Here is a 57,671-nt window from a genome sequence, read left to right as displayed (position 1 = left end):
GGCGAGCCGCTGCCTCATGCCCTGCGAGTACGTCCGCACGGCGCGGGCGAGCGCGTCGCCGAGGCCGGCGATCTCCAGGGCCTCCTCGATATGTGCATCCTCGGCAGGGCGGCCGGTGGCCTTCCAGTACAGCTCCAGGTTGTCCCGCCCGGACAGATGCGGCAGGAAGCCCGCACCCTCGACGAAGGCGCCGACCCGGGAGAGCACCGGGGCGCCGGGCCGGATGGCCTGGCCGAAGACCCGGATCTCCCCGTCGTCGGGGCCGATCAGGCCCATGAGCATCCGCAGGGTGGTGGTCTTTCCCGCGCCGTTGGGCCCGAGCAGACCGAGGACCTGCCCCTGTTCGACCCGGAAGGAGAGATCCCGCACGGCGTACCGGTCGGAGGACTTGGCGTACTTCTTCGTCAGCCCGGTGATCTGCAGCGGTACGGCGGCGAGAGCGGGGTCCGGGGCGGGGGCCGTGGTCCGGCGGCGTGCGGTGAGGAGCAGCGCGCCGGCGATCAGGACTCCGGCGAGCGGCAGGCCCCACACCCACCAGGGCATCGCGGCCGCCTGGGTGTCCACGGCGGGCGCGGTGGGGACCGTCAGCGGGCCCTCGGCGGCGACGGTGTAGGTGGCCGGCGCGACCGGGGAGGCGTAGCCGAGGTCGGTGGCGGAGAGCACCAGCGCCAGCCGGTGGCCGGCCTCGACCTCGTGGTCGATCGCGGGCAGCGTCAGCTCGACGCTCCTGCCCTTCCGTGCGTCCTCGACGCGGACGGGGGTGACCAGTTGGGCGGGCAGCACCTGCCGGCGTCCGTCCGATCCGACGTCGTAGACCTTGGCGAACAGGACGGCGGAACCGTCCGCGCTGTCGGAGGTGACCTTGACACGGACGGTCGGCGAGCCGGTGATCCGTACCGGCTCGGCCAGCGGCTCCGCCTCGAACCGGCCGTGCTGGCCGGGGAAATCGAGGGAGAGTCCGACGCCGAGCGAGGAGAGCTGGGACAGCCCGCCGCCGACGCCCGGGACCGCGGAGATGGCGGGCGGGCCCGCGCCGGCCGGGTTGGCGAAGGTCTGCGCACGGCTGCCGTCCAGGGGCAGGGACAGCGCGTCGCCCACGTCGCCCGAGAGTCCGGAGTAGCGGTCGGAGCTCGCGCCGCGCAGCTGTGCCTGCCCGTCGGTGGAGTCGACTCCCCCGGCGCGGCTGACGCGGAACACGGGACCGGTGTCAGCGCCCTTGTCCTGCTTGAGGTGACGGTCGAACCAGCCGCTGATCCGGGCCTCGACGCGTTCGGTCTCGCGGTTGCCGCCGTCGTGGCCGCCCGCGATCCAGTCGACGGCGACGGGCGCGCCGTTGGCGCTGATCGCCTTCGCCATGGCATCGGCGTGGCCGAGCGGGAAGAGGGAGTCGGTCTGCCCCTGGACGATCAGGGCGGGAACCTTGATCCTCTCTCCGACGGCGGAGGGGCTGCGGGCCTCGAGCAGCGTGCGGGCGGCGGCGTCGGGCTGTCCGGAGACGGCGACGCGCTGGTAGAGGGAGCAGAGTTCGGGCGTGAAGCGTCCGCAGGGACCACTCGCACCGGGCCGGTCGCCGGCCGGCTGCCGGCTTTGGCCGCTCGGCTGGTTGCCGGCCGAGAAGAAGATACCGGCCCAGAGCTTCTTGAAGACGCCGTTCGGGAACAGGGCGTCGGCGAGGTTCCAGTAGGTGATCTGTGGGGCGATCGCGTCGACACGGGTGTCGTAGCCGGCGGCGAGCAGCGAGGCAGCGCCCCCGTAGGAGGCGCCGGTGACGCCGACGCGCGGGTCGCCGTCCTTGTCGAGCAGGACCTCGGGCCGCTTGGCGAGCCAGTCGATGAGCCGCTGGACGTCCTTGACCTCGTGGTCGGGGTCGTTGAGTCCGATCTGCCCGGTGGAGGCGCCGAATCCGCGCGCCGACCAGGTCAGGACGGCGTATCCGTCGCGGGCGAGCTTCTCGGCCTGGGCGCGGACGTCGTCCTTGGAGCCGCCGAAGCCGTGCCCGAGGAGGACGGCGGGCCGCCGCTCGTCGCCGCCCGCCGTATCGGCGGTGTAGTAGGAGGTGTCGATCCGTGCCCCGGGCATGTCGAGCACCTGGTCCGCGCGGTCCACGGGTGGCGGTTCGTCCGTGGCGACGGCGGTCCAGGTGCCGGCGCCCGTGAGCACGGCGAGGGCGGCGGTGACCGCGGCCCACCGGGGAAGTCGGAGCTGCATGTCCCCGAGCGTAGGCGGACAGCCTGTGCGGTACGGCTGCCCGGGGGCGGAAATCGCGGGCCTCCTGGAGTCGTACCGGGCTACGGTCGCGTACACCAGGCGCGGTATGCGCGCCGTGATCCGAGCCCCAGAAAGGGAGGGCCTGGGCATGGAGATCCGACGGGCGACGACGGTGGCCGAGCTGATGGCCGTGGCACATCTCTACGACAATCCTCCGCGCGCGGCGTGGGCGGAGCGGTTCCTGGCCGCGCCCGGGCATCTGATGCTGATCGCGTACGCGGAGGACGGGTTCCCGGCCGGCCTGGTCTCCGGGATCGAGATGCTCCACCCGGACAAGGGGGTGGAGATGTGTCTGTACGAGCTGTCGGTGGACGAGGCGCACCGGCGCCGGGGCGTCGGGCGGGCGCTGACGGAGGCGCTGGTGGCCGAGGCGCGGGAGCGCGGCTGTTACGACGCGTGGGTCGGCGTGGACACGGACAACGACCCGGCGCTCGCGACATACCGGTCGACGGGAGCACAGGACGACGGTGAGTTCACGATGCTGACGTGGGGTTTCGGCGTGAAGGACCGGTGAGGGGACCGGACGACCTCTTGTACGACCCATGCCGACACGAGACTCTGTGGCGCACCAACCGCCCGTACCTGCCGGTAACCCGGCCCACGAAAGGTTCAGGTGCCCCACCACATGACCCGAATACCTCGCCGCGCCATGGCGATCGTCCCCGTCCTCGCGCTCGCCGCCGGCCTGCAGTTCGCCGTCTCCCCCACAGCCCAGGGCGCCCCTGTCGGGGACCTCCGCCTCGCCCCGGCTTCCCTCGCGATCGAGAACAGCTGGATCGTCGTCCTCAAGGACGGTTCGACCCGCGCCGCCGATCTGGGTGTGAAGCCGAAGCACGAGTACACCACCGCCCTCAAGGGCTTCTCGACCTCGATGTCCCAGTCCAGGGCGAAGGCGCTGGCCGCCGACCCGCGGGTGGCGTACGTCGAGCAGAACGCGACCGTACGGGTCGCCGACACACAGACCGGCGCGACCTGGGGTCTGGACCGGATCGACCAGCGGAACCTGCCGCTGTCGACGACGTACACGTACAACACGACGGCGTCGAACGTCACCGCGTACATCATCGACACCGGAATCCGCACCTCGCACAGCGAGTTCGGCGGCCGGGCGAGGGTGGGCACGGACACCGTCGGCGGCGGCCAGAACGGCCAGGACTGCCAGGGCCACGGCACGCATGTCGCCGGTACGGTCGGTGGCGCGAAGTACGGCGTCGCCAAGGGCGCGAAGCTGGTGGCGGTACGCGTCCTGGACTGCAACGGGTCCGGTTCGACGGCCGGCGTGATCGCGGGTGTCGACTGGGTCACGGCCAACGCCGTCAAGCCGGCCGTCGCCAACATGAGCCTGGGCGGCGGGGTGAACGCCTCGCTGGACGACGCGGTGAAGCGCTCGATCGCCTCGGGCGTCACCTACGCGGTCGCCGCCGGCAACGGCAACATCCTCGGCCTGCCGGCCAGGGCCTGCAACTACTCCCCGGCGCGCGTTCCCGAGGCGATCACGGTCGGCGCGACGGACTCCGCCGACAAGCGGGCGTCCTTCTCCAACTACGGCACGTGCGTGGACCTCTTCGCCCCGGGCGTGTCCATCACGTCGGCGTGGAAGGACAACGACACCGCGACGAACACCATCTCGGGCACGTCGATGGCGACCCCGCACACCGCGGGCGTGGCCGCCCTCTACCTCGCGACGCACCCGACGGCCACCCCGGCCCAGGTGAGCACCGCACTTGTGAACAATGCGACCACCGGCAAGGTCCAGAACCCGCTGTCGGGCTCCCCGAACAAGCTGCTGCACTCGATCTTCTAGGCGCGGCCTACTGGCGCACCAAATGCCCGAGGAGCTCGGTACCCGCCGGGTACGGCCGCTCCTCGGGCATCCGTGCGCCCGCCTCGTCCAGCCGCCCCGCCCGCACCAGCGCGTGGATCTCGTGCGCGAGCGGTGTGACGTCTCGTAGGGAGACGGTCCATTCGTCCGCGTAGCGGCGGGACGCCTCGCCCGCGAGGCCGAGTTGGAGGGAGCGGTACGGGAGAGCGGCGAGGTGCAGGTTTCGTTCGGGGTCCCACTGGACGCGGGCCGGGGACCGTCGCAGTTCGCGCTTCCAGGTGGCCTGGTCGGGGTGGAAGCCGCGGTCGTAGTGCGACAGGCAGGCGTTGCTCAGGGCCCATTCGAAGCCCTCGCGGGTGATCTCGATCGCGAGGACCGTCTGCTGGCCCTCCTTCAGGCCCCAGCCGCAGCGGTACATCATCCACAGGAACGAGGGTTTGATCCACGTCATCCGGTCGCGCTTCCAGGCGGGTGGGAAGCGGCCCTCGCGGGCCGCCGGCAGGCCGATGGACGGGTCGTACGCCTGGTAGACGGTCACCGTCGACGCGGTGTGCAGGGCGCGGATCTGGTACTTCGGTGGATCAACGGACATGGCCCCCAGGGTGCGTCGTCCCGCGCCCCGGGGGCCAGTCGTTTTACGGGTCGGTCAGTGGTTGCGCGGGAAGCCCAGGTCCACGCCCGCGGGGGCGTCGGAGGGGTCCGGCCAGCGGGTGGTGACGACCTTGCCGCGGGTGTAGAAGTGGACGCCGTCGTTGCCGTAGATGTGGTGGTCGCCGAAGAGCGAGTCCTTCCAGCCGCCGAAGGAGTGGTAGCCCACCGGCACCGGGATCGGCACGTTGACGCCGACCATGCCCGCCTGGATCTCCAGCTGGAAGCGGCGGGCCGCGCCGCCGTCGCGGGTGAAGATCGCGGTGCCGTTGCCGAACGGCGAGGCGTTGATGAGGGCGACACCCTCCTCGTACGTCTCGGTGCGAAGGACGCACAGCACCGGGCCGAAGATCTCGTCCTGGTAGGCCTTCGCCGAGGTCGGCACGTGGTCCAGGAGCGACAGGCCGATCCAGTGGCCGTCCTCGAACCCGTCGACCGTGTAGCCGGTGCCGTCGAGCACGACCTCGCAGCCCTCGTCGGCCGCGCCCTTCACGTACGAGGCGACCTTGTCGCGGTGGACGGCCGTGATGAGGGGGCCCATCTCGGAGGTCGGGTCGTTGCCGGGGCCGATCTTGATCTTCTCGGCGCGCTCGCGGATCTTCTCCACGAGCTCGTCGCCGATCGCGCCGACCGCGACGACCGCGGAGATCGCCATGCAGCGCTCGCCGGCCGAGCCGTACGCCGCCGAGACCGCCGCGTCCGCGGCCGCGTCCAGGTCGGCGTCCGGCAGCACCAGCATGTGGTTCTTCGCGCCGCCGAGCGCCTGCACGCGCTTGCCCTTGGCGGAGGCGGTGGTGTGGATGTAGCGGGCGATCGGGGTGGAGCCGACGAAGGAGACCGCCGTGACGTCCGGGTGCTCGAGGAGCCGGTCCACGGCCACCTTGTCGCCGTGGACGACGTTGAAGACGCCGTCCGGCAGGCCGGCCTCGGCGAGCAGCTCCGCGATCTTCAGCGACGGCGAGGGGTCCTTCTCGCTCGGCTTGAGGATGAAGGTGTTGCCGCACGCGATGGCGAGCGGGAACATCCACATCGGCACCATGGCCGGGAAGTTGAACGGCGTGATGCCGGCCACCACACCCACCGGCTGGCGGATCGCGGCCACGTCCACCCGGTTCGACACCTGGGTGGACAGCTCGCCCTTGAGCTGGGTGGTGATGCCGCAGGCCAGGTCGACGATCTCCAGACCGCGGGCGACCTCGCCCAGCGCGTCCGAGTGGACCTTGCCGTGCTCGGCGGTGATCAGCTCGGCGATCGCGTCCCGGTTGGCGTCGAGGAGCGCGCGGAACTTGAACAGGATCGTGGTGCGCTGCGCGAGCGACGCCGTGCCCCAGGTCTCGAACGCGGTCTTCGCGGCGGCCACGGCCGCGTCGACCTCGTCGACCGAGGCCAGGGCCACCTTCGTGGTCACGGCACCGGTGGCCGGGTCGGTGACCGGGCCCCAGTTGCCCGACGTGCCCTCGACGGTCTTGCCACCGATCCAGTGGTTGACGGTCTTCGTCATGACGAACTACTCCTTCAGAGATGGCGGCGTCGGGCGGTGACGTGCCGGTCGTACTCCTCCCGGGCCTTGACCGCCGACGGGCGGGTCGAGGTCTCGGCCACGGGCACATCCCACCATGCCTGGGCGGGGGGCGGGCCCGACACTGTGTCTGCCGTTTCGGTCTCCACATAGACACATGTGGGAACGGTCGACGTCCGGGCGTCGGCGAGGGCTTCCCGCAGGTCACGTACGGTGCGGGCGGTCAGCACCCGCATGCCGAGGGAGGCCGCGTTGGCGGCCAGATCGACGGGGAGCGGCGCGCCGGTGAACCGCCCGTCCGGGTCCCGGAAGCGGTAGGCGGTGCCGTACCGCTCGCCGCCGACGGACTCGGAGAGCCCGCCGATGGAGGCGTACCCGTGGTTCTGCAGGATGACCACCTTGATGGGGAGTCCCTCCTGCACGGCGGTGACGATCTCGGTGGGATTCATCAGATACGTACCGTCTCCGACGAGCGCCCAGACCGGCCGTCCGGGCGCGGCGAGCGCGACCCCGATCGCCGCCGGGATCTCGTAGCCCATGCACGAGTACCCGTATTCGACGTGGTACTGGTCGGCGGACCGGGCCCGCCAGAGCTTGTGGAGATCGCCGGGGAGCGAGCCGGCCGCGTTGATCAGGATGTCGTCCTCGGTGACCAGAGTGTCGAGGACACCGAGGACCTGCGGCTGGGTCGGGCGGGTGTTCTCGTCGGGGGCGGCGTAGGCGGCGGTGACGCGGGCCTCCCAGCGGAGCTTCTCCTCCGTGTACTCGTGCACGTAGTGCTCGGTGACACGGTGCGGATCGAGCAGGGCGTGGAGGCCCTCCAGTCCCTCGCGGGCGTCCGCGACCAGCGGCAGCGCGGCCATCTTGTGCGAGTCGAAGGCCGCGATGTTGAGGTTGACGAAGCGCACGTCCGGGTGGGTGAACAAGGTCCCGGAGGCGGTGGTGAAGTCGGTCCAGCGGGTGCCGACCCCGATCACCACGTCGGCCGTACGTGCCAGGTGGTCGGCGACGGCGGTGCCGGTGTGGCCGACGGCGCCGACGTCCTGCGGGTGATCGTGACGCAAAGCGCCCTTGCCGGCCTGGGTGGAGGCGACCGGGATGCCGGTCAGGGAGGCGAAGGCGCCGAGCGCCTCCTCGGCGCCGCTGTACTTGACCCCACCGCCCGCGACGATCAGCGGACGGGCCGCCCGGTCGATCGCCGCGACCGCCGCCTCCAGTTCGGCGTCGTCCGGCACCGGCCGGCGCACGCGCCAGACCCGCTCGGCGAAGAACTCCTCCGGCCAGTCGTACGCCTCCGCCTGGACGTCCTGCGGCAGCGCGAGCGTGACCGCGCCGGTCTGGACGGGGTCGGCGAGGACACGCACGGCGGCGAGCGCGGCCGGGATCAGCGCCTCGGGGCGGGTGATCCGGTCGAAGTAGGTCGACACGGGTCGCAGGCAGTCGTTGACCGACACCTCGCCCGCGTACGGGACTTCGAGCTGCTGGAGGACGGGGTCGGCGGGGCGGGTGGCGAAGGTGTCGCCGGGCAGAAGCAGGACGGGCAGCCGGTTGATCGTGGCGAGCGCGGCGCCGGTGACGAGGTTGGTGGCGCCGGGGCCGATCGAGGTGGTGACGGCGTGCGCGGAGAGCCGGTTCGACTGGCGCGCGTGGCCGACGGCCGCGTGCACCATGGCCTGTTCGTTGCGCCCCTGGTGGTACGGCATCTCCTCGCTGTACTCGACGAGAGCCTGGCCGATCCCGGCGACGTTCCCGTGGCCGAAGATGCCCCAGGTCGCGGCGATCAACCGCTGCCGTACGCCGTCGCGTTCGGTGTGCTGCGCGGCGAGGAACCGCACGAGGGCCTGGGCGACGGTCAGCGTGCTCACTGGTACCCCTCCGCGTGGTCGGGATGGAAGCAGATCTTCCATTCCCTCTCCGGTCCTGGTCCCGCCATCACGTTCAGGTAGTACATGGCGTGGGACGGCTGGGCGATCGACGGGCCGTGCCAGCCGTCGGGCACGAGGACGGCATCGCCGCTGCGGACCTCGGCGAGGAGGTCGGCGCCGCCGGGCCGGGAGGGGGAGATCCGTTGATAGCCGAGGCCGCCGTCGGCGATCTCGTAGTAGTAGATCTCCTCCAGCTCGGACTCGGTGCCGGGGCGGTGGCGGTCGTGCTTGTGGGGCGGGTAGGAGGACCAGTTCCCGCCGGGGGTGATCACCTCGACGGCGATGAGGCGGTCGGCGTCGAAGACGTCCGCTGCGGCGAAGTTCCGTACCTCGCGGGCCTGGTTGCCGCTGCCGCGGGCCTCGACGGGTACCTCCGGCGCGGGGCCGTAGCGAGCGGGGAGTCGTCGCTCGCACTTCGCTCCTGCCAAAGCGAAGCGGCCTCCTGCGCCGGAGGCGATCTGGACCCGGGCGTCGCGGGGCACGTACGCGAAGTCGGACACTCCGCCGAACACGCTCTCACGACCCCGGAGTTGAAGCTTCCGTCCGTCGACGTGCACCGTACAGCCGCCGGTGAGCGGAAGCACGATCCACTCGCTGTCCCCGGTGTCCAGGAGGTGGGTGTCTCCCGGGCCGAGTTCGAGGACGCGCAGTGCGGAGTACCCCCAGCCGGCCCGGTCGGGGTCGACGTGGAGTGCGTACGGCCCGTGGGAAGCGGTCCCGGCGGGCAGATGGAGAGAGCTCATGGGTGGTGCGTACCCCTTCCTACCGCGTCGTGCAGCAGGCTCGCAGCGGTATCGACCGCTCCGGCCACATCTCCGTCCGGGGGATAGAGCAGCGAACGCCCGACGACGAGCCCGCGGACGGTGGGCAGGCGGAGCGCGCCGCGCCACTTCTCGTACGCGAGTTCCTGCGCGTCCGGGCCGGGTCCGGGGTCTCCGCCGAGGAGGACGGCGGGGAGGGTGGTGGTCTCCATGACGCGGGCCATGTCGTCGGGGTGTTCGGTGACCGGGACCTTGAGCCAGGTGTAGGCGGAGGTGCCGCCGAGACCGGAGGCGATGGCGAGGGAGGTGATGACGGCCTCGGCGGAGAGGTCGTTGTGGAGGCGGCCCTCGCGGTCGCGGCGGCAGAGGAAGGGTTCGACGAAGACGGGCAGCCGCAGGCCGGCCATCTCGTCGACGGCGCGCGCGGCGGAGTGGAGGGTGGACAGCGAGCCGGGGTCCTCGGGGTCGATCCGCAGGAGGAGCTTGCCGGCGTCGAAGCCGAGCCGGGCGAGGTCCTGGGGACGGTGACCGGTGAACCGGTCGTCGAGTTCGAACGCGGCCCCGGCGAGGCCACCCCTGTTCATGGAGCCGACGGCGAGCCGGCCGTCCAGGGCGCCGAGGAGGAGCAGGTCGTCGAGGATGTCGGCGGAGGCGAGGACTCCGTCGACCCCGGGGCGCGAGAGCGCGAGGCGGAGCCGGGCGAGCAGATCGGCCCGGTCGGCCATGGCGTACGGCCGGTCCCCGACGGCCAGCGCTCCTCGGGCGGGATGGTCGGCGGCGACGATCAGCAGCCGATCGCGCCCCTGGAACAGCCCCCGCTTCGGCCGCTTCGCGGCAGCCTCGGCAACGGTCTCGGGGTGATGCGCCCGCAAGGCGACGATCCGCTCGACGTCGACGGGCTCGAGACCGACACCGGGGACCCCCGCCCCGGACCGCGCGAGTCGCAGCGGCGGCGAGGGGTGCGCGGCACGGCGGAGGGGGTCGGGTGGGGCGGGGGAAGGGGAGTGAGGGGCGGCGGTCGGGTGCAGGGCGGCGTCCCGGGACGCGGTCCCGCCGAGTGCCGCGGCCGAGGTTCGGGGTTCCCGCTCGGCGGAGGCGGAGGAGCCACCGGGCTCCGCGGGCGGAGGCGGTGGCGCGCCCGGCCCTGGCGACCTCCGGGCCGGGGAGCCGGGCCCCCGCTCGGCGGGATCCCCGGCCACACCGGCGGGGGCCCCGGTCACACCGGACTCCGCGCCCGCGCCCGTCGGCGCAGGCGCGGCGTCAGCCCTCGGGCCGCCTGCTCGGCGATGGGCCGCGCGGGTGCGCCAGGTGTCGTCGGGCCGGCCGCTCATGGGGTGCGCTCCGGGATCGAGCCCGTGCCGGTCGCGAGGGCCCGCTCGATCTCGTCCGCGTACGGCATCGCGGGCGAGCAGGCGAGGCGGCCGGCGACGATGGCACCCGCCGCGTTGGCCCAGCGGATCGTGCGGTCGAGGTCCCAGCCCGCGAGCAGCCCGTGGCACAGCGCCCCGCCGAACGCGTCGCCCGCGCCGAGCCCGTTGACCACATCGACCGGCAGCGGCGGCGCCTCCGCGCTCTCCCCGTCGGCGGTCATCGCGAGGACGCCCTTGGGGCCCTGCTTGACGACGGCGAGCCGCACCCCGGCGGCGAGCAGCGCGCGGGCGGCGGCATACGGCTCGCGTTCCCCGGTCGCGACCTCGCACTCGTCCAGGTTGCCGACGGCGACCGTGGCCGTGCTCAGCGCCTCCCGGTAGAGCGGTCCCGCCTCTGCCGGGTCGGGCCAGAGCACCGGACGCCAGTCCAGGTCGAGGACGGTCGGATCCGCACCGCCCCGCTCCCGCAGCGCACCCAGCGTCGCCGACCGGCTGGGCTCGACGCTCAGCCCCGTCCCGGTCACCCAGAACGCCCGCGCCGACCGGATCGCCGCGAGGTCCAGCTCGTGCGGATGGATCTCCAGGTCGGGGGCCCGGGGCCGGCGGTAGAAGTGGATCGGGAAGTCGTCGGGCGGGAAGATCTCGCAGAAGGTGACCGGCGTCGGGTACTCCTCGACAGCCGTCACCCACCGGTCGTCGACACCGAACCCGCGGAGCTCCTCGTGCAGATACACGCCGAAGGGGTCCTCCCCGGTCCGGCTCACGAGCGCCGTCCGCCGGCCGAGCCGGGCCGCCGCCACCGCCACGTTCGCGGGCGAGCCGCCCAGGAACTTCCCGAAGGTCTCCACCCGGGCGAGCGGGACCCCGATCCGGAGCGGGTAGAGGTCCACGCCGAGACGCCCCATCGTGATCAGCTCGTACGGCTCCGCATCCACGCGCGCCACCTCTCGCCTCGGCCCCGCACCCAGGTCTAGTCGTCCGCCCCGAACCCTGTCAACGCTATGTCCTTACATTCGGACGAGCGTCTTGACGCGTCGTTCCGGGCGCGGCCAAGGTGGCTCTCATGACGATGCCGTCGCCTCTGTCCCGTATCCGTATCGGCTCCGCCCCCGACTCCTGGGGCGTCTGGTTCGCCGACGATCCCCGGCAGGTCCCCTGGCAGCGCTTCCTCGACGAGGTCGCCGGGGCCGGTTACGAGTGGATCGAACTCGGCCCGTACGGCTATCTGCCCACCGACCCCGCGGTCCTGGCCGAGGAGACCGGCCGCCGGGGCCTGCGCGTCACGGCCGGGACGGTCTTCACCGGGCTGCACCACGGCCCCGCCGTCTGGGACAGGACCTGGGCGCATGTCGCAGAGAACGCGGCTCTGGCCCAGGCGATGGGCGCGGAACACCTCGTCGTCATCCCCTCCTTCTGGCGGGACGACAAGACGGGCGAGGTCCTGGAGAACCGCACGCTCACCGTCGAACAGTGGCGGAATCTGACCGGTCTGACCGAGCGCCTGGGCCGCGAGGTCCGGGAGCGCTACGGCCTGCGCGTCGTCGTCCATCCGCACGCGGACACCCACGTCGACAGCGAGGAGAACGTGGCCCGCTTCCTGGACGCCACCGATGCCGACCTGGTCGCACTCTGCCTGGACACCGGGCACTACGCGTACTGCGGCGGCGACAGCGTCAAGCTGATCGAGACCTATGGCGAACGGATCGGCTATCTGCATCTCAAGCAGGTGGATCCGGAGATCCTGGCCGGCGTCGTCGCGGACGAGGTTCCCTTCGGTCCGGCCGTGGCCCGGGGCGTGATGTGCGAGCCGCCCTCCGGTGTGCCCGCCCTGGAGCCGGTCCTGGCCGCGGCACAGGCGCTGGACGTGGAGCTGTTCGCCATCGTCGAGCAGGACATGTATCCGTGCGATCCCGACAAGCCCTATCCGATCGCGGTCCGCACGCGCCGTTTTCTGCGCTCTTGCGGGGCATAGGGGTGGAGCGTCCTGCGGGCACCGAGGCGCGCCGATCCACACGTATCTGATCGTGCGCCACCTACGTCACATCTGTCCCCCTGTCGTCACACATATCTCCATTACGCGGGCTTTCCGTCACAGCCGTACGACAGCCGCTCTCCTCCCGTCACAGGGTGTCGTTCAACGGGCACAGGCTCAGTGATCGCCAGCGCTTGCCCCGCAGCTCCCCCGAACGGCACCCCCGCCGCCGCTGCGAGGCGCGCAGGGAGGTGCCCGCATGACGGAACGAAGGCTCTGGTCGTACAAGGACATTGCCGCGCACATCAGGGTGCAGCCGGACACCGTGCGCTCCTACCGGAAGCACGGTCTCCTGCCGCCGCCCGATCACGTCGAGTCGGGGAAGCCGTACTGGTACTCGGACACGATCCGCGTCTGGGTGGCCAACCGCCCCGGCAACCGGAGCCGCCGCGACTGACCTCCCACCCGGCACGAGCTCGTGACACATCGCGTGGCACGAGCTTCCGGCCCCGGGGCCGCAGCACGAGGGCCCCGGCCCCGAGGGCCGCCCGAGGGCCCCGCATCCGACACCGGTGCGGGGCCCTCGAGTCGTCCAGGGCCACGGACGTGGTCGGGAAGCTCAGCGCCAGGGCCGGATGACCGTCACGCCCGAACCGGGGGCCGAGCCCATCGCCGCCAGCGCGGCGGGGGCCGCCTCCAGCGGCACGGTGGAGGTGACAAGCCGGTCGGGGCGCAGTCTGCCCGTACGGACCATTTCCATCATCGGGCCGTAGGCATGGGCGGCCATGCCGTGGCTGCCGACAATCTCCAACTCGAGACTGATCACCCGGGACATGGGGACGACCGGGTCCCCGACCGCCGGGGGAAGCAGCCCGACCTGGACGTGCCGGCCCCTGCGGCGCAGGCTCTCCACCGAGGCGGCACAAGTGACCGGGGAGCCGAGCGCGTCGAGCGAGAGATGGGCTCCCCCACCGGTCAACGCCCGCACCGCCGCCGCCGTCCCGCCAGGCGTCGACGCGAGGGTGGAGGCGTCGACGCACTCCGCCGCCCCGAACGCCTGCGCCAGTTCAAGGGCCTTCGGCGACACATCGACAGCAACGACACGTGCCCCGCAGGCCGCCGCGATCATCACGGCCGAGAGCCCGACTCCGCCACACCCGTGCACGGCGACGAACTCACCGGCCGCGACCCGCCCTTGGGCGACCACGGCACGGAACGCCGTCGAGAACCGGCATCCGAGCCCGGCCGCCGTCTCGAACGACAGCTCCTCCGGCACGGTCACCAGGTTCACGTCCGCGTGGTCCAGCGCGACGTACTCGGCGAAGGAGCCCCAGTGGGTGAAGCCCGGCTGGGTCTGCCGCTCGCAGACCTGCTGGTCCCCGGCCGCGCAGGCCGGACAGCTCCCGCAGGCACAGACGAAGGGCACGGTGACCCGGTCGCCGGGCTTCCAGTTGGCCACGTCGGCCCCCACCGCCTCGACCACACCGGCGAGTTCGTGCCCGGGCACGTGCGGCAGGAGGATGTCGGGGTCGTGGCCCATCCAGCCGTGCCAGTCGCTGCGGCACAGCCCGGTCGCCTCGACCCGGACGACGACACCGTGGGCGGAGGGAGTGGGATCCGGCACGTCCCGGACCTCCGCCGCCTGCCCGTACCGCTCGAACACCACTGCCTTCATGGGCCCGCCTTTCACCACCGTCCGGAATCCGGCCCTCCAACCTAGCTGCCGACAGACTCCTTGTCCCGGGCGTCCCGGCGCACCCCTTCCGACGCCTCCGCCTGCGCCGCCCCCGCCCGCTCCGGTGCCGTCTCCGCGCCGCCCTCGCTGATGCCGAACCGGTCGTGGAATCGGCGCAGCGGGCCCGGCGCCCACCAGGTCAGCCGCCCGGTCAGCTTCATCACGGAGGGGACGAGCAGGCTGCGCACCACCATCGCGTCCACCAGCACGGCGAGCGCGACGCCGAGGCCCAGCATCTTGGTGTTGGTCACCCGGGAGGTGCCGATGGCCACCATGACGACGGCCAGGATCACGGCGGCGGCGGTGATCAGGCCGCCCGTGTGGCGCAGGCCGAACCGGACCGCGTGGTCGTGGTCGCCCGTCCGGTCGTACTCCTCCTTGATCCGGGATATCAGGAACACTCCGTAGTCCATCGAGAGTCCGAAGGCGACGCAGAACATCAGCACCGGCAGGGTCGTCTCGATGTCGCCGGTCGGGGTGAAGCCGAGGAACCCGGAGAGATGGCCTTCCTGGAAGACCCAGACGACCGCGCCGAACATCGCGGTCAGGCTGAGCCCGTTGAGGACGACGGCCTGGATCGGGATCAGCACACTGCCGGTCAGCAGGAAGACCAGGAGCAGGGTGACGACCACGATGATCGCCCCCGCCCACGGAAGCCGGTCGCCTATGGCGTCCTTGGAGTCGACGAGGACGGCGGCGGCTCCGGTGACGGATGTGTCGAACGGGGCAGGCTCGGCTCGCAGTTCGCCCACCACACGCTGGGCCTTGTCGCCGACGCCCTCGCCCTCCGGAAGCACCGTGAAGTACGCATGGGCTCCGGCTTCGGTGCCCGAGGTCACGGGGCCGTCCACTCGCACGATCCCGTCCATGGCCGCGATCCGCTCGCGGTAGTCGGCGTACTCGGCCGGGGTGGCGCCGCCCTCGGCGAGGACCGTGAGCCCGCCGCCCGGGCTGCCGGGGAAGCCGTCGCGCAGCTCGTCCTGGACGACCCTGGACTCGGCGGTGGTCGGGAGCTGCCGGTCGTCGACCGTGCCGAACTTCGCGCCGAGGAAGGGAAGTCCGAGCAGCACGAGACCCGCAGTGGTGACGACGGCGAAGACCGGCGCGCGCCGCATCACCAGAGTCGCCGTCCGCGCCCAGCCGGCCCCCGGCTCCCTGGCACCCGACTCCGCGGCATCCGCCCCCGCCGCCTCCGGCGCGCCTTCGGCGGCCCGGCGACGGCGCTTGAACAGGCGTCGCAGGTCGAGCGCGTTGACCCGCTCCCCGAGCAGCATCAGCGCGGCGGGCAGCAGGATCAGCGCGGCTGCCGCGGCGAGCAGCACGACCGCGATGCCCGCGTAGGCGAAGGAGCGCAGGAAGTACTGCGGGAAGACCAGCATCGCGGCGAGCGATGCCGCCACGGTCAAGGCGGAGAAGAGCACCGTCCGCCCGGCCGTCCGCAGGGTGATACCGACGGCGGTCCGGGTGTCGGCCCCGCGGCCGAGCTCCTCACGGAACCTGCGGACCACGAACAAGGCGTAGTCGATGGCGAGTCCGAGTCCGAGGGCCGTCGTCAGATTCTGCGCGAAGACCGAGACGTCGGTGAGTTCGGTGAGGCCGCGCAGCACCGCGTTCGTTCCCAGGATGGCCACGATGCCGATGCCCAGCGGCAGCATGGCCGCGACCGCGCTGCCGAAGACCATGACGAGCAGGACGAGCGTCACCGGCAGGGCGATCAGCTCGGCGCGCAGCAGGTCCTCCTCGATGACCGTCTGCATCTCGTGCTGCACGGCCAGCTGACCGCCGACGGAGACCTCGACCGGTCCGTGCGCGCCACGGTAGTCGGGGGCGATCCGCTCCAGGATCTCGCCGGCCTCCTTCTCGTCGCCTTCGACCCTGGCGACGATCACCGCTTGCCGGCCGTCCTCGGAGCGCAGAGCCGGTGAGCCGGTCCCCCAGTAGGAACCGATACCACCGACCCCCCGCTCGGCGTCGAGTCGCTGGGCGAGACGCCGGGCCTCGGCGGCCACGGCGGGATCGTCGACCCCGCCCTCCCGCGCGCTCACGAGCAGGAGCAGATTGGGCTGGGAGGCGGGGAACTCCCGCTCCAGGACCTGTGTCGCATACGTGGACTCGGCGTCCGGGTCCTGGAAGCCGCCGCTCCCCATCCGGTCGGCGACACCGCTGCCCGCGAGAACGGAGAGCGCGGTGATCACCAGCGCGACCAGCAGGGACAGGCGCGGCCTGGCCGTCACGAACCGGGTCCACCCCCCGCCCCGGGCGGGCGCTGAATTCTTGACTTCGGCCATGACGCGGTGTCCCCTTCACCATGACCCACGCGCTCGCTTCCCGGCAGGTCGCATGGGTCGCCCGTTGCCATAGACTGGCAAACACGAGTCATCGCTCGCGTTTCACAAGAATGCGAGCGACCACTCGTGTTTGTCAAACATGCTGAGAGAGCTGGGGACAGTCATGTCCGAGGAGACGCCCGAGAGTTCGGCCGAACAGAAGCCGCGCCGGCGACAGGCCCGCGGCGAGCGCCGCATCGCGCAGCTGCTCCAGGCGGCGGCGAACGTCTTCTGCAGCAACGGCTACACGGCCGCCAGCACCAACGCGATCGCCCGAGAGGCCAGCGTCTCCCCCGGAACGCTCTACCAGTACTTCCCGAACAAGGAGGCGATCGCCGTCGAGCTCGGCGGGCGCCTGCTGCACCAGATGCGCGAGATGCACGGACAGGCGTTCACCCCGGCCAACCTCGCCCTCCCACTGCCCGAGCTCATGGACGCCGTGCTCGACCCGATGATCGAGTTCAACTGCAAGAACCCGGTCTTCCTCGCCCTGATGCACGGCTCCGAGATCCCCGGCCGGATCGCCGAGGAGCACGACGCCCTGCACGCCTCGCTCCTGACCTCGGTCCAGAGCCTGTTCGACCACCACCTGCCGGACCACACCCCCGAGGACCGCACCCTCAAGGCCGAGATGACCTTCTCGGTCGTCAAGGGCGGCCTCACCCTGATCCTCGCCGCCGCCGAAGGGCCCGAGCGGGACGCGGCGATCGCCGAGCTGAAGACGCTCCTCCTGGGCTATCTCGGCCCGCTCATCGGGGGCTCCCCGGCCGCCGCCTGCAGCGCCCTCACCACGACTCCGACTCCGTGATCGACTCCCTCGACGGCGCCTTCCCTCCCGCCCGCGACCTGAGCCTCAGAGCGAGGAGCGGGAAGACGAGGACGGACACCATCCCGGCGCCCACGAGCGCGGCCGCCTCGCCGGCCGACAGCGCCTTGTCGTCGAGGCCGATGGTCGTGATCGCGACGACGAGCGGCAGGGCCGTCGAGCTGTAGAGCACCAGCGCGCCGCGGTCCGCGCGACCGAGGTCGCGCGGGGCCAGGAGCAGGACGGGCCCGCCGCGCACCACCAGGAAGAGCAGCAGGAAGACCGGCAGGAGCAGCAGCGTCCGCCCGCCGTCGAGCAGCGAGTCCAGGTCGAACTCGATACCGGTGACGACGAAGAAGACCGGCACAAGGAACCCGAAGCCGACCGCCTCGACCTTCTCCAGGACGGCCGGACCCGACTCCGGGGCGGCGCCGGCCAGGACGAGCCGGGTGATCAGACCGGCGGCGAAGGCACCGAGGAGCACGTCGAGACCGAGGGCCTGCGAGGCCCCCAGCATCACGGCGAGCAGCAGGAAGACGAAGCGCACCGCGAACTGACCACTGGTGTGCAGGGTCTTGGCGACGACCTGGGAGAACCAGGGCGGCCTCGGCCGCAGTGCCCAGAAGACGGCCCCCGCCGTGAGCGCCGCGAAGACCGCGAGCACCGCCGTCGACTGCCCCGGGCTCCGTCCGCTCAGGAGCAACGCCATCGCGATGATCGGCCCGAACTCCCCCACCGCGCCGAAGGCCATCACCACCGAGCCGAACCGGCCGTGCAGTTCGCCCGCGTCCCGCAGGACCGGCAGGACGGTGCCGAGTGCCGTGCTGGTGAGCGCCACCCCGATGAAGACGCCCTCGTGGAATCCGCCGCCCAGCAGCATCCCGGCCCCGAGCCCGAGCGCCAGGGCGATCACCCACGCCCACACCGAGCGCCGCAGGGTGTCACCGCGAACCTTGCCGAACTCGATCTCGTACCCCGCGAGGAAGATCAGCATCGCGAGGCCGAGCTCCGAGAGACCGTCGATCAGGGCGTCCGTGTGCGCCCAGCCGAGTACGTCGGGGCCGATGAGGATGCCGAGCAGGATCTCGAAGATGACGAGCGGTACGGGAAGGCGGCGCCCCACTCCGTAGGCCAGCAGCGGCGCCAGAACGGCGATCGCCATGATCAGGATCAGCGTGGTCCCCGATTGCGACATGCCGGGTATCTACCATGCTGGGCCCGCCCGACCGCCCAGCTCGCGCGGCACGGGCGGGGCGGGAGTGGATTTCATACCCCCTAGGGGTATAGTCTGTGCTTCAGTACGAGCCTGAACCAGTACCACCCTCGAAGAGGAGACCGTCATGACCGCCGAGACGACGACCGAACTCACCACCGTCTACCAGGTCAAGGGAATGACCTGCGGGCACTGCGAGGGCGCGGTCTCCAGTGAGATCTCCGAGATCGCCGGCGTCTCCTCCGTCAAGGCCGTGGCCGCCACCGGCCAGGTCACCGTGGTCTCCGCGGCCCCGCTCGACGAGGCCGCCGTCCGCGCCGCCGTCGACGAGGCCGGCTACGAGCTCGTCGGCCAGGCCTGAACACCCGAAGGCCGGCACCCGAGCCACGCCACGGCATAACACGGCAGGGCCGTACCGTTACGACGGTACGGCCCTGCTCCCTTTTGGAACGGCACATGACCTCCAGTCCCGCCTCCCCCCTCACCACCGAGCTGACCATCGGCGGGATGACCTGCGCCTCCTGCGCGGCCCGCGTCGAGAAGAAGCTCAACCGCATGGACGGCGTCACCGCGACCGTCAACTACGCGACGGAGAAGGCGCGGATCGAGCACCCGCCCGAGGTCGACGTCGCCGACCTGATCGCCACGGTCGTCAGGACGGGGTACACCGCCGAGGAACCCCCGCCGCCCGAGCCCGTACCGACGCCGGGGACGGGCACGGACACGGAGTCGTCGAAGGCCGAGCGGGACGAGGACCCGGAGCTCGGCTCGCTCCGTCAGCGGCTGACCGTCTCCGCCCTCCTCTCCGCGCCCGTCGTCCTGCTCGCCATGGCCCCGGCCCTCCAGTTCGACAACTGGCAGTGGCTGTCCCTGACCCTCGCCGCGCCCGCCGTCGTCTGGGGCGGCCTGCCCTTCCACCGCGCCACCTGGACGAATCTGCGGCACGGCACCGCGACCATGGACACCCTCGTCTCGATCGGCACCCTGGCGGCCTTCGGCTGGTCGCTGTGGGCCCTGTTCCTCGGCGACGCCGGCATGACCGGTATGCGCCACGGCTTCGACCTGACCGTCGACCGCGCCGACGCCTCCTCCAGCATCTATCTGGAGGTGGCGGCCGGCGTCATCACCTTCATCCTGCTCGGCCGCTATCTGGAGGCCCGGGCCAAGCGGAAGGCCGGCGCCGCGCTCCACGCCCTGCTGGAGCTGGGCGCCAAGGACGTGGCGGTGCTGCGAGGAGGCTCGGAGGTACGGATTCCGGTGGCCGCCCTCAGGGTCGGCGAGCTGTTCGTCGTACGGCCCGGGGAGAAGATCGCCACCGACGGCACCGTGACCGAGGGCGCCTCCGCCGTCGACGCCTCCATGCTCACCGGCGAGTCCGTCCCGGTCGACGTCACGGCCGGCGATCCGGTGAGCGGGGGATGCGTGAACACCTCCGGCCGGCTGGTCGTCGAGGCGACCCGGGTCGGCGCGGACACCCAGCTCGCCCGCATGGCGAAGCTCGTCGAGGACGCCCAGAACGGCAAGGCCGAGGTCCAGCGTCTCGCCGACAAGGTCTCCGCCGCCTTCGTGCCGATCGTCCTCTTCATCGCCCTCGGCACCCTGCTGACCTGGCTCTTCGTCGTTCAGGACACCACAGCCGCGTTCACCGCGGCCGTCGCCGTACTGATCATCGCCTGCCCCTGCGCCCTCGGTCTCGCCACCCCGACCGCGCTCATGGTCGGCACCGGCCGCGGCGCGCAGCTCGGCATCCTCATCAAGGGCCCCGAGGTCCTGGAGTCCACCCGTCGCGTCGACACCGTGGTCCTCGACAAGACGGGGACCGTCACCACCGGCCGGATGCGGCTCCAGAAGGCGTACGCGTACGAGGGTGAGGACGAGGCCGAACTGCTGCGCCTCGCGGGTGCCCTGGAACACGCCTCGGAGCACCCCGTCGCCCAGGCGGTCGCCGCCGGCGCCGCCGAGAGGCTCGGGCACTCCGTGGCCGGACTGCCCGTACCGACCGCCTTCGAGAACGTGCCCGGCCTCGGTGTGCGGGGCACGGTCGACGGCCACCAGGTCCTGGTCGGCCGCGCGGCACTGCTCGAGGCCGAAGGCATCGACGTACCCGGGGTGCCGGAGCCCGGCGCCGTCCAGGTCGCCTGGGACGGCCGCGCCCGCGGAGCCGTCACGGTCGCCGACGCGGTCAAGGAGACCAGCGTGGAGGCCGTCGCCCGGCTGCGTGCCCTCGGCCTGACACCGGTCCTGCTGACCGGCGACGGGCGGGCCGTCGCGGAGACGGTCGCCGCCGATGTCGGCATCGGCGCGGACCAGGTCTTCGCCGAGGTGCTCCCGCAGGAGAAGGTCGATGTGATCCGGCGCCTCCAGGCCGAGGGCCGGACGGTCGCGATGGTCGGCGACGGCGTCAACGACGCGGCGGCACTCGCCACCGCCGACCTGGGCCTGGCGATGGGCACAGGCACGGACGCGGCCATCGAGGCGAGCGACCTGACGCTGGTCCGCGGCGACCTGCGCGTGGCGGCGGACGCCATCCGGTTGTCCCGCCGGACCCTGGCGACGATCAAGGGGAACCTGGGTTGGGCCTTCGGCTACAACTGCGCCGCTCTGCCGCTCGCCGCCCTCGGACTGCTCAACCCCATGATCGCGGGTTTGTCCATGGCCTTTTCGTCCGTATTTGTCGTGACAAACAGCCTGCGACTTCGGAGGTTCACGTGAATTCACCTACACGTGACGCACAGGACCTTCACAAAGAGACCTAGATCACAGATATTTAGGGGTAACCATTCGGGCCGTTCGCGAGTCTAAGTGGGCGATGCCAAGAACGTCTTGGGGGACGTTCATGGGATGTCTTGGGGGACGTTCCAGGCAAGCGTTGGCCGGGGCACGTGCACCGGGGAGCTTTGAGCGGCCCTCCCGTACGTACGTACCCCGGCAGACCGCGTAGACCCGCCTAGCTTCTGCTGAACCCGGCAGACGCCCGGCCCGGATCCCGTGGGGGGAATCCGCACCGGGGATATGGAAAGCGCCCCGCTCGCCGACCCGTGGGGGGATCGGCAGCGGGGCGCTTTTCGTTCGGCGCGCCGTGCGGCGGAGGCGGACGCCCACGCCCACGCCCACGGCGGCAAGCCTGTGCGCGGCCTCGGGGGCCGCTACGGCCTCAAGCCACTACGGCGTCAGCGGCTCTCGACCGGGACGAAGTCGCGCAGGACCTCGCCGGTGTAGATCTGGCGCGGGCGGCCGATGCGGGAACCCGGCTCCTTGATCATCTCGTGCCACTGGGCGATCCAGCCCGGCAGACGGCCGAGCGCGAAGAGCACGGTGAACATCTCGGTCGGGAAGCCCATCGCGCGGTAGATGAGGCCCGTGTAGAAGTCCACGTTCGGGTAGAGGTTGCGCGAGACGAAGTAGTCGTCGGAGAGCGCGTGCTCCTCCAGCTTGAGCGCGATGTCCAGCAGCTCGTCGGACTTGCCGAGGGCGGAGAGCACATCGTGCGCCGCGGCCTTGATGATCTTGGCTCGCGGGTCGAAGGACTTGTACACCCGGTGGCCGAAGCCCATCAGGCGGACGCCGTCCTCCTTGTTCTTCACCTTGTTGATGAAGGAGTCGACATCGCCACCGTTGGCCTTGATGCCCTCGAGCATCTCCAGGACCGACTGGTTGGCGCCACCGTGCAGGGGGCCCCACAGGGCCGAGATGCCGGCGGAGATCGACGCGAACATGTTCGCCTGGCTCGAACCCACCAGACGGACGGTGGACGTCGAACAGTTCTGCTCGTGGTCCGCGTGCAGGATCAGCAGCTTGTCGAGCGCCGAGACCACGACCGGGTCGAGCTCGTACTCCTGGGCCGGGACCGAGAAGGTCATCCGCAGGAAGTTCTCGACGTACCCGAGGTCGTTGCGCGGGTAGACGAAGGGGTGGCCGATCGACTTCTTGTAGGCGTACGCCGCGATCGTCGGCAGCTTGGCGAGCAGCCGGATCGTCGAGAGGTGACGCTGCGTCTCGTCGAACGGGTTGTGGCTGTCCTGGTAGAAGGTGGACAGCGCGGAGACCACCGAGGAGAGCATCGCCATCGGGTGGGCGTCACGCGGGAAGCCCTGGAAGAAGCGCTTGACGTCCTCGTGCAGCAGCGTGTGCTGGGTGATCTCGTTCTGGAAGGTCGCCAGCTCGTCGACCTTGGGAAGCTCACCGTTGATCAGCAGGGAGGCCACCTCGAGGAAGGTGGACTGCTCCGCCAGCTGCTCGATGGGGTAGCCGCGGTACCGCAGAATGCCCTGCTCGCCGTCGAGGTAGGTGATGGCGGATTTATAGGCGGCTGTGTTGCCGTATCCACTGTCCAGGGTGACCAGACCGGTCTGGGCTCGGAGCTTCCCGATGTCGAAGCCCTTGTCGCCGACGGTGCTCTCGACCACCGGGTAGGTGTATTCACCGTCCGCGTACCGCAGTACTACAGAGTTGTCGCTCACGTCATCCCTCACCGACGTAGTGCCTCTTCTTCGAGGTGCCCTGACTGTCTCTACCATCCCCCATTTGGCTCAGGAGAGTGCACTCGGGGTCGACCATTGGGCCATTTGGCGGCACTCAGTGCCGCCAACCTGCTCATCTTGCCCCCTTCGCCCCGTTCGGGGAAGTCCGGGGTCCTCTTTCACACGACTGCCGAGAGCCGGTGGGCCAGAGCGGTGAAGCGTCTGCCTGCGGAAACCGTACGGACGGCCTGGCCGATCGCCTTGCGCGAACCGACCAGGACGACGAGCTTCTTCGCCCGGGTGACGGCCGTGTAGAGCAGATTCCGCTGGAGCATCATCCAGGCGCTCGTGGTGACGGGGATCACGACCGCCGGATACTCACTGCCCTGCGAGCGGTGGATGGTGACGGCGTACGCATGGGCCAGCTCATCCAGTTCGTCGAAGTCGTACGGCACCTCCTCGTCCTCGTCCGTCCGAACGGTCAGCCGCTGTTCGACGACGTCGAGCGAGGTCACGACGCCCACCGTGCCGTTGAAGACGCCGTTGGCGCCCTTCTCGTAGTTGTTACGGATCTGGGTGACCTTGTCGCCGACCCGGAAGACCCGGCCGCCGAACCGCTTCTCCGGGACGTCGGGGCGGGCCGGGGTGACGGCCTGCTGGAGCAGCCCGTTGAGCGCGCCGGCTCCCGCGGGACCACGGTGCATGGGCGCGAGCACCTGAACGTCCCGGCGTGGATCGAGACCGAACTTGGCGGGAATCCGCCGCGCCGCGACCTCGACCGCGACCCGGGCGGCGTCCTCGGTCTCCTCCTCCGCGAACAGGAAGAAGTCCGGCAGGCCGGTGGTGACGGGCGGGATCCCCTCGTTGATGCGGTGGGCGTTGGTGACCACCCCCGACTGCTGCGCCTGGCGGAAGATGCGCGTCAATCGGACGGCCGGCACCGGGCTGTCCGGCGCGAGCAGATCGCCGAGGACCTCGCCCGCGCCGACCGAGGGCAGCTGGTCCACATCCCCGACCAGAAGGAGATGGGCACCGGGTGCCACCGCCTTCACGAGCTTGTTGGCGAGCAGCAGATCGAGCATGGACGCCTCGTCCACCACGACCAGATCGGCGTCGAGCGGCCGGTCCCGGTCGTAGGCCGCGTCGCCGCCCGGCTTGAGCTCCAGAAGCCGGTGGACCGTCGACGCCTCGGTGCCGGTCAGCTCGGCGAGCCGCTTGGCCGCGCGCCCGGTCGGGGCCGCCAGGACGACCTTGGCGCGCTTCGCCCTGGCCAGCTCCACGATCGAGCGGACCGTGAACGACTTCCCGCACCCCGGGCCGCCGGTGAGCACGGCGACCTTACGGGTCAGGGCGAGCCGCACGGCCTCCTCCTGCTCGGGCGCGAGCGAGGCCCCGGTGCGGTCGGCGAGCCAGGACAGGGCCTTGTCCCAGACGACGTCCTGGAAGCCCGGCATCCGGTCCTCGGCCGCGTGCAGCAGGCGCTTCGTCTGCCCGGCGAGGGAGAGTTCGGCGCGGTGGAACGGGATCAGATACACGGCCGTCACGGGCAGCCCCTCGGGGCCCGGAACGGTCTCCCGCACCACCCCCTCGGGGTCCTGCGCCAGCTCGGCGAGACACTCGATGACAAGGCCGGTGTCGACCTGGAGCAGCTTCACGGCCTCGCGGATCAGCTGCTCCTCGGGCAGGAAGCAGTGCCCCTGGTCGGTGGACTGCGAGAGGGCGTACTGCAGCCCCGCCTTGACCCGGTCGGGGCTGTCGTGCGGAATCCCGACGGCCTGGGCGATCTTGTCGGCGGTGAGGAACCCGATGCCCCAGACGTCGGCGGCCAGCCGGTAGGGCTGATTCCGGACGACGGAGATCGAGGCGTCGCCGTACTTCTTGTAGATCCGCACCGCGATGGAGGTGGAGACACCGACTCCCTGGAGGAAGACCATCACCTCCTTGATCGCCTTCTGCTCCTCCCAGGCGGCGGTGATGTTCTTGGTGCGCTTGGGACCCAGGCCGGGCACCTCGATCAGACGCGCCGGCGCCCCCTCCAGGATCTCGAGGGTGTCCAGGCCGAAGTGCTGCGTGATGCGGTCGGCGAAGACCGGACCGATGCCCTTGATGAGCCCGGAGCCGAGGTAGCGGCGTATGCCCTGGATGGTGGCGGGCAGGACGGTCGTGTAGTTCTCGACCGTGAACTGCTTGCCGTACTGCGGATGGGACCCCCAACGCCCCTCCATCCGCAACGACTCCCCCGGCTGCGCCCCGAGCAACGCCCCGACGACCGTGAGGAGATCGCCGGCACCGCGCCCTGTGTCGACGCGGGCGACGGTGTAGCCGCTCTCCTCATTGGCATACGTGATCCGCTCGAGCACCCCTTCGACGACGGCCTGTCGGTGAGCCTGCCCCGGCACTTGGCTCGGCCGGGGGCTCGGCACGTGGCCCTGACCCTGGTTGGACATGCCCTGAAGGTAGCGAAGGGGTCGGACATCAGGTGGAGGTGTGCGGTCGGAGCTGTGGAATTCGGTACGCCTGGTTACACACCTCCGGGGCATCGCGGCTTCCACTCCCCCATGTGCCGGTCGGCACGCGGCGCCTGCCGCACTTCGTTGCTTGTGGGAACGCGCGCGTGGCAGCATTCCGCGCGTGACTGACAACGGGGATGACATACCGAGGCCTCAGCAGGTCTCACGACTGGCCGAGTTGGCCGGTGCCTCGGCGCCTGACGGACGCTCGGTACCACCACCGTCCGGGCCGATGCCCGAACCTGCGCGGCCTGACGGCGCCCCGGTGGCACAGCCGGCCGCGCCCGAAGAGGCCGAGGAGGTTTCCCGCGGGCGCCGGCAGTTTGCACGCTTGCTCGACGAATTCCGGCACGCCGCCGTACTCGTACCGCTCGACCCGCACGGCAGCCCGTGGACGGCCGATCACGGCGGTGTGCGGTGGATCTGCGCGTTCTCCGACGAACACGCGCTGGCCCGCTTCGCTCACGCGCGGGGGGACGCCGGGCGCGAGTGGGGGTACCGAACGGTGCGGGGTGAACGGCTGCTGGACGAGATGGTGCCGAAGCTGCCGGGTCCCGGCGGCGTGGCACTGGACGCGGGCAGTGCGGACGGTGTGTTGTTCCCACCGGTCAGGGGCATCGTGCCCGATGCGGTGGCAGTGGATCTCGGGGGGATGCGATGAGCGGCGAGGAACCGATTCTCGAGGCGCCGACTTGGGCGCTGGTGGAGATCGCTAACGGTATCGATCTGGCGCATACCGAGCTGAAGGAGCTCGGGATGATCGGGGAGGCGTCGACGGGTCGCGGTTTCTCCGATCTGGCCTTGTCGGGTCTTGAGTTGGGATACGGCGGTCTGACGTCGGAGTTCGAGACCTTCTGCAACCGGTGGGAGTGGGGCGTACGTGCTCTGACTCTGCGCGGAAACGGTTTTGCGCAGGGGGTGGGCCTGTCGGCGGGCTCGTTCGCGGAGCAGGAGCAGTACATCAAGGATTCGTTCAAGATCGGGGTGAACTCGCTGAACGGGAACCCGCATCTGTCCGAGGACGAGGTCAAGCAGATGCGCTGGGACACGATCCGTGACCAGCACATGTGGGACGACGCCGACTGGAGCCGCGAGTCGTTCACCGAGGCGCACGGCGAGGTGAAGCAGACCTGGAAGAACACCGCGTACGACGTCGAGGACTCGATGCTCGACTCGATGGAGCGCTCGGGTGTGCTGGACCCGAAGCTGCGTGACGGGATGGACGAGGAACTCAAGGACATGCTCGATCCCGATCAGGCGACCATCGATCAGGCCGAGCAGCCGCGGTGGGGGGAGAACCGCTGATGGTGGACTGGGGCGGTCTGGTCGACAAGGGGATCGACAAGATCGGTGACGGCATCGACAAGGGCAAGGAGCTTGTCGGTGAGGGCGTCGACTATGTGACCGACAAAGCGGGCGAGGGCCTGCGGCATTACGGATACGACGGCCTTGCCGAAGAGGTCGAGGACTGGGGTGACGAGACGGCGTCCTCCCTCGGTGCCGAGGTCGGGGAGCAGCAGCTCGGGCAGACCGAGGAAGCGAACGAGCTCATCCACGGCAAGCCGGAGAAGATCGCCGAGACGGTGAAGAACCTGCGGGACTTCCAGAAGGCGTTCGACCTGGTCGGCGGCGGGATGAAGAAGCTGGATCCCGAACACTGGAAGGGCGAGGCGGCCAACTCCTTCCGGGAGAAGTTCCAGACCCTGCCGACCGACTGGCTGCACGCTTCGGACGCGATGGAGAACGCGGCCAAGGCGCTGGAGGCGTACTCCCAGGCGATCGTGAGCGCGCAGGGCAAGGCGCGTGAGGCGATAGCGCTGTACAAGGAGGGCGACAACGACTCCAAGACAGCGGTCGACACGTACAACAAGAAGGTCGACGCCTACAACGCGGCCCGCACCGGGGACAGTCCGCTGCCCCATCCCGGGGAGTTCTCCGATCCGGGAAAGGCCAAGCGGCAACGCGCGCGGGAGTTCCTGAGCGACGCCCGCAAGGCGCGGAACGAGGCCGGTGAGACCGCCAAAGCCGCGGTGCGCGCCGCGCTGGCACACGCGCCCAAGGAGCCGACGGGCCGCGAGCGGGCCAAGCTGGAGCTGATGGACTACGGCCTGGGCCAGGGCATCGAACTGGCCCACTTCGGCGGCGGCATCATCAAGGGCACGGCCGGCCTCCTCAACTTCGTCCGCTCGGTCAACCCGGCCGATCCGTACAACCTGACCCACCCGGCGGAGTACTACAAGGGCGTCAACATGACGCTCGCCGGCCTGGTGTCCACGGCGGCCAACCCGGACCGCGCCCTGAAGAACGCCTGGGACGCCGCGAAAGGCGACCCGTCCGAGTTCTTCGGCAGGCTGGTCCCCGAGGTGCTCGGAACCAAGGGTGGCGGGGTGATACGGGGAGGCCTGCGCGCCGGGCTGAACGGCACCAAGCACCTGCCCGACGGCAAGAAACCTGACGGCAGCCGCGGGGACCACGAGAAGGACCCGCACAGCAACGGCAAGACGTGCGGCCAGACGGCGTGCAAGAACGACCCGATCGACATTGCGACGGGCCGTATGCTGCTGCCCCAGACGGACATCAGCCTGCCCGGCTCACTGCCGCTCGTCTTCCGACGCACCTTCGACTCCTCGCGCCGCTCAGGTCGCTGGTTCGGCCCGGCGTGGTCGTCGACGGTGGATCAGCGGCTGGAGATCGATTCCCAGGGTGTGATCTTCAGCTGTGACGAGGGCAGCCTGCTCGCATATCCGCACCCCGCCCCCGGCGTCCCGGTCATGCCCACGCACGGCCGGCAGTGGCCCCTGGACCGGGTCGAGGACGGCTACACGCTCACCGACCCCGACACCGACAGGGTCTGGCACTTCGCCGACCACAGCGACGAACTCGCCCTCCTGGCCCAGATCGACGACCGCAACGGCCGCTGGATCTCCTTCGAACACGACGAGGCGGGCGCCCCGACTGCGATCGTCCACCACGGCGGCTACCACCTGAAGCTCACCACGAGCGAAGGCCGCGTGACGGCCCTCCACCTTGCGGGAGCGGCGGCGGACGGATCCGACCAGGAGATCCTGCGCTACGGCTATACCGACGGCCACCTCACTGAGGTCACCAACTCCTCCGGCCGCCCCCTGTGCTTCGACTGCGACGAGCAGGGGCGCATCACCTCGTGGACGGACACCAACGGAAGCCATTACGACTACGTCTACGACGACCAGGACCGCTGCACCTATCAGTCGGGCGCCAACGGACATCTCGAAGCCACGTTCACCTGGGACGATGTGGATCCGAAGACCGGGCTTCGGGTGACCACGTTCACCGACGGGCTGGGGCACACCGAGCGTCATCTGATCAACGACCGCTCCCAGGTCGTGGCCGAGATCGACGCACTGGGCGCGGTCACCCGCTTCGAGTACGACCGCTATAACCGCCTGTTGTCACGGACGGACCCGCTGGGCCACGTCACCCGCACCAGCTATGACGAGCATGGCCGCCCGAGCGTGCTGGAACGCCCCGACAGACGGCAGGTGCGAGCCGAGTACAACGACCTCGGGCTCCCGGTACGCATCGTCGGCACGGACGGCAACGTCACACATCAGACCTTCGACGAGCGCGGCAACCGCACGTCGGTCACCGACCCGTCGGCCGCCCGGACGGAGTTCGCGTACGACGAGGCGGGCCGGCTCACCTCGGTGACGGACCCGCTCGGCGCCACCACCCGAGTGGTCCTGGACCGCGCCGGGCTCCCCCTCTCGATCACCGACCCTCAGGGCGCCACGACCCACTACGCGTACGACGCCTTCGGCCGCACGGCCCAGGTCACGGACGCACTCGGCGCGGTGACCCGGATGGAGTGGACAGTCGAAGGCCGGCCGTCCCGCCGTACGGCATCCGACGGCACGGTGGAATCATGGACGTATGACGGCGAGGGCAACTGCCTCAGCCACACGGACGCGATGGGCGGCACGACCCGCTTCACGTACACCGACTTCGACCTGTTGACCTCCCGTACCGGCCCGGACGGTGTCCGCTACGAGTTCACGCACGACATCAACCTGAAGCTGACACGGGTGACCAACCCGCAGGGCCTGACGTGGGACTATGCCTATGACGCGGCTGGCCGACTGGTCACGGAAACGGACTTCGACAGCCGGACGCTGAGCTACGACCATGACGCGGCGGGCCGCCTGAACTCACGGACGAACGGTCTGGGCCAGACGCTCAGGTTCGACCGCGACACCCTCGGTCGGATCGTCCGCAAGGACGCCGAAGGGGTGATCAGCACCTACGAGTACGACATCTTCGACGAACTGGCGGCTGCGACTGGGCCGGACGCAACGCTGGGGCGCCTCCGGGACCGCTACGGGCGCCTCGTCTCGGAGACCGTGAACGGCCGCACCCTCTCGTTTTCTCACGATGCCATGGGGCGGAGAACGGGTCGGACGACTCCGGGTGGTTCGACGAGCACATGGTCGTACGACGTGGCGGGCCGGCGTGCGGAACTGACGTCTTCCGGCCGGATGCTGTCCTTCACTCACGATGTCATAGGCCGTGAAACCACTCGCCACATCGCCGACTTCGCCGTCCTCACCTCCTCGTTCGACCTGATGGGCCGCCTCACCGATCAGGAAGTCACCGCCGACGGGGGTCATCGCCTGCAGCACCGGGCGTACACCTACCGCGCGGACGGCGGGCTCATCGGTATCACTGACGCACTCTCCGGTGCCCGCAGCTTCGACCTGGACTCGGGCGGTCGCGTCACGGCCGTCCATGCGCGGGGCTGGACGGAGCAGTACGCCTACGACGACGCCGGCAACCAGACGAAAGCCTCGTGGCCGGCCACGCACCCGTCCCACTCGGCGGCGGGCGCACGCGGCTACGAGGGCACTCGGATCGCCACCGCGGGTGCCGTGCGATACGAACACGACGGCCAGGGCCGAATCGTCCTGCGCCAGAAGACCCGGCTTTCCCGAAAGGCCGACACCTGGCGCTACGAGTGGGACGCGGAGGACCGCCTCACCGCAGTGACCACACCGGACGGCACGGTCTGGCGGTACGCGTACGACCCCCTGGGCCGCCGAATATCCAAGCAATCCCCCTTGGAAACAGTTCACTTCACTTGGGACGGGGCGACCCTCTGCGAGCAGACGACAGAGGACACGACCCTCACCTGGGACCACGCCGGCCTGCGCCCCCTGACTCAGACGGAACGCCGTCACGGCTCCACCGACGACCGCTTCTTCGCCATCGTCACGGACCTGATCGGCACCCCGACGGAACTCATCGACGAATCCGGCGCCTTGGCCTGGCGCACCCGCACCACACTCTGGGGCACGACCGCCTGGACCCGCGACGCCACGGCTTACACGCCGCTCCGCTTCCCGGGCCAGTACTTCGACCGCGAATCGGAACTCCACTACAACTTCTTCCGCTACTACGACCCAGAGTCGGCCCGCTACCTCACCCCGGACCCCCTGGGCCTGACCCCGGCCGACAACCCGGTCACGTACGTCCACAACCCACACACGTGGAGCGACCCGCTAGGGCTCGGTCCCTGTCCGCCCCGGATCGAGGGTGGAGGCTGGGACCTCCGTGGGCATGCAGACCCGCTCAGCATCATCCCGAAGGACGCTGTTCAGGAACCGTGGAAGCCGATCCCGGGTGGTGTCGAGCACGGCATCAAGTGGAAGTGGACGGACGATGTCACGGGTAAGACCGTGCGTATGCGTGTCCACGGGCCCGACCTTGGCCCAAACGCCGGCGCCAATGCCAGCAGCGGCCCCATCTACCGTATCCAGATCTCACACCAGTTCCAGGACGAGGCAGGCAACCTCTACCACGCGCAGATCGGAAACAAGAACAGCCCAAACTATAATGAGGCGGCGATCAACGACACCCACATTCCGTGGCCCAGCCACCTGCCGGTGCCGTACCCGCACTAATTCTGGAAGATGAATCGCATGGAAAGCAAGTACTACGTCGACTTCCTCCGAGACCTTCTGAGCGCCGACGAACCAGTGCGTACAGAGGCGAGCGACCGTGTTCAGGACTTCGTGAGCCTCCTCTCCCGAACGCAGGCCAGAGTGGTGGGGGACCTGATCGCCATGCTGGCCGCGCACGAAGAATCCCGAGTGACGCTGGAAGCCCTCCTGCACGCGCTGACCGATCTCGACGGGTGCGGAAAGCTCGAGGGTGTCGATCTCTCCCCCCTGAGGGAAATTCCAGAATCCGCGATTCACGTGGAACACCGTGATTACATGGAGGAATTCGCCTCGCGCATCGCAGAGACTGATGACAGGACGGAATGAGCCGGGACACGCGGACGCAGGTGCACTGAGGCCGAGAGGGCAAATGACGGCTGATCGCTTGGCGGCGGAGAGAGTCGCCGCCATACTCCACGTCGCTGTTGCTTCGGCCTATCGATGATTTGCCTTACCCAGCCATGGACGACCTCGTCGTCGTGTCGACGAACCGAACCGAGACGACAGTGGTGGTTCTGGATCACTAGGAACAGCTGACGTGCACGCGCACTCCACTCTGACCGCTGCACCAGCGTGACCAATCACGGCGGCGAGGGAGACCGCATCGCCCACCACGCCGAGTCGTCGCTGTTCGCCGCCCATCTCTCCCTCGGCATCAGGGTTCTCCACAGAAGAATCAGACACGTGGATCGCCGGACATTCCCTCCCATGGCACTTCTCGAGTGCTGCCCGACCGCGCCTCGCGCTGCACAAGTCATGATCAATCCAGAACGGACCGAACGGTGAATGCGGATCATCAGCAGGGCGCGGCTTGGGTGCTGACCGATGTGTCTCTTGTCGTCAGGGGACCCGATCTCGACCCGGACGAAGTGACCAAGAAGCTGAACCTCCAACCGACGGGGACCCGGCCACCCGGCCCCAGCCGGTGGGGACCACCAGGAGATGTCGACGGGGAATGGCGACTCCAATGCGACGAGCGCTCCACAAGGGTGTTCCCGGAACAGCTCGACACCATCCTGACGGCAGTCGAACCGCACTCCGATGAGGTGCGCGAACTCCTGGCGAACGACCTCTCCGTGACACTCACCATCAGGGGATACGTGGACAACGACTCGCAGATCGCCCTCACCCCCGAGCAGATGCGCCGACTGGCCCGCCTCGGTGTTCCCCTGGCCCTCGCCCCCAGCACAAGCGAACGGTGACCCCTGTGTGGACCTCGATCACCACCTCCCTGGCCCTCACCGGGAGCGGCCTGGACTCCTCGGCCGTCGACCGCTCCCTCGGGCTCGCCCCGCTCGCGGAGCGGCAGACCGGCGCCTCCGTCCACCACGGGCCGGGCTGGTGGGCGTACACCCTCGACGAGCGGTTCTCGGACGACCTGGGCGAGCAGATCGCGGCGCTGACCGCTCAGGTCGGGCCGCTCGTCGACGAGATCAAGGCGCTGACCACCGTCGGCTGCTTCGCCCAGGTCTCGATCGCGGGAACGGTGCGGGCGAACGAGGAGCTGACGCTCTCGGCCGAGTCCGCCGACCGGCTCGCCGCACTCGGGCTGCCGGTCTCCTTCACGACGCTCCTGGAAGGCAACACCGGTTCGGAGGATCCGCTGGACTGGCTCGACTGAGGCATCAGGACCCTGGGGTCAGCCGAGCCGGTCGACGTGGTCCGAGAACCTCCCCACGGTCTCCTCCAGGACCTCCACGCCGTCCCTCGCCCACAGCTCGTCGTTGAAGAGCTCCACCTCGATCGGGCCCCGGTACCCCGCCCCCTCCACGAGCTCGCACCAGGCCCGGAGGTCGATCGCGCCGTCGCCCAGTTGACCCCGGCCGTTGAGGACTCCGGCCGGGAGGGGGGTCGTCCAGTCGGCCAACTGGAAGGCATGGATGCGGTCCGCAGCGCCCGCCCTCGCGACCGCCGCCGGCGCCCGGTCGTCCCACCAGATGTGGTACGTGTCCACGACCACGCCCACCTGCGAGGACGGGAAGCGTTCCGCGATCTCCAGGGCCTGGTCCAGGGTGGAGACCGCGCAGCGGTCCGACGCGTACATCGGGTGGAGGGGTTCGATCGCCAGGCGTACGCCCCGCTCCCCCGCGTACGGCGCGAGTTCGGCGATCGCGTCCGTGATCCGGGCGCGGGCCGCTGTCAGGTCGCGGCTGCCCCGGGCGAGGCCGCCCGAGACGAGGACCAGGGTGTCCGTGCCCAGCGCCGCCGCCTCGTCGATCGCCGCGCGGTTGTCGTCCAGGGACTCCGCCGTCGTGAAGAAGCCGCCCCGGCACAGCGACGTGACCGTCAGGCCCGCGTCGCGTACCAGCTTGGCCGCCGCCTCGAGGCCGTACTCCGCGACCGGCTCCCGCCACAGGCCCACGCCCGGGATGGAGAGCCGTACGCACTGCTCCACCAGCTCCGGCAGCGACAGCTGCTTCACCGTCATCTGGTTGATGCTGAAGCGCGAGAGCGATTCGGGGCTCCATGCGGTCACTGGCTCACTCCGTACACCGTCAGCAGGGACTTCATCCGGGACTCGGCCAGCTCCGGATCGGGGAACAGGCCGAGCTCGTCCGCCAGTTCGTACGCCCGTGCCAGGTGCGGCAGGGAACGAGCGGACTGCAGGCCGCCGACCATCGTGAAGTGGTCCTGGTGGCCGGCCAGCCAGGCCAGGAAGACGACCCCCGTCTTGTAGAACCGGGTCGGGGTCCGGAAGAGATGGCGCGACAGCTCCACCGTCGGGTCCAGGACCTCCCGGAACCCCTTGACGTCGCCCGTGTCCAGGATCCGTACCGCCTCCGCCGCCAGCGGGCCCAGCGGGTCGAAGATGCCGAGCAGCGCATGGCTGAAGCCCTGGTCGTCGCCCGCGATCAGCTCGGGGTAGTTGAAGTCGTCGCCCGTGTAGCAGCGGACGCCCTCCGGCAGGCGGCGGCGCAGGTCGATCTCGCGCTGAGCGTCGAGGAGGGAGACCTTGATGCCGTCGACCTTGTCGGGGTGCGCCGCGATGACCTCCAGGAAGGTGTCGGTCGCGGTGTCGAGGTCGGCCGCGCCCCAGTAGCCGTCGAGCGCCGGGTCGAACATCGGCCCCAGCCAGTGCAGGATCACCGGCTCGCTCGCCTGCCGGAGGAGGTGGCCGTACGTGTCGAGGTAGTCGTCCGCGCCCCGGGCCGCCCCGGCGAGGGCCCGTGAGGCCATGAGGATGGCCTGGGAGCCGGTCTCCTCCACGAGCGCCAGCTGTTCCTCGTATGCCTTGCGGACCGTCATCAGATCGACGGAACCGGTCAGTTGGTCCGTCCCCACACCGCACGCGATGCGGCCCCCCACCGCCTTCGCCTCCGCCGCCGAGCGACGGATCAACTCCGCCGCTCCCGCCCAGTCCAGGCCCATCCCTCGCTGCGCGGTGTCCATGGCCTCCGCGACGCCGAGGCCCTGCGCCCAGAGGTGGTGGCGGAAGGCGAGCGTGGCGTCCCAGTCGACGGCGGCCGGCGAGTCGGGAGTGGTGTCGGCGAACGGGTCGGCGACGACATGGGCGGCGGAGAAGACCGTACGGGAGGTCAGGGCGCCGCCCACAGCGGCCGGGGGGCGCGCCGGGCGCGGGCTGTACTCCCGTACGCCACCGGCCCCGTCGGGCAGGCGGATCACAGCGAGACCTCCGGGACTTCCAGGCGCCGTCCCTCGGCCGCCGACCGCAGCCCCAGCTCGGCGAGCTGTACGCCACGCGCGCCCGCCAGCAGGTCCCACTGGTAGGGCTCGTCCAGGACCACGTGCTTCAGGAAGAGCTCCCACTGGGCCTTGAAGCCGTTGTCGAAGGTGGCGTTGTCCGGGACCTCCTGCCACTGCTCGCGGAAGGGTTCGGTGGCCGGGATGTCTGGGTTCCAGACCGGCTTGGGGGTGGCCGAGCGGTGCTGGACGCGGCAGTTCCGCAGGCCCGCGACGGCGGAGCCGTGGGTGCCGTCGACCTGGAACTCGACGAGTTCGTCGCGGTTCACGCGTACCGCCCAGGAGGAGTTGATCTGGGCGATCGCCCCGCCCTCCAGCTGGAAGATGCCGTACGCGGCGTCGTCGGCGGTGGCGGCGTACGGCTTGCCCTGCTCGTCCCAGCGCTGCGGTATGTGCGTGGCGACGTGCGCGGAGACGCTGGTGACCCGGCCGAAGAGCTCGTGGAGCACGTACTCCCAGTGCGGGAACATGTCGACGACGATGCCGCCGCCGTCCTCGGCGCGGTAGTTCCAGCTGGGGCGCTGGGCGTCCTGCCAGTCGCCCTCGAAGACCCAGTAGCCGAACTCCCCGCGTACGGAGAGGATCTCGCCGAAGAAGCCGCCGTCGATGAGGCGCTTCAGCTTGAGCAGGCCCGGCAGGAAGATCTTGTCCTGGACGACGCCGTGCTTGACGCCCTTCTCGGTGGCGAGCCTGGCGAGTCCCAGGGCGCCGGCAAGGTCTCCCGCCGTCGGCTTCTCGGTGTAGATGTGCTTGCCGGCGGCGACGGCCTTGCGGATCGCCTCGACGCGGGCGGACGTGACCTGGGCGTCGAAGTAGATCTCCACCGACTCGTCGGCGAGGACGGCGTCGAGGTCGGTGGACCACTCGGTGAGACCGTGCTGCTCGGCGAGTACGCGGAGGGCGTGCTCACGGCGGCCGACGAGGACGGGCTCGGGCCAGAGGGTGTCGCCGTTGCCGAGGTCGAGGCCGCCCTGCTCGCGCAGGGCGAGGATCGAACGGACGAGGTGCTGGCGGTAGCCCATGCGTCCGGTGACGCCGTTCATGGCGATACGGACTGTCCTGCGTGTCACGAAGGTCCCTCCACACTCGAGAAGAAAGCGCTTTCTACGACAGGAGACGCTAGCCTGCCGACAACACGCCGGACAAGGGGTCCGGACGACTCTCCCGACTCTCCTCGGAGGTACGCGATGACCGTCACGCTGGCGGATGTGGCCGCGCGTGCCCAGGTTTCCCCCGCCACCGTCTCCCGCGTCCTGAACGGCAACTACCCCGTCGCCGCCTCGACCCGGGAGCGGGTGCTGCGGGCGGTGGACGAGCTGGACTACGTGCTGAACGGGCCCGCGAGCTCGCTTGCCGCCGCCACGTCCGACCTGGTCGGCATCCTCGTCAACGACATCGCCGACCCCTTCTTCGGGATCATGGCCGGTGCGGCGCAGAGCGCCATCGGGGAAGGCGCGTCGGGGCGGGCGGGCGGCGAGAAGCTGGCCGTCGTCTGCAACACGGGCGGCTCCCCCGAGCGCGAGCTCACGTACCTCACCCTGCTCCAGCGCCAGCGCGCCGCCGCCGTCATCCTCACCGGCGGGTCCCTGGAGGACCCGGAGCACATGGCGGCCGTGGCGGCGAAGCTGTCGCGGCTGACGGACGCGGGAACGCGGATCGTGCTGTGCGGAAGGCCGCCGGTGGCGGGGGACGCGAGCGTGGCGGCGCTGACCTTCGACAACCGGGCGGGAGCGCGGCGGCTCACCGAGCATCTGCTGACGCTCGGGCACCGGCGGATCGGTTACGTGGCGGGGCCGGCGGACCGGACGACGACCCGGCACCGGCTGGAGGGTCACCGCGAGGCGCTGGCCGGAGCGGGGCTGCCCGAAGGGCCCGTCGTCCACGGGTCGTACGACCGGGGCTCCGGCTACGACGCGACGCTGGAACTCCTGTGCCGCGAGCCGTCGTTGACGGCGGTCGTGGCGGCGAACGACACGGTCGCGCTGGGCGCGTGCGCGGCGCTGCGGGACCAGGGGCTGCGCATCCCGGAGGACGTCTCGGTCGCGGGCTTCGACGACCTCCCCTTCTCGGTCGACGCGGCGCCCTCGCTGACGACCGTCCGGCTGCCTCTCCATGAGGCGGGCGCGCGGGCGGGCCGGCTCGCGATGGGCACGGAGGAGGCCCCACCGGGCGGCCTGGCGACGGTCCCGGCGGAACTCCTGGTACGCGACTCGACGGCGCGCCCGCGGGGGTGACGCGGGGCGGGTCTCGGGCCGGCGGCTTGCCCGCTCGGGCGGACCTCGCGCGGGTCTCGGGCCCGCACCACCTCAAGGCTGACACGGGCTCGGACCGGCGCCTTCCCCGCTCGGGCGGACCTCGCCCACGGCTCGAGCCGGCCTCAGCGACGCACGGCGTCCGGGCCCTACGTCGCGCTCACGTGCGCATCCAGCTCCGTCGCCTTCAGGATCGCGTCCACCGTCTCCCGCACCGTCAAGGCCGCGTTGTCGATCCAGATGCCGACGTCCGGCAGTTCCTCGCGCATCGCCGCGTCCAGTGGGGCCCAGTTCGTCGTGAGGCGCTTGTCGCGGGCGTTGTTGCGCTCCCAGGCCGTCTCCGGGCCGGGGGCGAGGAAGACGACGTGGAGCGGGGCCGTCCGCACCGAGGCGCGGTAGAAGTCGAGGTGGCTGCGGCGGACGACCACGTCGTCGACGACCGGCAGGAAGCCGGCCGTCGTGAAGCTGTCCGCCAGCAGACAGGCGTTGCGGGCGCGCAGGAAGATCTGACGGTCGGCCTCCGGGTTGTGGTCCATCGTCGGCCATCGGCCCCCGCTGACGATGAGCTCCTGGAGCTCGTCGACCTCGATGTGCGCGGCCCGCGCGAACCGGGCCGCGAGGGCGGCCGCCACGGTCGACTTGCCGCTGCCCGGGATGCCGCTCAACAGCAGTGCTCCAGGTGCGGGTTCACCATCGATGGGTACCAGATCCATGGCATCGGACCCTAGCCCGCCCGAGGCCCCCGCCCTCCGCGCCCCACGAGCGGGCTCACGGCGACGACAGGGAACGTCCGCCCGCTTCGACGGGCTCCTGCCCCCTCTCCGGTGACGGCACCGGCGGCACCGACGCCACCGCCCGCCCCGGTGCGAGGGACGTCAGCGCCACGCCGCCGACCAGCAGGGCCGCCGCGCACCAGCGCAGGCCGCTGATGCCCTCGCCGAGGAACAGGGCGGCCGAGGACATCCCGAAGACCGGGACCAGGAGGGAGAACGGGGCCACCGACGAGGCCGGGTAGCGGCGCAGGAGCCAGCCCCAGGCGCCGAAGCCGAAGACAGTAGTGATCCAGGCGACGTAGACGATGACGCCCACGCCGGTCCAGTCGAGGCCGCGCAGCGCTTCGAGGTCGCGTTCGGGTCCTTCCAGGAGGAGGGAGAGGGCGAGCAGCGGCAGGATGGGCACGGTACTGACCCAGACCATGAAGTTGAGGGCGTCGGGCGGGGAGGCCTTGCGGGTCAGGACGTTGGAGACGCCCCAGCAGGCCGCCGCCGCGATGCAGAGCGCGAATCCGACGAGCGGGCCCGAGGCGCCCTCGTCGACCGCGGCGACGCCGATGCCGGCAAGCGCGACCGCCATGCCCGCGATCTTCGCCTTCCCGGGGCGTTCGCCGAGCGCGACGAAGGCGAACAGAGCCGTGAAGACCGCCTGGACCTGGAGGATCAGGGAGGAGAGCCCGGCCGGCGCGCCCAGGTCCATCCCGGTGAAGAGCAGGCCGAACTTGGCCACGCCCAGGACGAGTCCGACGCCCACGATCCACTTCCAGGCGACCTTCGGGCGGCCGACGAGGAAGACGGCGGGCAGCGCCGCGGCGAGGAAGCGCAGGGCGGAGAAGAGCAGGGGCGGAAAGTGGTCGAGACCGATCTCGATGACGACGAAGTTGACTCCCCAGACGGCGGCGACGAGCGCGGCCAGGGCGATGTGGGCGGGACGCATGCCGTTGAGCATCGCCTCCCCCGAACGTGTAGCACCAGCGAATTCTCCTTCATGGTTGGATGAAGCAACGCTTCACCAACCCGCCCGGAAGGGGCACTCACGTGCTGGATCTCGGACGCCTGCGCGCCCTCCACGCCGTCGCCGTCCACGGGACGGTGGGCGCCGCGGCCGCCGCTCTCGGCTACACCCCGTCCGCCGTCTCCCAGCAGATCGCGAAACTGGAGCGGGAGACCCGCACGACCCTCCTCGAACGCCAGGGCCGCGGGGTGCGCCTCACCGACGAGGCTCACCAACTCGCGGCGACTGCCGAGAAGCTGCTGTCGATCGTCGAGGAGGCGGAGGTTCGGCTCGAGGAGCGGCGCGGGCTGCCCGCCGGGCGCCTGTCGATCGGCTGCTTCGCCAGCGCCGCGCGCGGTCTGATGCCGCGGGCGCTCGCCGAGCTGGCGGTCCGTCACCCCTCGCTGGACGCCCGCCTCACGGAGGTGGACCCCCATGTCTCGATCGACCTCGTCTCCCGGGGCGTGATCGACCTCGCCGTGGCCCACGACTGGGACATCGCGCCGCTGCCGACCCCACCGGGCGTGGAGCAGGCGGTGATCGGCGACGACCTGTGCGACGTCCTCGTGCCCCGGGAGCATCCGCTGGCGGCGCGGGCGACCGTACGGCGTGAGGAGCTGGCGGACGAGCGGTGGATCACGCAGCCGCCGGGGACGGTGTGCCACGACTGGCTGATCCAGACCTTGCGGGCCACCGGGTTCGAGCCGCGCATCGTCCACCAGGCGGAGGAGAACCACACGCAGGTCGCCCTGGTCGCCGCGGGGCTCGGGGTCGCGATGGTGCCGCGACTCGGTCGCGGGACGCTGCCGCCCGAGGTGACCCCGGTCCGGCTGGATCCGATGCCGAGGCGCCGGTTGCACGCCCTGTGGCGTACGGGTGCCGCGCGCCGTCCCGCGATCAGGGAGACGGTCCGCACGCTCCAGGAGCTGTGGCCGCAGGTGGCGTCGTCGACCGTGTGAGCGACCGGCACAAGAGCCACATCCAGACCCACTCGCCCCACCGGCCACCGGCCGACCCGAGCCACTGATTCCTGCTCAGGTCCTTGACCTGGCAGTTACTTTCGGGCTATCCGTGACTCCTGGAAGTTTCCTTCAACCTTGCACGGCCGGAAGGAGCATCAGTGCACCACCGCGCCACCTCCAGACGCACCCTCCTCACCGTCACCGCCGCCGCGGCGGCCGCCGCCGTCACCGGCGTGACCACCCCGAACGCCCACGCCGACTCCGCCCACTCCGACTCCGCCGGACTCGCGTCCGACGACCGGAGCCTCCGGCGGACCATCTCCCGCATGTCCCTGGAAGAGAAGGTCGGCCAGCTCTTCGTCATGCGGGTGTACGGCCACTCCGCCACCGCCCCCGATCAGGCCGACATCGACGCCAACCTCGCCGAGCTCGGCGTCCGTACCGCCGCCGAGCTCGTCGAGAAGTACCACGTCGGCGGCGTCATCTACTTCGCCTGGGCACACAACACCCGCGACCCGCACCAGATCGCCGAGCTCTCCAACGGCATCCAGCGCGCGGGCCTCGCCCAGCCCACTCCGCTGCCCCTGCTGATCTCCACCGACCAGGAGCACGGCATCGTCTGCCGGGTCGGCAAGCCGGCCACCCTGCTGCCCGGTGCCATGGCGCTCGGTGCCGGAGGCTCCCACTCCGATGCCCGCAAGGCCGCGCAGATCGCGGGCGCCGAGCTGGCCGCCGTCGGCATCCGGCAGAACTACGCGCCGGTCGCGGACGTCAACGTCAACCCCGCCAACCCCGTCATCGGAGTCCGCTCCTTCGGCTCCGACCCGCAGGCCGTCGCCGATCTCGTCGCCGCGCAGGTGAAGGGCTATCAGCGGGCCGGGATCGCGGCGACCTCCAAGCACTTCCCCGGCCACGGGGACACGGCCACCGACAGCCACTACGGGCTGCCGACCATCACGCACACCCGCGAGCAGTGGGCCGAGCTCGACGCCCCGCCGTTCCGGTCCGCGATCGCCGCCGGCATCGACTCGATCATGACGGCGCACATCGTCGTGCCCGCACTCGACCCGAACGAGGACCCGGCGACCCTCTCGCGCCCGATCCTCACCGGCATCCTGCGCGAACAGCTCGGTTACGACGGAGTGGTGGTCACGGACTCCCTCGGCATGGAGGGCGTACGGACGAAGTACGGCGACGATCGCGTGCCGGTGCTCGCCCTCAAGGCCGGTGTCGACCAGCTGCTCAACCCGCCGAAGCTGGACATCGCCTGGAACGCGGTCCTCCAGGCCGTCAAGAACGGCGAGCTGACCGAGGCCCGGCTCGACGAATCGATCCTGCGGATTCTGCGCCTCAAGGCGAAACTGGGGCTGTTCCGCAAGCCGTTCGTCACGTCCGCCGGAGTGGACCGTACGGTCGGCACCGCCGCCCACCTGGCCCAGGCCGACCGGATCGCGGAGGAGACCACGACCCTGCTCCTCAACGAGGGCGGATTCCTGCCGATCAGCCGGCGCAGCCACGGCAACGTGCTGGTCGTCGGCGCCGATCCGGCCTCGCCGTCCGGCAGCACGGGCCCGCCGACCACGACCCTCGCCACCGCCTTCATCGGACTCGGCTTCTCCGCCACGGCGTTGTCGACCGGGATCACCCCGACGGCGGCGAAGATCGACGAGGCGGTGGCCGCGGCGGCCGGCAAGGACGTCGTCGTGGTGGGCACGTACAACGTCTCGGCGACCAGCCCGCAGCGCACCCTGGTCTCCCGGCTCGTCGCCACCGGTGTGCCGGTCGTGACGGTCGCCATCCGCAACCCGTACGACATCGCAGGGCTCACGGGGCAGCGGGCGACCGTCGCCGCGTACTCCTGGACCGATGTCGAACTGCGGGCCGCGGTGCGGGTGATCGCGGGTCACGCCCGGCCGAAGGGGCGTCTGCCCGTGCCCGTCCAGCGGGCGGACGATCCGACGAAGGTGCTGTACCCGGTCGGCCACGGCCTGTCCTACGCGAAACGTAACTGAGGACGCAGACCCCCCGTTCTTCCTGGCGTGCGCCCGCTCCGGCGCGCCACGCTGGACGCGGAGATCGGGGGGTCTTTTCATGCGCGCTCTCAGGAGCGGGTGGGGGCTGTTCGGGGGGCTGTCGCTCGGAGTGCTGCTCGGGGTGTCGCTGTCGGTGCTGCTGTTCGCGGTGGCCGGCTGTCAGCGGTCTCCGGACTCCGGGCTGCCGGGCCCCGTCACGTACACGACCTCGCCCGTCGGCCACGGGGCGGTGTTCCTGGGGCCCGGGGACTGTTCCACCCGTGGCGCGGTCTACCGCGAGGTGCCGTGCACGAGCGAGAAGGCGGCGGCGCGGGTGACGACCCGGTACGAGGGTCAGGCGCCGGGGAGGTCCGCCGGTGCGACGTGCCCTGCCACCACGGACTTCGTCCTGCACGTCTCGGAGAACCGGTCGGCGGCGGACGAGGACGGCGACGGCGCTGTGCCGCAGGGGTACGCCTGTATGCGCAATCTGGAGCCGCCTCATCCGGGCGACCCGGGCCGGGGCGGCGGTCCGCGCACGGTCGTCGGGGACTGCCTCTCCGCCTCCCGCGAGGGCCAGGTGAAGGAGACGGCCTGCGACGGCTCCGGCGAGCGCCCGCCCGTCTACCGGGTCGCCTCGGCGGTCACGAGCCGCGACCGCTGCCCGTCGTCGACGGCGCTGTTCGTGTCGCTGGGCGGGGAAAGGCCGGTGGGTTGCGCCCGGCGGCTGTGACACCACCGGGCGCGCCCCGCACTCACACGAGGCTCACGCCGCGAGCGCAGTGCTCACGTCGGAGAGCCGGATCCTCTCGAGCGCAGTGCTCACGCCGGAGAGCCGGAGGCTCGGACGGACGAGAGCCGTGGCTTCGCTGCCCTCCGCGCGACTCACGGACGTACGCCGTGCTCCCGGCTCAGCTCGTCCTCCGCCGGCTTGTCGAGAGCGGCGTCGAAGCGGGCCAGCGGCTGCGCGGCGGCGGCCGTCGGGGCGTCGACCCCGGCCCAGGCGAGGATGCGGGCCGTGGCCTTGGCGCGCTCGGCCTCGACGAGGCCCGCGACCTGGGCGCCGTGGTTGGCACCGGGGGCGGTGTAGACGTAGCTGTCACGGGCGCCCTTGCCGATGCGGAACGGCTCGGCTCCCCACGGGTCGTTGCCGCCGTAGACGAACATCATCTGGTTCGCGTTCTTGCGGACCCAGTCGTCCACGTCCCGCATGGCCGACGGCTTGAACTTCGTCGGGATCTCACGCGGCACGAAGTTCCGCGCCGGCTGGTAGCCGTAGCGGGACAGGCCCTTCAGGTGCGGCAGCTTGATGTGGGGCGAGCCGAGCTCGGTCGCGGCCTGGTAGTAGTACGGGGTGTACGGGTCGAGGCCCTGGTCGGTGTAGAAGGACCAGCCGGAGTAGGCGTCGATGGTCTCGTAGACCTCGTCGTCGCTCGCGGCCTTGGCGTCCGGGATCGAACCGCAGACGTCCTCGCCGTAGTACTGCCAGAAGCCCCAGACGAAGTCGAGGACGACGGCCTCGTACGCCTTGTCGAGGGAGCCGACGGTGTTGAAGGTGGCACCTTCGGTCGCGGCCCACTCCTTGTACTTCTTCTGGAGCGGCTCGCGACGGATCAGTGCCTCGCGCTGCATCGCGTTGAGGCGGTCGCGGCACTCCTTGGTCCCGACGGACTCGAAGAACCGGTCGTAGGCCGAGTCCTCCTTGTTGTTGACGTCGTTCGGCGCCACGTAGGCGACGACGCCGTCCATGTCGCGCGGGTAGAAGCGCTCGTAGTAGGTGGCCGTCATGCCGCCCTTGGAGGCGCCGGTGGAGAGCCACTTCTGCCCGTAGATCTTCTTCAGGGCGGTGAAGATGCGGTGCTGGTCGCTCGCGGCCTGCCAGATGTCCAGCTTGGACCAGTCGGCGGGCTGCGGACGGGACGGGGTGAAGAACCGGTACTCCATGGAGACCTGGTTGCCGTCGATGATCCGGGTGGGCTCACGGCGGCTGGGGGTGGTGCTCAGCCCGTAGCCACTGGTGTGGAAGACGGTCGGGCGGTCGGTGTCCTTGTGGAGGAGCGACAGCCGCTGCTTGAACGTGCCCTTCCACGGGCGGTGGTGGTCGATCGGTTGGGTGTATTCGAGGACGAAGAAGCGGTAACCGGCGTACGGCTTCTCCTCGATGAGGCTCATTCCGGGGATCGCCAGGATGCGGTCCTTGATGTCCGTACCGACGGCGCTCTCGGCGACGGTCGGGCTGCCGGTGGCCGACTCGGCGGCGGTAGCCGCACCACTCGCCCCGACGGTGCCTATGAGCACCGTGAGCGACGTCAGCCAGATCAGCGACTTGCGCATTCACCCTCCCCTTGATTCACAACGGTGTCGCGAACCTAGCGGGGGCAACGTGGGTGCCGCCAGACCCAGTTGGCCCTTACCTGTGCGACGGCACAGGTTTCAGCAGAGAACCCAGCCGGTCGACCCGCTCCGGCCGGCGACGGTGCCGGTGGCGCGGACGCAGCGGTTGAGGGCGTGCACGGTGACCGGACCGGCCTGCCGGGTGAAGTGCCCGCTGTCGACCGCGGGCCGCCCGCCACGGGGCTGGAGGGAGACGGACATCGCACGCCGCGGGCCGGGGACCTTGGCGACGGCGAGGGCGCAGACGTACTGCCGGCTGCGGTAGAGGCGCAGCTCCCCGGTGGCGAAGCCGACGGTCTTGGTGGGCCGGCCGCTGCACAGCGATCCTGCGCTCGCGGACGCGGTGCCCGGCCCGGCGAGGGTGAGGGCGCCGACGGTGAGCAGGAGAACGATCAGATACGCGAGGGGCCGCCGAGCCGCCCGAACCTCACCGAACACACGCACCCCTCCCTCGACTCTGGTCACACATGCGTACGACGCAGGAGGAGCCGATTCGGTTGCCGTCATTCGATACGCTTTCCCGCTCGGATCGAGGGACGGGTGGGTTCTCAGGGGTGGGTTTCTCAGGGGTGGGATCCTTACGGGCATCGCGCGGTGCGTCCGCACGAACGATCTGCTCTCTCGCGGCCGTCGGGTTGCTCGCGTTGTTGGTGCTGGCCTGCGGTCTGGTGTCGTCCGGGACCGCGTACGCCGCCGAAGAGCCGCCCGACAACGTCTGCGTCAAACGGACACTGAGCCGCGCCGAGGTCGACGCGTCGGTGCGGATCGCGCACGACGGCGAGTACTCGACCAAGGTGACGAGCGATCTCGTGATCAAGGTGCCGCGCGGCTGGATGTGGTCGTCCGCCCTGCTCCTGAACAGGGAGACCGAGGACTACCGGACGGCGATGCGCTGTCTGCTGCGGTCCTCCGATGCGGCGACGCAGTACCGCGACACGGAATGGCAGTACAAGCAGCCCAAGGTCACGGCCGACAGGACCTGGGTCACCGTGGAGCAGCAGACCGTCACCTGGGTGTCCGCGAAGGGCGACCGTGACGTCGGACCGTGGCACATGGTCTCGGGTAGCCGCACATGGCACCTTGAGCTCCTGTCCCCCGACTCGCTGTCCCGGTCCGTGTGGAGCCGGGTGCGGATCGATCTCGGGGGCCGGCCCGCGCGTTCCGTGCTCCCCGCGCCGACGGTGGGGTCCTCGACCGTACTGACCTGGAACGGCACGGCGACGACCCCGGGCCCGCCGCGCGGTCTGCACCTGGAGCTGCAGCCTCCCGCCACCAAGGCGAACGCCGCTCGCTGGGCGACCTACCCGTGGAACAGGGCCGACGTCCTGGCCTGGTTCTCCTGGGACGTCGCCGTCTTCGCGACGACCCTGGTGCTGGTCCGAAGGCTCCGGCACCGGCCGCCACTGGCCCTGCCCACGCCGGAGGAGGAGGCGGCCCGGCGGAACCTCCGCGCGGTGGCCTGGACATGGTTCATCATCACCGTGGTCCATGCCGGCGACGACCACCTCCTGAACTACCTGGAGGAGTTGCCCGACGGATTCGCGTACACGGAACACCGGCAGGCGGTCCATCTGGTCGTGACGGCGCTCCTGGCTGTGCTGCTGTGCGTCCTCGGCAGGCCCGGCCGGGTCGCCCTCGCCGCCGTGACGGTGGCGCTCGGATACGTCGGCACCCTGGCATTCACACCCGCGCTCTTCGGGCTGCCGCCCACCATGGTGCTGTACTGGGTCGACGACCCCGACGAGGTCGCGGCCTTCGAGGCGGCAGGGGGCATGTACTGGTTCGCCCTCGGCTGCGCAGCTCTGGTGTTCATCTGGCTGGTGGGTCTGGTGAGCAGCTGTCTGCGGCTGTGGCGGGACTCGTTCCCGGGCGGCGCCGGCGGCGCCGTCCTCCGCGGCCGCTTCTCCCCCGCCGTCCTCGCCGTCCTCGCCCTCGTCTCGTGCGCTGTTGTCGCGGGCAGCCTGTGGGCCGCGGCGTACTGGTGGGACCGCGTGTCCTGGCTCACCGACCGCGGCCAGGGCGCCTATTACGCCCTGTTCCGGGCGGCCACCATCTTCAACGACCAGCGGTGGTTCGCCTCCAACTTCGCCGACTGGGCGAGCGGCACCGCCTGGTGGTGGATGACCGCCGTCGCCCTTGTCGCCCTCGCCCGCGCACGGCAGGGCGCGCCGGGGTACACGGGCGAGGTCCTGCGGCCGCACGACCCGTTGCTGCTCAAGGTCTTCTTCGTGGTGGCCGTGGCCCCCGCCTTCGGTCTGTACGGCGGAGTGCCCCTGCCGCTGCTGTCGCTCGCCGTCCTCTGGTTCCCGCTCACCGCGCTGCTCGCGCTGGGCCGAAGGTACGCCGTCCTCGCCCGGCAGCTCACTCCTGGGGTCCCGCTCCATCGCGTCGTCGGGGAGCACCACCGGACCCGGCTGATGGCCATGGCGCGCCGGCACCGCGAGCTGCACGCCGAGCTGCGCCGGCTCGAACAGGGGCAGATGGAAGGGGAACGGGCCGCCATCGAGCGGAAGCTGGACCGGCTGCACCGCTGGACTCCGCTCCACCCCCTGCATCCGCACCACCGCGTCCGGCTTCCGCACGCCGTCGGTCCGGTGGAGCTGGCGCTGGCCTGGGGGCCCCGGGCCGACTGGTGGGCCAACGCCTGCCGTGCTGCGGCCATCGCCTCGCTGGTCGGGCTGCCCGCCACCGGAGTGCTGTTCTGGGCGGAACAGGTCCGGGGCACCCTCTGGGTCGACACCTTCAGTTACCAGTTCGGTTTCGCGAGCATGCTGACGTACGTGGTGAGCCAGGTGTTGATCTGGGCAGGGGCCGGATTCACGCTGGGGGCGCTGTGGCGGGTGCTGCCCATGCGTCGCGGCCCGGGCCGCGGCTTCGGCCTGGCGTTCGTCTACTCCCTGCCCTGGCTGGTCGACCTGCTGGGCAATGTGATGGTCGGTCAGCCGGTCGGCACGGCCGCGCTCAACGCGGCCCTGATGACGCTCGTGCTGACCATGACGGGGATGCTCATGGACATCGACACGTTCCGGCAGGAGCGGCACTACTGGCCCACCCGGGCGAGCCTGCTGCTGTCCCTCTACCAGATGCGTACGGCCTCGGCGCAGGTCGCCCTGTTCGTCGCCCAGGTGGTGGCGCTGGTCACCATCTGGACGCAACTCAGCGGCAACCCCCCGGTCGTCCTCATCGACCACCAGGGGCCGATCGGCACGTCCGTCCCGGGCGGCAGCTCGGGCCACTAACCGCCGAAGTAGACGAGGACGAGAAGCAGGAACACGCACTCCGCGCCGATCATCGTCCAGAACGCGGCCTTGCGGGAGGACGCGGGGGCGGGGCCGTCCGGGGTGCAGAGCGCGTGGATCCAGGACCCGGCCGCGACGGCGAGGGTGGCGAGGTACACCCAGCCGGGGGTGGTGCCGCAGTCACCCTTGAGGACGCAGCCGGAGCCCTCGGGCGTGGTCAGACTCAGGAACACGACCAGGACGGTCGCGGGCGCCACGGCCAGCCCGCACCACAGGGCGCGGGTGCGCAGCCGGTAGGCCGCCGGGTCCGGGCGGGCGGAGCCGCCGGGGCGGGACGCGGCCCGGGCGGGTGCGGGATGCTCGTTGCTCATGGCCCTGATTCAATCCCGGCCCCGGAGGGCGGCGGAATCCGCGTTCGTACTCAGACCGCCTTCGCCGCCGCCGGTTCCGCCTCGCCGATGAACGTGCGCCACAGCTCCGCGTACCTGCCGCCCCGGGCGAGCAGCTCGTCGTGGGTGCCGTCCTCCGCCACGCGGCCCTGCGCCATGAGGATCACCCGGTCCGCGCGGGCGGCGGTGGTGAGCCGGTGGGCGACGACCAGTGTCGTACGCCGCCCGGCCAGGCGGTCGGTGGCCTGGTTGACCTGGGCCTCGGTCGCCAGGTCGAGGGCGGCCGTGGCCTCGTCGAGGAGCAGGACATCCGGGTCGACGAGCTCGGCGCGGGCCAGGGCGATCAGCTGCCGCTGCCCGGCGGAGAGGTTGCGGCCGCGCTCGGCGACCTCGTGCAGGTAGCCGCCGTCCAGGGTCGCGATCATGTCGTGGGCGCCGACCGCGCGGGCGGCCGCCTCGACCTCGGCGTCGGTCGCCTCCGGTCGGCCGTACGCGATGGCGTCGCGGACCGTCCCGGCGAAGAGGTACGCCTCCTGGGGCACGACTCCGAGCCGGTGGCGGTACGCGGTGAGGTCCAGGTCCCTGAGGTCGGTGCCGTCGGCCGTGACCCGGCCGGTGGTCGGGTCGTAGAACCGTGCGACCAGCTTGACCAGCGTGGACTTCCCGGCGCCGGTCTCGCCGACGAAGGCGACGGTCTGCCCGGCGGGGATGCGCAGATCGATCCCGGTCAGGGCCGCGTCCCCGCCGTCGCCGACGTCGGTGCCGTACGCGAACGACACGTCCTCGAAGGCGATCTCGCCGCGCAGCGACAGCACGTCCTGGGGTTCGTCGGTGGCGGCCGTCGACGTCGGCTCCTGGAGCAGCTCCTGCATCCGCTTCAGGGAGACGGCGGCCTGCTGGTAGCCGTCGAAGACCTGGGAGAGCTGCTGCACGGGCGCGAAGAAGAGGTCGATGTAGAGCAGGTAGGCGACGAGCGCGCCGGTGGTGAGCGTGCCCGCCTCGATGCGGTTCGCGCCGACGATCATCACGGCCGCGGCGGCCACGGAGGACAGCAGCGTGACGAAGGGGAAGTAGATCGAGATGAGCCACTGTCCGCGGACGCGGGCCTCGCGGTAGTCGTCGCTGCGGGCGGCGAACCGGGCGGCGCCGGACTGCTCGCGGCGGAAGGCCTGCACGATCCGCAGGCCGGAGACCGACTCCTGGAGGTCGGCGTTGACGACGCTGATGCGTTCCCGCGCCAGCTCGTACGCCTTCACGCTGGAGCGGCGGAAGAAGAACGTGGCGACGGCGAGGACGGGGAGGGTCGCGAAGACGACCAGGGCGAGCTGGAGGTCGAGCACGAGCAGCGCGCCCATGATCCCGAAGAAGGTCGTGACGGAGACGAACGCGGTGACCAGGCCGGTCTGGAGGAACGTCGACAGCGCGTCCACGTCCGTCGTCATCCGGGTCATGATCCGGCCGGTCAGCTCGCGCTCGTAGTAGTCGAGGCCGAGCCGCTGGAGCTGGGCGAAGATCTTCAGGCGCAGCGCGTAGAGGACGCGTTCGCCGGTGCGGCCGGTCATCTTGATCTCGGCGGTCTGGGCGAACCACTGCACGACCACGGTCAGCAGGGCGAGCGCGGAGGCGGCCCAGACGGCGCCCATGGCGAGCTTGTTCACACCGTCGTCGATGCCGTGCCGGATCAGGACGGGCAGCAGCAGGCCCATGCCGGCGTCGACGGCGACGAGGCCGAGGCTGATGAGGAGCGGGATGCCGAAGCCGCGCAGCAGGCGGCGCAGTCCGTAGGACTCCTCGGGGGTGACGGCGCGGGCCTCGTCGACGTCCGGGGTGTCGGTGGCGGGCGGGAGCGCCTCGACGGCGGCCAGGAGTTCCGGGGTGGCTCCGGGGGCCTGGGACTCCTCGCTGTCGGTCTCCTCGCGCACCCAGAGGGTGGGGGTGATGCCGCGCTCGGCGTCGAACTCGGCGTCCAGTTCGGCGCGCAGGGTGCGGTCCTCGGGCACCTCGACGGGCACGGTGTGGCCGGGCGAGACGCCGCCGAGCTCGTCGGGGTCGGTGAGGAGCTGCCGGTAGAGCGCGGAGCGCTCCTCCAGCTCCTCGTGGGTGCCGATGTCGGAGAGCCGGCCGTCGTCGAGGACGGCGATCCGGTCGGCGAGGCCGAGGGTGGAACGGCGGTGGGCGATGAGGAGCGTGGTACGGCCGGCCATCACGGAGGCGAGGGCCTCGTGGATCTCGTGCTCCACGCGCGCGTCGACCGCGGAGGTGGCGTCGTCGAGGAGGAGCAGCCGGGGGTCGGTGAGGATGGCACGGGCGAGCGCGATGCGCTGGCGCTGGCCGCCGGAGAGGGTGAGGCCGTGCTCGCCGACCTTGGTGTCGTAGCCGGCGGGCAGCTCGGCGATGAAACGGTCCGCCTGGGCGGCGCGGGCGGCGGTCTCGATCTGCTCCTGGGTGGCGTCCGGGTGTCCGTACGCGATGTTGGAGCGGATGGTGTCGGAGAACAGGAAGCTGTCCTCGGGGACGAGTCCGATCGCGGCGCGCAGCGAGTCGAGGGTGAGCTCGCGGACGTCGTGGCCGCCGACGAGGACGGCGCCGTGGGTGACGTCGTAGAAGCGGGGCAACAGGAGCGAGACCGTGGACTTGCCGGAGCCGGACGCGCCGACGACGGCGACGGTCTCGCCGGCGCGGATCTCCAGGGAGAAGCCGTCGAGGACGGGGCGGCCGTCCTCGTAGGCGAAGCCCACGGCATCGAACTCGACGGTGGCCTCGGCGTCCGCCGGCAGCTCCTTCGTGCCGTCCTTGATCACCGGCTCGGTGTCGATGAGCTCCAGGACCCGGTCGACGCCCGCGCGGGCCTGCTGGCCCACGGTGAGGACCATGGCGAGCATCCGGACCGGGCCGACGAGGGAGGCGAGGTAGGCGGAGAAGGCGACGAAGGTGCCGAGCGTGATCTGGCCGCGGGTGGCGAGCCAGCCGCCGAGGGCGAGGACGGCCACCTGGCCGAGCGCGGGGACGGCCTGGAGGGCGGGGGTGTACTTCGAGTTGAGCCGGATGGTACGCAGCCGGCCGGCGAAGAGCTTGCGGCTGGCGTCGCGGATCTTGCCGGTCTCCTGGTCCTCCTGCCCGAAGCCCTTGACGACCCGGACGCCGGTCACGGACCCGTCGACGACCCCGGCGACGGCGGCGGCCTGCGCCTGGGCGTACCAGGTGGCCGGGTGCAGGCGGGTGCGGCTGCGCTTGGCGATGAACCAGAGGGCGGGTGCGACGGCGAGGGCGACGAGGGTCAGCGGGAGGGAGAGGGCGGCCATCACTCCGAGGGAGATCCCGAAGAGCAGGATGTTCCCGATCGTCATCGGGAGCATGAAGAGCAGCCCCTGGATGAGCTGGAGGTCGCTCGTGGCCCGTCCGACGACCTGCCCGGTGGACAGCTCGTCCTGCCGTCGGCCGTCGAGCCGGGTGATGGTGCCGTACATCTCGGTACGGAGGTCGTGCTGGACGTCGAGTGCGAGCCGTCCGCCGTAGTAGCGGCGGACGTAGGTGAGGACGTAGACGACGACCGCGGCGGCGAGGAGGAGGCCGGTCCAGACGGCGAGGGACCTGGTCTTCGCCCCGATGACGTCGTCGATGATGACCTTGGTGATGAGCGGTACGAGGGCGAGGACGGCCATGCCGGCCAGGGAGGACCCGAGCGCGAGCACGACGTTGGCCTTGTACCGCCACGCGTACCCGGCCAGCCTGCGCGCCCAGCCCTGCGCCTGCGGCACCTGCCGATCCGCCTGTTTCTGCCCCGCCGCGGCCACGTGGTCGCCTCCCGTTCGTCCTGCTCTACCGGAAGGCACCAACGCGGCTGAGGTGGGATTTCATCCCGCTGCAACAAACCGCGGGAGAAGACCGGTCCGTGGTCCTAGGACCGGGTCAGTCGGCTGTCCCGGTCGGGGCGATCCACTGGGTGGGCTGGCCGGTCACACAGGCGACTGTCTCGAAGTCCTTGTCGTAGTGGACGAGGGTGAGACCGGACAGCTCGGCGGTGGCCGCGACGACCAGGTCCACAGGACCTGCGCTGCGGTGCTCGCCACGATTGGTCAGCATCTGCTGGACGCGGCGCGCTCGCTGGTAGACCCCTTCAGGAACGGCGACCCAGTTGAAGAGCTGGGCAAGGCTGTCTTCCTTGGCCAGGCGGTCATTCGCGGACTGAGCGGAGTAGAGGATCTCCAGCTCACTGATGTCACACAAGCCGATGACGCCCTCGGCCATGTGCTTCACCCACTTCTCGCGCACATGCTTGTGGTCGATGATCCGGAAGACGGCGGACGTGTCGATGAGGTAAGTCAGTGGGCTCACCGACGGTAGTTCCTCTTGTCCCGGAGGATCTCGAAGTCACCGCGTTCACCCATGGCCACCAGCGCGTCCAGGGCTTGCAGGCGCTTGTGCCGCCGGGCGACTTCCAGAAGGGCGGCATTGACCGTGTCCTTCTTCGTCTTCGTGCCCAGTATTTCCGCCGCCTCCGCGAGAGCCAGGTCATCGACTTCCACATACAGGTTCGACATGCCCCATCCTCCCTATGTACTGGTCAAAGGGAGGATATGCCTCGCAGGTCACACCGGCAATGCCGGTCCCTCAGAGGTGTGAGGGCTCGAACATCCGCAGCAGCGCCGGGAGGACCACGACCGATGGACCGGGCGTGGCCAGGGCCTTCGCGAGGTCGGCCGTCAGGGTCTCGGGGGTCGTGCGGGACGCCGGGACGCCGAAGGACTCCGCGAGGGCGACGAAGTCCGGGCGGGCCAGTTCCGTGCCCGTGGCCTCGCCGAACGCGTCCGTCATGTACTCGCGCAGGATCCCGTAGCCGCCGTCGTCGACGATCAGCCAGGTGACGTCGAAGCCGTACTGCTTCGCCGTCGCCAGCTCCGCGATCGAGTACATCGCGCCGCCGTCGCCGGAGACCGCGAGGACCGGGCGGGTCGGGTCGGCCGCCGCCGCGCCGAGGGCGGCGGGGAAGCCGTAGCCCAGGCCGCCGGCGCCCTGGGCGGAGTGCATCGTGTTGGGGTGGCGGGCGTCGAAGGCGGACCAGGCCCAGTAGGCGAGGATCGTCATGTCCCAGAAGCTCGCCGCCGTGTCCGGCAGGGCCTCGCGGACCGAGGCCACGATCCGCTGCTCCAGGCCCAGGTCCTGGGCCGCGATCCGGTCACGGACCTTGGTGAGGACCGCCTTGACGCGCTCGGGGGCGTCGGCGTCCTCGCGGACCTCCACCGTCTCCAGAAGCGCGGAGAGCGCCAGGCGGGCGTCCGCGTGGATACCCAGCGCAGGGTGGTTCGACTCCAGCTTGCCCGCGTCCGCCTCGATCTGGATCACCCGGCCGCGCGGGGCGAACGTGTGGTAGTTCGAGGACAGCTCGCCCAGGCCGGAGCCGACGACCAGCAGGACGTCGGCGTCCTCCAGGAAGTCGGTGGTGTGGCGGTCCTCCAGCCAGGACTGCAGCGAGAGCGGGTGCTGCCAGGGGAAGGCGCCCTTGCCGCCGAAGGTGGTGACCACGGGCGCGTCGATCCGCTCGGCGAGCGCGCGCAGCTTGCCGGAGGCGTCGGAGCGCACGACACCGCCGCCCGCGATGATCGCGGGCCGCTCGGCGTTGGCGAGGAGATGCGCCGCCACCGCCGTCAGCTCGGGGCGCGGGACGACCTCCTCGGGCGTCGCGTCCATCGCCGTGACCACGGGCAGGGAGGTCTCCGCGAGGAGGACGTCCTGCGGGATCTCGACCCAGACCGGACCGTGCGGCGCGGTCAGCGCCGACTCCCATGCCGCCGCGATCGCGGACGGGATCTGGGACTGCGTACGGACGGTGTGCACCGACTTCACGATGTCGCGGAAGGACGCCTGCTGGTCGCGCAGCTCGTGGAGGTAGCCGTGCCGGCCGCCGCCGAGTCCGGCCACCGGGATCTGGCTGCCGATCGCGAGGACCGGCGCGGAGGCGGCCGCCGCCTCCTGGAGCGCGGCGAGCGACATGAGCGCGCCGGGGCCGGTGGAGAGCAGCAGCGGGGCCGCCTCGCCGGTCATCCGGCCGTACGCGTCGGCGGCGAAGCCCGCGTTGTTCTCGACACGCAGTCCGACGTACGTGAGGGAGGAGCGGCGCAGCGCGTCGAACATGCCGAGGGCGTGCTGGCCCGGCAGGCCGAAGACGGTGGTCGCACCGAGACCGGAGAGTGTCTCGACGACGAGGTCCCCGCCGTTCCGCCCGGCGGGCGGGTTGAGCGCGGCGGTGATCTGCGCCTCCGTGGGGCGGAGTACCAGGTCGTGGTCGTGGGTCATGGACGTTCCCCAGGGTGGCGTGGTCGGTCAGGTACGGCGGGTGGTGCGGGTGAGGGCGGATGACGCTCGGCCCGGTGTCGCGGGTGGGCCCGGCCGGTCCGGGCGGCGCGGCCCGTCGGCGCCGGGCACGACCCCGGTGCCGACGTTACGGCCCCAGGGCGGCCCGGCGCGGCGCCGGGGTCCCGGCCGACGCCACCGGGCGACGCCACGGGCCGAGACGCCCGGGGGCGGCCCCCGGACCACCGGGTACGGGGCCGGCTCCGGGCGGCCTCGCGTCACCGGCCACCGGAGTGGACGGCCCAGGTAGCCACCCGACTGGACGACCGCAGGTCACCGGGCGCTGCGCCGGAGGGCGGTCGACTGACGGAGGGTCCCCCGGGTGGACGGCCCCGGGGTGCCCGGCCTTCTCCGCTCGCCCGGCCGGGGCGGGCCCGGCGGGCGAGCGGCTCGCGCTACTGCGCCGCGCGGCTCTCCGCGATCTGGCGCGACATGATCGTCGTCAGTTCGTACGCCGTGTGCGAGGCGGCGACCGCGGTGATCTCGGCGTGGTCGTAGGCCGGGGCGACCTCGACGACATCGGCGGAGACCAGGTTGCAGGAGGACAGGCCGCGCAGGATCTCCAGGAGCTCGCGGGAGGTCATGCCGCCCGCCTCCGGGGTGCCGGTGCCGGGCGCGTGGGCCGGGTCGAGGCAGTCGATGTCGATGGAGATGTACAGCGGGCGGTTGCCGATGCGCTGGCGCAGCTGATCGGCGACCTCGTCGGCGCCGCGACGGTAGATGTCCGACGAGGTGACGATGCCGAAGCCCATCTTCTCGTCGTCGGTGAGGTCCTGCTTGCCGTACAGCGGGCCGCGCGTACCGACGTGGGAGAGGGCCTCCGTGTCGAGGATGCCCTCCTCGACGGCGCGGCGGAACGGGGTGCCGTGGGTGTACTCGGCGCCGAAGTAGGTGTCCCAGGTGTCGAGGTGCGCGTCGAAGTGGAGCAGGGCGACGGGGCCGTGCTTCTTGGCGACGGAGCGCAGCAGCGGCAGGGCGATGGTGTGGTCGCCGCCGAGGGTCATCATCCGGGCGCCGGTGCCGAGCAGGTCGTCCGCCGCGGCCTCGATCGTCTCGACGGCCTCGTTGATGTTGAACGGGTTGGCGGCGATGTCACCGGCGTCGGCGACCTGGGCCAGGGCGAACGGCGAGGCGTCCTGCGCCGGGTTGTACGGGCGCAGGAGGCGGGAGGCCTCGCGGATGGCGTTGCCGCCGAAGCGGGCGCCGGGGCGGTAGGAGACACCGCTGTCGAAGGGGACGCCGACCACGGCGATGTCGGTGGTGCCGACCTCGTCGAGTCGCGGCAGCCGGGCGAACGTCGCGGGACCGGCGTACCGCGGGATGCGGGACGAGTCGGTCGGGCCGCGGAAGGCGTTCTGGTCGCTGCTCATGGTCGGGTCCTCCTGGGGTGTGTCGGTGGTGTCCGGTCGGGGGCCTCGGGTCTCGGGGCCCCCGGCCGGGAGTCTGCGGTGCGGTCAGCCGGTCGCGGCGGCCGGCACGGTCTCCGGTGTCGCGTCGGCGTCGGCCGCGTCCTGGCCTGCCAGCCGGGCGCGCCAGTTCGCGAGCACGACGGCGTCCGTCGGGCGGGTCGCCAGGGAAACGATCACATAAGCGGCGAGCGAGGCCAACAAACCATAGTAAACAGGCTCATTTGCCAAGATTCCGTAAGCCCACATCAGGCCAATCACGGACAGGCCGCCGACGGTGACCGCGGCCAGGGCGCCCTGCACGGTGCCGCGGCGCCACAGCAGGCCGCCGAGGATCGGCACGAGCAGCCCGCCGACCAGCAGGTTGTAGGCGACGGTCAGCGCCTGCACGACGTCGTTCAGGGCGATGGCGATGCAGATGGTGGCGATGCCCATGAGGAGGATGAAGAGGCGGTTGCCCTTCACCTCGTCGTGGTCCTCGCCGCCGCCCCCGGCGGTCAGCCCGCGCAACCTCGACCAGATGTCGTTGTTGGCGACGGTGGCGCAGGCGATCAGCGCGCCGGAGGAGGTCGACATGACGGCGGCCAGCGCGGCGGCGAGGACCAGACCCCGGACACCCATGGGCAGCTCGTCCTTGACGATGGTCGCGAAGGCGTCGTCGGCGCTGGGCAGGTTCGGGTAGAGCACCTTTGCCGCGGTGCCGATGACGGCGCCGGCGAGGGCGTAGACGAGGCAGTACGTACCGGCGACGGTGCCGCCCCACTTGGCGACCTTGTCGGTCCGGGCGGTGAAGACACGCTGCCAGATGTCCTGGCCGATGAGCATGCCGAAGGTGTAGATCAGCACGTAGGTGAAGATCGTCTCGCCGCCGATGCCGAGCGGGGCGAAGTACTCGGTGGGCAGCTGGGCCTTCATCTGGGCGAAGCCGCCGGCCTTGATCACGGCGATGGGCAGCAGCAGGATCAGCACGCCGATGGTCTTCACCACGAACTGCACCATGTCGGTGAGGGTGATGGACCACATGCCGCCGAGCGTCGAGTACGCGACGACGATGGCGCCGCCGAGGACGATCGCAACCGTGCGGGGGAGGTCGAAGAGGACGTCGAAGATCGTGGCGTACGCGATGGTCGAGGTGACGGCGAGCATCAGCGTGTACGCCCACATGACCACGCCCGAGATGACGCCGGCCTTGCCGCCGTAGCGCAGGTCGAGCATCTCGGAGACGGTGTAGACCTTCAGCCGCGCGATGCGGGCGGAGAAGAAGACCGAGAGGGCCAGCAGGCCGAGGCCGATGGCGAAGACCATCCAGGCGCCGGAGAGACCGTACTTGTAGCCGAGGCCCACGCCGCCGATGGTGGAGGCGCCGCCGAGGACGATGGCGGCCATGGTCCCGGAGTACATCCAGGGCCCGAGGCGACGGCCCGCGACCAGGAACTCGCTCTTGGACTTGGCGCGGCGCATACCCCACCAACCCATCGCGAGCATCCCGGCCAAGTACAGGACGATCACTGTGTAGTCGACGGCCATGGGGCCCTCCCTCGTTCACTTCGGTGGCGTGTCGTGCGGGTGGAGTGACTCCAGTGACTGATCGCGGGGACATCCGCCCGTACCCGCGGCCGCTGGATGGGACGACAGTAGGTGGCCGGAAAGCGACGATGAAGTGTACGTTTCATCCACTGTTCACAGGCGGGATGTACGAAGGGTCCACACCCATGTCCGCACAGGAGCCCACGCCCACACCACCGGCCCCGCCCGCCCCACCGGTCTCACTGGCCGCACTGCTCGGCCGCCAGGATCTCGGCCTACGACTGCTGGCCGGACCCGAGGACACGGCCATCCACTGGGTGCACACCTCCGAGATGGCCGACCCGTATCCGTATCTGCTCG

45 protein-coding genes (2 of these 45 only partly in view) are annotated in these 57,671 nt (G+C 70.9%); 19 read left to right on the top strand and 26 right to left on the bottom strand.

Annotation, left to right across the window (positions count from 1 at the left end):
• A protein-coding gene (locus ACZ561_RS06970) for an alpha/beta fold hydrolase (RefSeq protein WP_470990577.1) crosses the window boundary here: on the bottom strand, nt 1-2,208 show its 5' portion. The gene continues 486 nt to the left of window position 1, outside the view; the window shows 2,208 of its 2,694 coding nt (coding positions 1-2,208); its start codon is at nt 2,206-2,208; its stop codon lies beyond the left edge, outside the window.
• 148 nt (nt 2,209-2,356) lie between these two features.
• Between ACZ561_RS06970 and ACZ561_RS06965 the strand changes: the two genes are divergently transcribed.
• Together ACZ561_RS06965 and ACZ561_RS06960 are read left to right on the top strand one after the other, a co-directional pair.
• A complete protein-coding gene (locus ACZ561_RS06965; protein ID WP_470990575.1) occupies nt 2,357-2,782 on the top strand; it encodes a GNAT family N-acetyltransferase in 426 nt (141 codons plus the stop codon).
• Between the two features lie 111 nt (nt 2,783-2,893).
• A complete protein-coding gene (locus ACZ561_RS06960) occupies nt 2,894-4,072 on the top strand; it encodes a S8 family peptidase (RefSeq protein ID WP_470990573.1) in 1,179 nt (392 codons plus the stop codon).
• Nucleotides 4,073-4,079: 7 nt separating this feature from the next.
• On the opposite strand, the gene ACZ561_RS06955 is transcribed toward ACZ561_RS06960, so the two are convergent.
• From ACZ561_RS06955 to iolC, 6 genes are all read right to left on the bottom strand, one after another.
• Entirely contained in the window at nt 4,080-4,682 is a 603-nt protein-coding gene (locus ACZ561_RS06955; RefSeq protein ID WP_470990571.1) for a DUF4291 domain-containing protein, read from the bottom strand.
• A 54-nt stretch (nt 4,683-4,736) separates the two neighbouring features.
• Nucleotides 4,737-6,239, bottom strand: coding sequence for a CoA-acylating methylmalonate-semialdehyde dehydrogenase (gene mmsA / locus ACZ561_RS06950; protein WP_376436140.1), 1,503 nt, complete (start codon nt 6,237-6,239; stop codon nt 4,737-4,739).
• Between the two features lie 14 nt (nt 6,240-6,253).
• Complete coding sequence (iolD, locus tag ACZ561_RS06945) at nt 6,254-8,164, bottom strand: 3D-(3,5/4)-trihydroxycyclohexane-1,2-dione acylhydrolase (decyclizing) (protein WP_470990568.1); 1,911 nt, start codon at nt 8,162-8,164, stop codon at nt 6,254-6,256.
• A complete protein-coding gene (gene iolB / locus ACZ561_RS06940; protein WP_470990566.1) occupies nt 8,119-8,925 on the bottom strand; it encodes a 5-deoxy-glucuronate isomerase in 807 nt (268 codons plus the stop codon). Before iolB ends, iolD begins: the two co-directional genes overlap by 46 nt.
• On the bottom strand, nt 8,922-9,824 hold the full coding sequence (locus ACZ561_RS06935) for a Cgl0159 family (beta/alpha)8-fold protein (RefSeq protein WP_470991310.1): 903 nt from the start codon (nt 9,822-9,824) through the stop codon (nt 8,922-8,924). The genes iolB and ACZ561_RS06935 overlap by 4 nt, the downstream gene beginning before the upstream one ends.
• A 446-nt stretch (nt 9,825-10,270) precedes the next feature.
• The gene (gene iolC, locus ACZ561_RS06930; RefSeq protein ID WP_470991308.1) at nt 10,271-11,218 is read right to left on the bottom strand and encodes a 5-dehydro-2-deoxygluconokinase; all 948 of its coding nucleotides are present in this window, start codon (nt 11,216-11,218) and stop codon (nt 10,271-10,273) included.
• Between the two features lie 158 nt (nt 11,219-11,376).
• Here iolC and ACZ561_RS06925 point away from each other — a divergent pair, with 158 nt between their 5' ends.
• The gene (locus ACZ561_RS06925) at nt 11,377-12,285 is read left to right on the top strand and encodes a sugar phosphate isomerase/epimerase family protein (protein WP_470990564.1); all 909 of its coding nucleotides are present in this window, start codon (nt 11,377-11,379) and stop codon (nt 12,283-12,285) included.
• Between the two features lie 259 nt (nt 12,286-12,544).
• Nucleotides 12,545-12,742 carry a helix-turn-helix transcriptional regulator gene (locus ACZ561_RS06920; protein WP_470990562.1) on the top strand — a complete coding sequence of 66 codons (198 nt, stop codon included), beginning with the start codon at nt 12,545-12,547 and terminating at the stop codon, nt 12,740-12,742.
• 162 nt (nt 12,743-12,904) lie between these two features.
• Here ACZ561_RS06920 and ACZ561_RS06915 read toward each other — a convergent pair whose 3' ends face one another.
• Both ACZ561_RS06915 and ACZ561_RS06910 read right to left on the bottom strand, forming a co-directional pair.
• Nucleotides 12,905-13,960 (bottom strand): zinc-dependent alcohol dehydrogenase family protein, encoded by a 1,056-nt coding sequence (locus ACZ561_RS06915; RefSeq protein WP_470990560.1) that lies wholly within the window; start codon nt 13,958-13,960, stop codon nt 12,905-12,907.
• Between the two features lie 41 nt (nt 13,961-14,001).
• Complete coding sequence (locus tag ACZ561_RS06910; protein ID WP_470990558.1) at nt 14,002-16,308, bottom strand: MMPL family transporter; 2,307 nt, start codon at nt 16,306-16,308, stop codon at nt 14,002-14,004.
• A gap of 163 nt (nt 16,309-16,471) precedes the next feature.
• On the opposite strand from ACZ561_RS06910, the gene ACZ561_RS06905 reads away from it, so the two are divergent.
• Nucleotides 16,472-17,155: a TetR/AcrR family transcriptional regulator gene (locus tag ACZ561_RS06905; protein ID WP_470990556.1), complete on the top strand. Its 684-nt coding sequence runs from the start codon at nt 16,472-16,474 to the stop codon at nt 17,153-17,155.
• Here the strand turns inward: ACZ561_RS06905 and ACZ561_RS06900 are convergent.
• Nucleotides 17,133-18,347: a cation:proton antiporter gene (locus ACZ561_RS06900; protein ID WP_470990553.1), complete on the bottom strand. Its 1,215-nt coding sequence runs from the start codon at nt 18,345-18,347 to the stop codon at nt 17,133-17,135. The genes ACZ561_RS06905 and ACZ561_RS06900 overlap by 23 nt on opposite strands.
• A 145-nt stretch (nt 18,348-18,492) precedes the next feature.
• Between ACZ561_RS06900 and ACZ561_RS06895 the strand changes: the two genes are divergently transcribed.
• Both ACZ561_RS06895 and ACZ561_RS06890 read left to right on the top strand, forming a co-directional pair.
• Nucleotides 18,493-18,726 (top strand): heavy-metal-associated domain-containing protein, encoded by a 234-nt coding sequence (locus tag ACZ561_RS06895; protein WP_470990551.1) that lies wholly within the window; start codon nt 18,493-18,495, stop codon nt 18,724-18,726.
• A gap of 95 nt (nt 18,727-18,821) precedes the next feature.
• Complete coding sequence (locus tag ACZ561_RS06890) at nt 18,822-21,077, top strand: heavy metal translocating P-type ATPase (RefSeq protein WP_470990549.1); 2,256 nt, start codon at nt 18,822-18,824, stop codon at nt 21,075-21,077.
• A gap of 458 nt (nt 21,078-21,535) precedes the next feature.
• Here the strand turns inward: ACZ561_RS06890 and ACZ561_RS06885 are convergent, their stop codons facing one another.
• Both ACZ561_RS06885 and recD2 read right to left on the bottom strand, forming a co-directional pair.
• Entirely contained in the window at nt 21,536-22,825 is a 1,290-nt protein-coding gene (locus ACZ561_RS06885) for a citrate synthase (RefSeq protein ID WP_376436109.1), read from the bottom strand.
• Between the two features lie 179 nt (nt 22,826-23,004).
• Complete coding sequence (gene recD2, locus ACZ561_RS06880) at nt 23,005-25,272, bottom strand: SF1B family DNA helicase RecD2 (protein ID WP_470990547.1); 2,268 nt, start codon at nt 25,270-25,272, stop codon at nt 23,005-23,007.
• A 184-nt stretch (nt 25,273-25,456) separates the two neighbouring features.
• On the opposite strand from recD2, the gene ACZ561_RS06875 reads away from it, so the two are divergent.
• The 6 genes from ACZ561_RS06875 to ACZ561_RS06850 all read left to right on the top strand — a co-directional run bounded on the left by ACZ561_RS06875 (nt 25,457) and on the right by ACZ561_RS06850 (nt 32,931).
• Nucleotides 25,457-25,996, top strand: coding sequence for an SseB family protein (locus ACZ561_RS06875; protein ID WP_470991306.1), 540 nt, complete (start codon nt 25,457-25,459; stop codon nt 25,994-25,996).
• On the top strand, nt 25,993-26,640 hold the full coding sequence (locus ACZ561_RS06870) for a hypothetical protein (protein WP_470990545.1): 648 nt from the start codon (nt 25,993-25,995) through the stop codon (nt 26,638-26,640). The genes ACZ561_RS06875 and ACZ561_RS06870 overlap by 4 nt, the downstream gene beginning before the upstream one ends.
• Nucleotides 26,640-31,271, top strand: a complete 4,632-nt coding sequence (locus ACZ561_RS06865) for a putative T7SS-secreted protein (protein WP_470990543.1) — start codon at nt 26,640-26,642, stop codon at nt 31,269-31,271. Before ACZ561_RS06870 ends, ACZ561_RS06865 begins: the two co-directional genes overlap by 1 nt.
• Before the next feature lie 18 nt (nt 31,272-31,289).
• Nucleotides 31,290-31,637 (top strand): hypothetical protein, encoded by a 348-nt coding sequence (locus ACZ561_RS06860; RefSeq protein WP_470990541.1) that lies wholly within the window; start codon nt 31,290-31,292, stop codon nt 31,635-31,637.
• A gap of 395 nt (nt 31,638-32,032) precedes the next feature.
• Nucleotides 32,033-32,512, top strand: coding sequence for a DUF4279 domain-containing protein (locus tag ACZ561_RS06855; RefSeq protein WP_470990539.1), 480 nt, complete (start codon nt 32,033-32,035; stop codon nt 32,510-32,512).
• On the top strand, nt 32,509-32,931 hold the full coding sequence (locus ACZ561_RS06850; RefSeq protein WP_470990537.1) for a DUF4279 domain-containing protein: 423 nt from the start codon (nt 32,509-32,511) through the stop codon (nt 32,929-32,931). The genes ACZ561_RS06855 and ACZ561_RS06850 overlap by 4 nt, the downstream gene beginning before the upstream one ends.
• An 18-nt stretch (nt 32,932-32,949) precedes the next feature.
• On the opposite strand, the gene ACZ561_RS06845 is transcribed toward ACZ561_RS06850, so the two are convergent.
• The 3 genes from ACZ561_RS06845 to ACZ561_RS06835 are packed head-to-tail and all read right to left on the bottom strand — an operon-like array spanning nt 32,950 to nt 36,082.
• Entirely contained in the window at nt 32,950-33,738 is a 789-nt protein-coding gene (locus ACZ561_RS06845) for a sugar phosphate isomerase/epimerase family protein (RefSeq protein ID WP_470991304.1), read from the bottom strand.
• A 44-nt stretch (nt 33,739-33,782) separates the two neighbouring features.
• Nucleotides 33,783-34,934 (bottom strand): dihydrodipicolinate synthase family protein, encoded by a 1,152-nt coding sequence (locus tag ACZ561_RS06840; protein ID WP_470990535.1) that lies wholly within the window; start codon nt 34,932-34,934, stop codon nt 33,783-33,785.
• Nucleotides 34,931-36,082, bottom strand: coding sequence for a Gfo/Idh/MocA family protein (locus tag ACZ561_RS06835; protein WP_470990533.1), 1,152 nt, complete (start codon nt 36,080-36,082; stop codon nt 34,931-34,933). The genes ACZ561_RS06840 and ACZ561_RS06835 overlap by 4 nt, the downstream gene beginning before the upstream one ends.
• Nucleotides 36,083-36,199: 117 nt before the next feature.
• Between ACZ561_RS06835 and ACZ561_RS06830 the strand changes: the two genes are divergently transcribed.
• A complete protein-coding gene (locus ACZ561_RS06830; protein WP_470990531.1) occupies nt 36,200-37,246 on the top strand; it encodes a LacI family DNA-binding transcriptional regulator in 1,047 nt (348 codons plus the stop codon).
• A gap of 167 nt (nt 37,247-37,413) precedes the next feature.
• Here ACZ561_RS06830 and ACZ561_RS06825 read toward each other — a convergent pair whose 3' ends face one another.
• A complete protein-coding gene (locus tag ACZ561_RS06825) occupies nt 37,414-37,977 on the bottom strand; it encodes an AAA family ATPase (protein ID WP_470990529.1) in 564 nt (187 codons plus the stop codon).
• Between the two features lie 55 nt (nt 37,978-38,032).
• On the bottom strand, nt 38,033-38,974 hold the full coding sequence (locus tag ACZ561_RS06820) for an EamA family transporter (protein WP_470990526.1): 942 nt from the start codon (nt 38,972-38,974) through the stop codon (nt 38,033-38,035).
• Nucleotides 38,975-39,075: 101 nt separating this feature from the next.
• On the opposite strand from ACZ561_RS06820, the gene ACZ561_RS06815 reads away from it, so the two are divergent.
• The 3 genes from ACZ561_RS06815 to ACZ561_RS06805 all read left to right on the top strand — a co-directional run bounded on the left by ACZ561_RS06815 (nt 39,076) and on the right by ACZ561_RS06805 (nt 42,738).
• Nucleotides 39,076-39,990 (top strand): LysR family transcriptional regulator, encoded by a 915-nt coding sequence (locus ACZ561_RS06815; RefSeq protein ID WP_470990524.1) that lies wholly within the window; start codon nt 39,076-39,078, stop codon nt 39,988-39,990.
• A 161-nt stretch (nt 39,991-40,151) separates the two neighbouring features.
• The gene (locus ACZ561_RS06810; protein ID WP_470990522.1) at nt 40,152-42,005 is read left to right on the top strand and encodes a glycoside hydrolase family 3 protein; all 1,854 of its coding nucleotides are present in this window, start codon (nt 40,152-40,154) and stop codon (nt 42,003-42,005) included.
• 79 nt (nt 42,006-42,084) lie between these two features.
• On the top strand, nt 42,085-42,738 hold the full coding sequence (locus ACZ561_RS06805) for a hypothetical protein (protein WP_470990520.1): 654 nt from the start codon (nt 42,085-42,087) through the stop codon (nt 42,736-42,738).
• Nucleotides 42,739-42,890: 152 nt separating this feature from the next.
• Here ACZ561_RS06805 and ACZ561_RS06800 read toward each other — a convergent pair whose 3' ends face one another.
• Nucleotides 42,891-44,339 carry an aminopeptidase gene (locus ACZ561_RS06800; protein ID WP_470990518.1) on the bottom strand — a complete coding sequence of 483 codons (1,449 nt, stop codon included), beginning with the start codon at nt 44,337-44,339 and terminating at the stop codon, nt 42,891-42,893.
• A 99-nt stretch (nt 44,340-44,438) separates the two neighbouring features.
• Nucleotides 44,439-44,837, bottom strand: coding sequence for a hypothetical protein (locus ACZ561_RS06795; RefSeq protein WP_470990515.1), 399 nt, complete (start codon nt 44,835-44,837; stop codon nt 44,439-44,441).
• Between the two features lie 230 nt (nt 44,838-45,067).
• Between ACZ561_RS06795 and ACZ561_RS06790 the strand changes: the two genes are divergently transcribed.
• Nucleotides 45,068-47,638: a DUF6185 family protein gene (locus ACZ561_RS06790; RefSeq protein WP_470990512.1), complete on the top strand. Its 2,571-nt coding sequence runs from the start codon at nt 45,068-45,070 to the stop codon at nt 47,636-47,638.
• Here ACZ561_RS06790 and ACZ561_RS06785 read toward each other — a convergent pair.
• From ACZ561_RS06785 to ACZ561_RS06755, 7 genes are all read right to left on the bottom strand, one after another.
• A complete protein-coding gene (locus tag ACZ561_RS06785; protein ID WP_470990509.1) occupies nt 47,635-48,009 on the bottom strand; it encodes a hypothetical protein in 375 nt (124 codons plus the stop codon). The genes ACZ561_RS06790 and ACZ561_RS06785 overlap by 4 nt on opposite strands.
• A 50-nt stretch (nt 48,010-48,059) precedes the next feature.
• Complete coding sequence (locus tag ACZ561_RS06780) at nt 48,060-51,785, bottom strand: ABC transporter ATP-binding protein (RefSeq protein ID WP_470990507.1); 3,726 nt, start codon at nt 51,783-51,785, stop codon at nt 48,060-48,062.
• A 151-nt stretch (nt 51,786-51,936) separates the two neighbouring features.
• On the bottom strand, nt 51,937-52,362 hold the full coding sequence (locus ACZ561_RS06775; RefSeq protein ID WP_470990505.1) for a PIN domain-containing protein: 426 nt from the start codon (nt 52,360-52,362) through the stop codon (nt 51,937-51,939).
• Nucleotides 52,359-52,568, bottom strand: coding sequence for a type II toxin-antitoxin system VapB family antitoxin (locus tag ACZ561_RS06770; protein WP_383553898.1), 210 nt, complete (start codon nt 52,566-52,568; stop codon nt 52,359-52,361). The genes ACZ561_RS06775 and ACZ561_RS06770 overlap by 4 nt, the downstream gene beginning before the upstream one ends.
• A gap of 70 nt (nt 52,569-52,638) precedes the next feature.
• Nucleotides 52,639-54,321, bottom strand: coding sequence for a thiamine pyrophosphate-binding protein (locus ACZ561_RS06765; RefSeq protein WP_470990503.1), 1,683 nt, complete (start codon nt 54,319-54,321; stop codon nt 52,639-52,641).
• A gap of 452 nt (nt 54,322-54,773) precedes the next feature.
• Nucleotides 54,774-55,748, bottom strand: coding sequence for an agmatinase (gene speB / locus ACZ561_RS06760; protein ID WP_376444948.1), 975 nt, complete (start codon nt 55,746-55,748; stop codon nt 54,774-54,776).
• Nucleotides 55,749-55,832: 84 nt separating this feature from the next.
• Complete coding sequence (locus ACZ561_RS06755) at nt 55,833-57,311, bottom strand: sodium:solute symporter family protein (protein WP_470990501.1); 1,479 nt, start codon at nt 57,309-57,311, stop codon at nt 55,833-55,835.
• Between the two features lie 185 nt (nt 57,312-57,496).
• Here ACZ561_RS06755 and ACZ561_RS06750 point away from each other — a divergent pair, with 185 nt between their 5' ends.
• Nucleotides 57,497-57,671, top strand: partial view of a PucR family transcriptional regulator gene (locus ACZ561_RS06750; RefSeq protein WP_470990499.1) — the start only. The gene runs 1,343 nt beyond the window's last position; the window shows 175 of its 1,518 coding nt (coding positions 1-175); it begins with the start codon at nt 57,497-57,499; the stop codon falls past the right edge of the window.

It is taken from the genome of Streptomyces sp. NPDC039609, from assembly GCF_055596705.1.
This window is presented reverse-complemented; position numbering and strand designations above follow the sequence as displayed.

What these genes read in the sequence shown, in the direction of transcription:
- ACZ561_RS06805 (WP_470990520.1), top strand. Translation starts at nt 42,085, where the DNA reads ATGCGCGCTCTCAGGAGCGGGTGGGGGCTGTTCGGGGGGCTGTCGCTC.
- iolB (WP_470990566.1), bottom strand. Translation starts at nt 8,925, where the DNA reads ATGAGCTCTCTCCATCTGCCCGCCGGGACCGCTTCCCACGGGCCGTAC.
- ACZ561_RS06915 (WP_470990560.1), bottom strand. Translation starts at nt 13,960, where the DNA reads ATGAAGGCAGTGGTGTTCGAGCGGTACGGGCAGGCGGCGGAGGTCCGG.
- ACZ561_RS06910 (WP_470990558.1), bottom strand. Translation starts at nt 16,308, where the DNA reads ATGGCCGAAGTCAAGAATTCAGCGCCCGCCCGGGGCGGGGGGTGGACC.
- ACZ561_RS06870 (WP_470990545.1), top strand. Translation starts at nt 25,993, where the DNA reads ATGAGCGGCGAGGAACCGATTCTCGAGGCGCCGACTTGGGCGCTGGTG.
- ACZ561_RS06865 (WP_470990543.1), top strand. Translation starts at nt 26,640, where the DNA reads ATGGTGGACTGGGGCGGTCTGGTCGACAAGGGGATCGACAAGATCGGT.
- ACZ561_RS06905 (WP_470990556.1), top strand. Translation starts at nt 16,472, where the DNA reads ATGTCCGAGGAGACGCCCGAGAGTTCGGCCGAACAGAAGCCGCGCCGG.
- iolC (WP_470991308.1), bottom strand. Translation starts at nt 11,218, where the DNA reads ATGGGGCGTCTCGGCGTGGACCTCTACCCGCTCCGGATCGGGGTCCCG.
- ACZ561_RS06890 (WP_470990549.1), top strand. Translation starts at nt 18,822, where the DNA reads ATGACCTCCAGTCCCGCCTCCCCCCTCACCACCGAGCTGACCATCGGC.
- ACZ561_RS06900 (WP_470990553.1), bottom strand. Translation starts at nt 18,347, where the DNA reads ATGTCGCAATCGGGGACCACGCTGATCCTGATCATGGCGATCGCCGTT.
- ACZ561_RS06765 (WP_470990503.1), bottom strand. Translation starts at nt 54,321, where the DNA reads ATGACCCACGACCACGACCTGGTACTCCGCCCCACGGAGGCGCAGATC.
- ACZ561_RS06925 (WP_470990564.1), top strand. Translation starts at nt 11,377, where the DNA reads ATGACGATGCCGTCGCCTCTGTCCCGTATCCGTATCGGCTCCGCCCCC.
- ACZ561_RS06895 (WP_470990551.1), top strand. Translation starts at nt 18,493, where the DNA reads ATGACCGCCGAGACGACGACCGAACTCACCACCGTCTACCAGGTCAAG.
- ACZ561_RS06825 (WP_470990529.1), bottom strand. Translation starts at nt 37,977, where the DNA reads ATGGATCTGGTACCCATCGATGGTGAACCCGCACCTGGAGCACTGCTG.
- ACZ561_RS06845 (WP_470991304.1), bottom strand. Translation starts at nt 33,738, where the DNA reads ATGACGGTGAAGCAGCTGTCGCTGCCGGAGCTGGTGGAGCAGTGCGTA.
- ACZ561_RS06830 (WP_470990531.1), top strand. Translation starts at nt 36,200, where the DNA reads ATGACCGTCACGCTGGCGGATGTGGCCGCGCGTGCCCAGGTTTCCCCC.
- ACZ561_RS06785 (WP_470990509.1), bottom strand. Translation starts at nt 48,009, where the DNA reads ATGAGCAACGAGCATCCCGCACCCGCCCGGGCCGCGTCCCGCCCCGGC.
- ACZ561_RS06960 (WP_470990573.1), top strand. Translation starts at nt 2,894, where the DNA reads ATGACCCGAATACCTCGCCGCGCCATGGCGATCGTCCCCGTCCTCGCG.
- ACZ561_RS06920 (WP_470990562.1), top strand. Translation starts at nt 12,545, where the DNA reads ATGACGGAACGAAGGCTCTGGTCGTACAAGGACATTGCCGCGCACATC.
- ACZ561_RS06770 (WP_383553898.1), bottom strand. Translation starts at nt 52,568, where the DNA reads ATGTCGAACCTGTATGTGGAAGTCGATGACCTGGCTCTCGCGGAGGCG.
- ACZ561_RS06860 (WP_470990541.1), top strand. Translation starts at nt 31,290, where the DNA reads ATGGAAAGCAAGTACTACGTCGACTTCCTCCGAGACCTTCTGAGCGCC.
- ACZ561_RS06955 (WP_470990571.1), bottom strand. Translation starts at nt 4,682, where the DNA reads ATGTCCGTTGATCCACCGAAGTACCAGATCCGCGCCCTGCACACCGCG.
- mmsA (WP_376436140.1), bottom strand. Translation starts at nt 6,239, where the DNA reads ATGACGAAGACCGTCAACCACTGGATCGGTGGCAAGACCGTCGAGGGC.
- speB (WP_376444948.1), bottom strand. Translation starts at nt 55,748, where the DNA reads ATGAGCAGCGACCAGAACGCCTTCCGCGGCCCGACCGACTCGTCCCGC.
- iolD (WP_470990568.1), bottom strand. Translation starts at nt 8,164, where the DNA reads ATGGAAGATCTGCTTCCATCCCGACCACGCGGAGGGGTACCAGTGAGC.
- recD2 (WP_470990547.1), bottom strand. Translation starts at nt 25,272, where the DNA reads ATGTCCAACCAGGGTCAGGGCCACGTGCCGAGCCCCCGGCCGAGCCAA.
- ACZ561_RS06800 (WP_470990518.1), bottom strand. Translation starts at nt 44,339, where the DNA reads ATGCGCAAGTCGCTGATCTGGCTGACGTCGCTCACGGTGCTCATAGGC.
- ACZ561_RS06820 (WP_470990526.1), bottom strand. Translation starts at nt 38,974, where the DNA reads ATGCGTCCCGCCCACATCGCCCTGGCCGCGCTCGTCGCCGCCGTCTGG.
- ACZ561_RS06965 (WP_470990575.1), top strand. Translation starts at nt 2,357, where the DNA reads ATGGAGATCCGACGGGCGACGACGGTGGCCGAGCTGATGGCCGTGGCA.
- ACZ561_RS06755 (WP_470990501.1), bottom strand. Translation starts at nt 57,311, where the DNA reads ATGGCCGTCGACTACACAGTGATCGTCCTGTACTTGGCCGGGATGCTC.